Origin of the sequence: Sphingobacterium sp. SGR-19 (assembly GCF_011043555.1) — a bacterium.
Lineage (GTDB): Bacteria > Bacteroidota > Bacteroidia > Sphingobacteriales > Sphingobacteriaceae > Sphingobacterium.
Genome location: NZ_JAAKGS010000013.1, coordinates 57,672 through 112,419 on the forward strand (window position 1 = coordinate 57,672; position 54,748 = coordinate 112,419).

Annotated in this window: 45 protein-coding genes (1 of these 45 running past the window's edge); 19 read left to right on the top strand and 26 right to left on the bottom strand. The window is 42.9% G+C overall.

Annotated features, from left to right (window positions below; all coding sequences use genetic code 11):
• The 10 genes from G5B43_RS18485 to G5B43_RS18530 all read right to left on the bottom strand — a co-directional run.
• On the bottom strand, positions 1 to 1,339 hold the 5' portion of the coding sequence (locus tag G5B43_RS18485; RefSeq protein ID WP_165296290.1) for an MATE family efflux transporter. The gene continues 191 nt to the left of window position 1, outside the view; 1,339 of the gene's 1,530 nt are visible here — the first part of the coding sequence; the start codon lies at positions 1,337 to 1,339; its stop codon lies off the left edge, out of view.
• 11 nt (positions 1,340 to 1,350) lie between these two features.
• The gene (locus G5B43_RS18490; RefSeq protein WP_165296291.1) at positions 1,351 to 3,747 is read right to left on the bottom strand and encodes a GumC family protein; all 2,397 of its coding nucleotides are present in this window, start codon (positions 3,745 to 3,747) and stop codon (positions 1,351 to 1,353) included.
• 41 nt (positions 3,748 to 3,788) lie between these two features.
• Positions 3,789 to 4,430 (bottom strand): polysaccharide biosynthesis/export family protein, encoded by a 642-nt coding sequence (locus G5B43_RS18495; protein ID WP_317167531.1) that lies wholly within the window; start codon positions 4,428 to 4,430, stop codon positions 3,789 to 3,791.
• Positions 4,431 to 4,654: 224 nt separating this feature from the next.
• Entirely contained in the window at positions 4,655 to 5,401 is a 747-nt protein-coding gene (locus tag G5B43_RS18500; RefSeq protein ID WP_165296292.1) for a tyrosine-protein phosphatase, read from the bottom strand.
• Positions 5,402 to 5,527: 126 nt separating this feature from the next.
• Positions 5,528 to 7,147, bottom strand: coding sequence for a hypothetical protein (locus tag G5B43_RS18505; RefSeq protein ID WP_165296293.1), 1,620 nt, complete (start codon positions 7,145 to 7,147; stop codon positions 5,528 to 5,530).
• Positions 7,148 to 7,170: 23 nt separating this feature from the next.
• Complete coding sequence (locus G5B43_RS18510) at positions 7,171 to 7,908, bottom strand: hypothetical protein (protein WP_165296294.1); 738 nt, start codon at positions 7,906 to 7,908, stop codon at positions 7,171 to 7,173.
• Positions 7,909 to 7,942: 34 nt separating this feature from the next.
• Entirely contained in the window at positions 7,943 to 9,361 is a 1,419-nt protein-coding gene (locus G5B43_RS18515) for an exopolysaccharide biosynthesis polyprenyl glycosylphosphotransferase (protein ID WP_240904925.1), read from the bottom strand.
• A gap of 540 nt (positions 9,362 to 9,901) precedes the next feature.
• Positions 9,902 to 11,092: an ergothioneine biosynthesis protein EgtB gene (egtB, locus tag G5B43_RS18520; protein ID WP_165296295.1), complete on the bottom strand. Its 1,191-nt coding sequence runs from the start codon at positions 11,090 to 11,092 to the stop codon at positions 9,902 to 9,904.
• A 9-nt stretch (positions 11,093 to 11,101) separates the two neighbouring features.
• Entirely contained in the window at positions 11,102 to 12,049 is a 948-nt protein-coding gene (locus tag G5B43_RS18525) for an L-histidine N(alpha)-methyltransferase (RefSeq protein WP_165296296.1), read from the bottom strand.
• A 9-nt stretch (positions 12,050 to 12,058) separates the two neighbouring features.
• Entirely contained in the window at positions 12,059 to 12,235 is a 177-nt protein-coding gene (locus tag G5B43_RS18530; RefSeq protein WP_165296297.1) for a hypothetical protein, read from the bottom strand.
• 173 nt (positions 12,236 to 12,408) lie between these two features.
• Here G5B43_RS18530 and G5B43_RS18535 point away from each other — a divergent pair, with 173 nt between their 5' ends.
• The 4 genes from G5B43_RS18535 (at position 12,409) to G5B43_RS18550 (ending at position 19,365) form a co-directional block, all read left to right on the top strand.
• Positions 12,409 to 12,981, top strand: coding sequence for an RNA polymerase sigma factor (locus G5B43_RS18535; RefSeq protein ID WP_165296298.1), 573 nt, complete (start codon positions 12,409 to 12,411; stop codon positions 12,979 to 12,981).
• A 54-nt stretch (positions 12,982 to 13,035) separates the two neighbouring features.
• Positions 13,036 to 14,262, top strand: coding sequence for a FecR family protein (locus G5B43_RS18540; RefSeq protein WP_165296299.1), 1,227 nt, complete (start codon positions 13,036 to 13,038; stop codon positions 14,260 to 14,262).
• 87 nt (positions 14,263 to 14,349) lie between these two features.
• On the top strand, positions 14,350 to 17,676 hold the full coding sequence (locus G5B43_RS18545) for a TonB-dependent receptor (RefSeq protein WP_240904928.1): 3,327 nt from the start codon (positions 14,350 to 14,352) through the stop codon (positions 17,674 to 17,676).
• 9 nt (positions 17,677 to 17,685) lie between these two features.
• Positions 17,686 to 19,365: a RagB/SusD family nutrient uptake outer membrane protein gene (locus G5B43_RS18550; RefSeq protein ID WP_165296301.1), complete on the top strand. Its 1,680-nt coding sequence runs from the start codon at positions 17,686 to 17,688 to the stop codon at positions 19,363 to 19,365.
• Between the two features lie 60 nt (positions 19,366 to 19,425).
• Here the strand turns inward: G5B43_RS18550 and rfbA are convergent, their stop codons facing one another.
• The 13 genes from rfbA to rsgA form a co-directional block, all read right to left on the bottom strand.
• Positions 19,426 to 20,286: a glucose-1-phosphate thymidylyltransferase RfbA gene (rfbA, locus tag G5B43_RS18555; RefSeq protein ID WP_165296302.1), complete on the bottom strand. Its 861-nt coding sequence runs from the start codon at positions 20,284 to 20,286 to the stop codon at positions 19,426 to 19,428.
• A gap of 25 nt (positions 20,287 to 20,311) precedes the next feature.
• On the bottom strand, positions 20,312 to 21,196 hold the full coding sequence (gene rfbD / locus G5B43_RS18560; protein ID WP_240904926.1) for a dTDP-4-dehydrorhamnose reductase: 885 nt from the start codon (positions 21,194 to 21,196) through the stop codon (positions 20,312 to 20,314).
• 42 nt (positions 21,197 to 21,238) lie between these two features.
• Positions 21,239 to 21,775: a dTDP-4-dehydrorhamnose 3,5-epimerase gene (rfbC, locus tag G5B43_RS18565; protein WP_165296303.1), complete on the bottom strand. Its 537-nt coding sequence runs from the start codon at positions 21,773 to 21,775 to the stop codon at positions 21,239 to 21,241.
• 17 nt (positions 21,776 to 21,792) lie between these two features.
• Positions 21,793 to 22,845 (bottom strand): dTDP-glucose 4,6-dehydratase, encoded by a 1,053-nt coding sequence (rfbB, locus tag G5B43_RS18570; protein WP_165296304.1) that lies wholly within the window; start codon positions 22,843 to 22,845, stop codon positions 21,793 to 21,795.
• Positions 22,846 to 23,216: 371 nt separating this feature from the next.
• A complete protein-coding gene (locus tag G5B43_RS18575; protein ID WP_165296305.1) occupies positions 23,217 to 23,996 on the bottom strand; it encodes a tyrosine-protein phosphatase in 780 nt (259 codons plus the stop codon).
• Between the two features lie 129 nt (positions 23,997 to 24,125).
• Positions 24,126 to 25,118, bottom strand: coding sequence for a mannose-1-phosphate guanylyltransferase (locus G5B43_RS18580; protein WP_165296306.1), 993 nt, complete (start codon positions 25,116 to 25,118; stop codon positions 24,126 to 24,128).
• Positions 25,119 to 25,122: 4 nt separating this feature from the next.
• Positions 25,123 to 25,671, bottom strand: coding sequence for an exonuclease domain-containing protein (locus G5B43_RS18585; protein ID WP_165296307.1), 549 nt, complete (start codon positions 25,669 to 25,671; stop codon positions 25,123 to 25,125).
• A 405-nt stretch (positions 25,672 to 26,076) separates the two neighbouring features.
• The gene (locus G5B43_RS18590) at positions 26,077 to 27,357 is read right to left on the bottom strand and encodes a replication-associated recombination protein A (RefSeq protein ID WP_165296308.1); all 1,281 of its coding nucleotides are present in this window, start codon (positions 27,355 to 27,357) and stop codon (positions 26,077 to 26,079) included.
• A 42-nt stretch (positions 27,358 to 27,399) separates the two neighbouring features.
• Positions 27,400 to 29,865, bottom strand: a complete 2,466-nt coding sequence (locus tag G5B43_RS18595) for a YfhO family protein (protein ID WP_165296309.1) — start codon at positions 29,863 to 29,865, stop codon at positions 27,400 to 27,402.
• 96 nt (positions 29,866 to 29,961) lie between these two features.
• Positions 29,962 to 30,648 carry a potassium channel family protein gene (locus G5B43_RS18600; RefSeq protein WP_165296310.1) on the bottom strand — a complete coding sequence of 229 codons (687 nt, stop codon included), beginning with the start codon at positions 30,646 to 30,648 and terminating at the stop codon, positions 29,962 to 29,964.
• Between the two features lie 89 nt (positions 30,649 to 30,737).
• Positions 30,738 to 32,516: a TrkH family potassium uptake protein gene (locus G5B43_RS18605; RefSeq protein WP_206367424.1), complete on the bottom strand. Its 1,779-nt coding sequence runs from the start codon at positions 32,514 to 32,516 to the stop codon at positions 30,738 to 30,740.
• A 36-nt stretch (positions 32,517 to 32,552) separates the two neighbouring features.
• Positions 32,553 to 34,340 (bottom strand): hypothetical protein, encoded by a 1,788-nt coding sequence (locus G5B43_RS18610; RefSeq protein ID WP_165296311.1) that lies wholly within the window; start codon positions 34,338 to 34,340, stop codon positions 32,553 to 32,555.
• Positions 34,341 to 34,432: 92 nt separating this feature from the next.
• Positions 34,433 to 35,353: a ribosome small subunit-dependent GTPase A gene (gene rsgA / locus G5B43_RS18615; protein ID WP_165296312.1), complete on the bottom strand. Its 921-nt coding sequence runs from the start codon at positions 35,351 to 35,353 to the stop codon at positions 34,433 to 34,435.
• 425 nt (positions 35,354 to 35,778) lie between these two features.
• Between rsgA and polA the strand changes: the two genes are divergently transcribed.
• The 11 genes from polA (at position 35,779) to G5B43_RS18670 (ending at position 49,186) form a co-directional block, all read left to right on the top strand.
• The gene (polA, locus tag G5B43_RS18620) at positions 35,779 to 38,580 is read left to right on the top strand and encodes a DNA polymerase I (protein WP_165296335.1); all 2,802 of its coding nucleotides are present in this window, start codon (positions 35,779 to 35,781) and stop codon (positions 38,578 to 38,580) included.
• 4 nt (positions 38,581 to 38,584) lie between these two features.
• Entirely contained in the window at positions 38,585 to 39,703 is a 1,119-nt protein-coding gene (locus G5B43_RS18625; RefSeq protein ID WP_165296313.1) for a toxin-antitoxin system YwqK family antitoxin, read from the top strand.
• Positions 39,704 to 39,754: 51 nt separating this feature from the next.
• A complete protein-coding gene (locus G5B43_RS18630) occupies positions 39,755 to 40,408 on the top strand; it encodes a phosphatidylserine decarboxylase family protein (RefSeq protein WP_165296314.1) in 654 nt (217 codons plus the stop codon).
• A 61-nt stretch (positions 40,409 to 40,469) separates the two neighbouring features.
• Entirely contained in the window at positions 40,470 to 41,504 is a 1,035-nt protein-coding gene (locus G5B43_RS18635) for a sensor histidine kinase (protein WP_165296315.1), read from the top strand.
• A gap of 71 nt (positions 41,505 to 41,575) precedes the next feature.
• Positions 41,576 to 42,223, top strand: a complete 648-nt coding sequence (locus G5B43_RS18640; RefSeq protein WP_165296316.1) for a DUF47 domain-containing protein — start codon at positions 41,576 to 41,578, stop codon at positions 42,221 to 42,223.
• Positions 42,224 to 42,256: 33 nt separating this feature from the next.
• Positions 42,257 to 43,267 carry an inorganic phosphate transporter gene (locus G5B43_RS18645; RefSeq protein ID WP_165296336.1) on the top strand — a complete coding sequence of 337 codons (1,011 nt, stop codon included), beginning with the start codon at positions 42,257 to 42,259 and terminating at the stop codon, positions 43,265 to 43,267.
• A gap of 246 nt (positions 43,268 to 43,513) precedes the next feature.
• Positions 43,514 to 44,899: an OmpA family protein gene (locus tag G5B43_RS18650; RefSeq protein WP_165296317.1), complete on the top strand. Its 1,386-nt coding sequence runs from the start codon at positions 43,514 to 43,516 to the stop codon at positions 44,897 to 44,899.
• Between the two features lie 220 nt (positions 44,900 to 45,119).
• A complete protein-coding gene (locus G5B43_RS18655; protein WP_165296318.1) occupies positions 45,120 to 46,529 on the top strand; it encodes a tetratricopeptide repeat protein in 1,410 nt (469 codons plus the stop codon).
• Complete coding sequence (locus G5B43_RS18660) at positions 46,526 to 47,278, top strand: shikimate dehydrogenase family protein (RefSeq protein ID WP_165296319.1); 753 nt, start codon at positions 46,526 to 46,528, stop codon at positions 47,276 to 47,278. Before G5B43_RS18655 ends, G5B43_RS18660 begins: the two co-directional genes overlap by 4 nt.
• Before the next feature lie 24 nt (positions 47,279 to 47,302).
• Positions 47,303 to 47,944 (top strand): MBL fold metallo-hydrolase, encoded by a 642-nt coding sequence (locus G5B43_RS18665; protein WP_165296320.1) that lies wholly within the window; start codon positions 47,303 to 47,305, stop codon positions 47,942 to 47,944.
• 3 nt (positions 47,945 to 47,947) lie between these two features.
• Entirely contained in the window at positions 47,948 to 49,186 is a 1,239-nt protein-coding gene (locus G5B43_RS18670; protein ID WP_165296321.1) for an FtsX-like permease family protein, read from the top strand.
• Here G5B43_RS18670 and G5B43_RS18675 read toward each other — a convergent pair whose 3' ends face one another.
• Both G5B43_RS18675 and G5B43_RS18680 read right to left on the bottom strand, forming a co-directional pair.
• Positions 49,187 to 49,834: a carboxypeptidase-like regulatory domain-containing protein gene (locus G5B43_RS18675; RefSeq protein ID WP_165296322.1), complete on the bottom strand. Its 648-nt coding sequence runs from the start codon at positions 49,832 to 49,834 to the stop codon at positions 49,187 to 49,189.
• Positions 49,835 to 49,890: 56 nt separating this feature from the next.
• The gene (locus G5B43_RS18680; RefSeq protein WP_165296323.1) at positions 49,891 to 50,160 is read right to left on the bottom strand and encodes a NifU family protein; all 270 of its coding nucleotides are present in this window, start codon (positions 50,158 to 50,160) and stop codon (positions 49,891 to 49,893) included.
• A 227-nt stretch (positions 50,161 to 50,387) separates the two neighbouring features.
• Between G5B43_RS18680 and G5B43_RS18685 the strand changes: the two genes are divergently transcribed.
• The 3 genes from G5B43_RS18685 to coaBC are packed head-to-tail and all read left to right on the top strand — an operon-like array spanning position 50,388 to position 52,897.
• Positions 50,388 to 51,311 carry an outer membrane protein assembly factor BamD gene (locus tag G5B43_RS18685; RefSeq protein ID WP_165296324.1) on the top strand — a complete coding sequence of 308 codons (924 nt, stop codon included), beginning with the start codon at positions 50,388 to 50,390 and terminating at the stop codon, positions 51,309 to 51,311.
• 33 nt (positions 51,312 to 51,344) lie between these two features.
• Complete coding sequence (locus G5B43_RS18690) at positions 51,345 to 51,674, top strand: DNA-directed RNA polymerase subunit omega (RefSeq protein WP_165296325.1); 330 nt, start codon at positions 51,345 to 51,347, stop codon at positions 51,672 to 51,674.
• An 11-nt stretch (positions 51,675 to 51,685) separates the two neighbouring features.
• A complete protein-coding gene (gene coaBC, locus G5B43_RS18695; protein ID WP_165296326.1) occupies positions 51,686 to 52,897 on the top strand; it encodes a bifunctional phosphopantothenoylcysteine decarboxylase/phosphopantothenate--cysteine ligase CoaBC in 1,212 nt (403 codons plus the stop codon).
• Here coaBC and G5B43_RS18700 read toward each other — a convergent pair.
• Positions 52,884 to 54,251, bottom strand: a complete 1,368-nt coding sequence (locus tag G5B43_RS18700) for a methyltransferase RsmF C-terminal domain-like protein (RefSeq protein WP_165296327.1) — start codon at positions 54,249 to 54,251, stop codon at positions 52,884 to 52,886. The two genes, coaBC and G5B43_RS18700, sit on opposite strands and share 14 nt — an antisense overlap.
• Before the next feature lie 93 nt (positions 54,252 to 54,344).
• On the opposite strand from G5B43_RS18700, the gene G5B43_RS18705 reads away from it, so the two are divergent.
• The gene (locus G5B43_RS18705) at positions 54,345 to 54,725 is read left to right on the top strand and encodes an SRPBCC domain-containing protein (RefSeq protein ID WP_165296328.1); all 381 of its coding nucleotides are present in this window, start codon (positions 54,345 to 54,347) and stop codon (positions 54,723 to 54,725) included.
• Positions 54,726 to 54,748 lie beyond the last annotated feature (23 nt).

Genomic DNA, 54,748 nt, shown 5'->3' on the forward strand with positions numbered 1-54,748 from the left:
CTTTCGAAAAAACGCGATCTACATACAATCTTATGGACAAATTCGCTTGAACTTTCAAAAAATAAATTCTAAAGGCACAAGCAAGTGACTCAATAAATACAGCACAAACCAAAACCGAATGAGGGGGTAATCCCTGCTTCAATAAAATATACGAAACCGGGACATTCATGAGCACAACTCCGCCAATAACCAGTTGATAAGCCCGGATTTTTCCAGTGGCTTGAATAGCAGATTGTAAACCTATAGTAGTTTGATTGATCAGCGTTGTAATTAGATATAGAGAACAGAAAACAACGGTGTATTCCGGCACATCTTTTAACCATAACCTAAGAATGGAAGGCATTTCAAAAATAGCTGGAATGGCAATGAATGACACTAAGAAAAAACCTAATTTACTAGCCATCATTGACAGTTTTAGCATTCGTTTTCGGTCACTCACACCCTCACTTTTCATAATTTGGGGATTGATAGCCTTAAGAAGGGTCGCTGAAAAAAAAACAAGTTGTCCAGCAACTTGATTTGCAATACCATAAGCAGCACTCACTATCGTTCCAAAAAAAACATTTAAAACAACTGCAATACCCTGATTTCTACCGACAACGCAAGCAGATCCAAAGAGATTCCATCCTGCGAAACCGCCCAGGTTTTTCATTAACAATTTATCATATTTGTAGTTTAATATCGTACACTCATCATACTTTTTAAGAGTGTACAGAGCGTATAACAGAAATGAGACAAAAGTAACACCTGCCATAAAGAGTCCATAGTAAGCTAATCTTTGGCTTGCGATAAAATAGCTAAGAGAAATGGCAATTATCAATTTCATTATCGCTTCGAGAATATTAACTATAGCAATCCACAACATATTCTCATGCGCATTTAATAACGCAGTAAATGGTACGGAAACTATTGTAAAAAATACAGAGACTGCCATATAAAGATAAACTGTCTTGGCGATTGGTACGCGCTCCGAAGGTATATTTAAAACCCCGTCAAATAGAAACTGAGACAATATAAGAAGGAAAAAGACCACGAGTACTCCAAGTACAAGGTGTAAAATCCAACTGTTGATAAAAACCTTTTTACGAACAGAAAAATTTTCTTTCCCATGATAAAAAGACAAAAATCGCTGAGTCGCTGATGCCATTGCAGCATTCAGAAACGACAACATGGTTATAACCCCTGCGATCAAATTAAAAATACCGTAATCCGAGACTCCTAAAGAACTCAAAACTATCCGTGTAGAGTATAACGACACACAGATCGTTAGAAGCATTTTTAAGTATAAAATAACAGTATTTATAGCTACTCTTTCTGACGCAGCAGTACGATCTCCCATCAATTTTCAAATTATGATTTATTTCGAGAAAAAGTCAATTGCCACCACTTCCTTTTCTTTGCCGTTCCATATTCTCCATAACCATAGCCGTAACCATAGCCGTAACCATACCCATAGCCATAATTACTATAATAACCACCTTTCTTAGACTGAATATCGTTCACGATCAATTGGATGGGCTTAATTTTTGCCGTAGCTACGAGATCGTTTGGTATTCGTATCTGCTCTTTATAGGTATAGCCTTGACGAACAAGGTAAAGACAACAATCGGCATAACGGGATAGCAGCTGCGCATCCGTCACCATACCCACTGGTGGAGCATCCATCAAGATATAGTCATAACGTTGTGCTAAAATCTCCATGAGTTCATTTGCGCGCGGATGAACTAGCAATTCAGCCGGATTGGGCGGAATTGCACCCGCCTGCACTAAATCTACATTTTCGTGCACCCCGGAAGGCATCAAAATTTCCTCTAACTGCATATCTGAACGTACAATATAATGAGAAAAGCCTTTCCCAGCCGGTAGACCGAGCTTCGCTGTCACAGAGGGTTTCCGTAAATCAAGTTCCATTAAAAGAACTTTTTTATCCAAAAGAGCTAAGGATACAGCTAAATTCAGCGCCACATAAGACTTTCCTTCACCGGACATCGAAGAGGTGAAGAGTATACGTTTCCCACCGTTTAAGGCAAACTCCAAATTGGTTCGCATGGCCCGGAATTGCTCCGCAATAGGTGATCGGGAAGTTTTGGAGACAACCACCTGTTCCTTCTCATCGGAATGAGCAATCATACCCAATATAGGCAGATTATTTCGACCTTCTATATCCTCTATAGACCGAACACGTACATTCAACAAATCTTTGACATACATGAGAGCCAATGGGAAGACCAGCCCCAAAGCCAACCCTAAAGCATATATCATTTTTCTCTTAGGAGAAAAAGGCTCCTTTGCGGCCTTTGGCGTATCAATGACTTTCGAATTAGAAACGTTTGCTGTACGACCAATAGCTGTTTCCTCCCACTTCTCCTGTAAAAAGATATATTGGGCCTGCTTAATTTGCTGCAACCGCGCCAAGTCGATATAGCCTCGCTCAATTGTGGGCACTTGGGTAATCTGCGAAGTAACACTGTTAGACAATTGCTGTTGGCTCTCACGAGCCAACTCCAGTTGCCTTCTGGCAGAAGCCACGTTGGCGATCATATCCTGTCGTACACCGGCAATCTGTGCAGCGATATTCTGTACGAGTGGATTATCCTGGGTATTCGCTAACAGCAAACGCTCCCTTTGCAGCACCAATTCGTTGTAACGTTGTATAAGCGCATTAAAACCAATATCCTGGGGAATAACCGAGGATGGAACCACCCGTGGATGTTGCGTGTCTTTTAAATATGTTGCAACAGCATCTAACGCGGCCAGTTGTGTTTCGATTTCTGCCAACCGCTTGGTAAAATCCGCCGAACTTTCAATAAGTACCTTACCTTGTTCGGAAATATCAGCCAATTGATTTCGTCTTTTATAGCCCGATATGCGGTCTTCGACGCCTGCCAGTTCGTCTGTAATCGTACGCAATCTCGCATTGATAAAGGCCAAAGTAGAATCGGCAATAACATTCTTGTCATGCAGATTGAGCTCGACGTATTTATCAATGAGCGTTTCTAACAATTGCTCGCCGCGCTTTGGTAAATGATGTTCAAAAGTCAGATCGATGGTCGAGACGTTCTTGTTGGTAACTTCGACAGAAAGCTTTTCCCTATAGGCAGCCGCGACGGATCGTAGGGGTGAAATGCGGAAACCATAACTGTCCTCTTGGGGATGTTCTTGATACGCTATAATTTTTAACAACCCTACACCCGTCAGCGCAAACGGCTCATCCAACTGCGCCTGAAAAAGTGTATCTGGATTAGAAAGTTCAAACCGATCGTCTTTCGTTGCCCGAATTTCAAACGCATAAGCTGTAGAAATGGAATCGGGATCGCTAAGCAGCGTTACTTGAAAAGGTGCCGACAAAACCGGGACATTGTGCACGCGCCCTTTATTAAAATAGCTGATATAGGCTTGCTCTGCTAATACCATCTCGCGCATCAAATCGGCTGTCCTCAGTACCTCGACTTCATTATCTACCGAATTCTTGGTACCCATCAGACTAGAAAGATCGCCTAGAGCGGAGGAGGAAAGCATACCACCGCCTTTTTTCTCGTCAGAAACCAAGAGTTTCGCATGGATTTTATACGTGGGGCTCGTATACCGGAGGTAAGCATATGCAACCCCAAGTCCGATTAGTCCACACAGCGCAAACCAATACCAATTGTTTAGTATGCGGCCAATAAAACGGAGTAGTTCTTTGTTATCTGACTTTTTCTCCTCAAAATCAAACTCCTCTTCCCAATCTATGTTTTTATTACTCATTTTTCAAAAAAATTACTTAAGACATCAAGGTAGATGATCTATTATAGACGCGAAACTGCAATAATCAAAACCGATAAAATTGAGCCAATAATGGCATAGGTTTGCGTCCGCGCCGCATTGTTCGCGGCTGCTTTTCCCTTGCCTGGCTCTACATAGATGACATCATTCTGCCGTAGGTAGAAATAAGGCGATTGGAACACTTCGCTGTCATTCAGATTCAAGCGTACTAATTCCTTCTCTTTGCCTTGATCGCGAACCAACAATACATTTTCCCGCTTGCCGAAGATGGTGAGGTCACCGGCGAGACCCAAGGCATCCAGTACAGTCACTTTCTCGTTGGGAACCGTATACGTCGCCGGACGTGTCACTTCGCCCAATACCGTTACTTTGAAGTTCGCAAAGCGCACTTGTACGGTCGGGTCTTTGTAATATTGACTAGCTAGCGTCGTAATACGCTCCCGGGCTTGATAGGTCGTCAATCCGGAAACTTGCACTTTACCAAGCAGAGTCATATTGACATAACCATTCTTATCGACCAAAAAACCGGAAATCACTTGATTACCGACATTGCTGGCTGAACTTGCGCCCACGGCTTGTACCGCCATCGATTGATTAGCTACAGCAGCGGTCGTCGGATCCAAGGTCTGGATAGTGATATTTAAGATGTCATCGGACTGGATCACCGGTTCGGTGAAAGCTGCAGCTTGCTTAAGGATACGGGCGGTATCGGCCGGGAGATCGTTGAAATAAACAATCTTCTTGACCGAGCAGCTGCTAATCAGCAGCAATAGCACGAGCGGGAAGAATCCCCACCGCGAAAAGGTTGGTCTTTTCATTAATTTCTTCATTATTTAAACTTGTTGATTGTAGATTGTAGTTGTGTTGTAGTTTGTTGTTGTATTCATTTTTAAGTGGTTACCCCACTAAAAAGTTCTTTATTTAATATCTCGCAGTGTTTAAAGTGGCTGCGTATATCTTCTTGTTGCAGTCCCACTTCTAGCGCGCGTACGTGCCGTTCATGATGTACATCGGTACCGACAAGATTAATCATCCCCTTTTCCAGCAAATATTTCGCTACCCGACGTTCATTACGCCCGTAATAACCCAATACCGACAGCAGGTTGAGCTGCAACAGGCAACCGATATCCTGAAAGCGTTCGATTTTCTTGGGATCACGATGACAGAAAATATACCGTTCGGGATGTGCCAGGATGGGAATGTACCCCTCCATTTGCAGATCGAACGCGACTTTTTCAATCAGCTTGCTTTCTTCTAGATAAGACATCTCGATTAATACGTGCCCGCCGGGCAAACAGAGTATGTGCCGCGGGTCCTGCGTAAGCTGTTGATCAAAGGCGCTATCCACCATATACTCCGCAGCATAACCTGCCGCAAGCTGCTCAACCCCTTCTTGGCGCAAGCGATGGAAAGCGGTCCCTATCGTTTCCGCTGTATTCGGATACATATCGTGTAGGATATGCGGTGTGAAATAGAATTTTCTTAACCCAAGCTGTTCCAACCGCCGAAGCAAGGCTACGCTCTGCTCGGTGTTTTCACAACCATCGTCGATACCAGGCAGAATGTGCGAATGCATATCCACCTGCATCCATTCCAGATCGGGGTATTGACGTTTTCGGTTAAAAATACTCCACATTTTCTTTTGTTGTTTTGTTAAAGAGGGTTATGACTGAAAATAGAAATACCCGGCCAGCTCGCCCGGCCGGAGTATTTCCCTACAATCACAAGCTTACACTTGAGCTCTTCAACATCTTTCTATTTTTTATAGATTATTACATTCTTCGGTCAAGATCGCCAAGTTGGTAGCACCGGCTTTCGTACCGATAATATCACCCGGCTCTATACCAACGGTGGCTTCATTGTCTTCACTTACGGCGTGACCGTTTACCACTTTTACACGCTCGTTCCAGATGGCTTTGAAGTCATACTGGGTACCATCGGTTTTCAATTGCGTGGTGCGCAAGAAGCCGTTGCTTACAGATCCCAGATATTTGAATTCCGTCGTTCCGGATTCACGGTAGAACATCTGGAAGGTCGGTAACAAGGTAATAACGCTTGTTTGTCCAGGACAACGTACATACAGCTGTAGCGTAGAGGTGGTGCTGGTGGCATCCGCTGGATCCGGCAACTGTATGGCGGTCGCTTGACCACAAGTTGCCAAGTCGCTTTCTGCCAAAATGTTGCCATCTGCTTTACGTACCACAACCTTAACACCCGATGCCGGAACATCTACTAGGCTGATGCTGTTGTTCGTATTGTTGATCGAATAGTCTCCTGTGAAGATTACTTTTTCGCCCCATACGGCTTCTACCTTAACCGCAGCGGTTGTACCGTTCGTCATCCAATCGCCCGAGAAGTTAATTACCCGCGCTGCTGGACAAGCTTGGCCAAACTCAGCGGCCATATAGAAAGTTAAGTGGTCAATCTCGAAACTGACACGGAAGCCAGCAGCAGCAGAACCGGTAACGGTACTGTTTTGTTCGAAACGCCACACGCCATCACCGCTGTTACTGAAGATGTGGAACGCTGTACCGGCAGCGAGTGGTTGTCCGGTAATCGGGCTCACATAGTTCGCTGGAACCGGCATACTCACCACTAACGGTTGGCTAAACTGTCTTACTTGTACACCATTCACCAACATTCGGATGTCGGCAACCGCTGCTGGACTGAATGTGCCGGCGGCTGTACCACCGCCCGGTAGCTCCACTGTTTCGGCACGTAGACTGCCTTCCGGCAAAAGCACGACAGCATCTTCGTTATCCGCATCGATACTGGTCACGACAACCTGTACATTGGTACCGGTGATTACCGTTCCATTCGCGTCTTTAAACTGTGTTCCGGCCGGAACGGTTACGGACATGTTGCCCTCGCCGACGGCGGATGGCAGTTCTACGACAGCAGGTGCTGTGGTCGATCCATCAGGATTCAAATCTACGTTCTCCACCACCTCTTCTGCACCATCCGGTACTTCAGTAGGCTTGGTCAATACCACCGTCTGTATTCCAGCCGACACATCGGTAATGGCTACAGGGACGGTCTGTGTGGTGTAACCCGGGGCGCTGAATTGCACGCGGAACCGAATCGGGTTATTGGCCGTCGGTGTACGCGCCGGATCTACGCCAAGCACGAGTAGATTATCGGTCAGTTTAAAATCTTTGTACCCGTTCATATTGTAGATGTCCTGGGTATCTCCAGAGACAAGGGATACAGAGACACCGGATACGTTGACACCCTCAGCGTCGACGACGCGCAATGTCACGTAGTTTTCGATAACTTCGGTACTGATCTGTAGGTTAAAATCCTTTAACGGGCTTTCACAGGAGGAAATACCTAAAAGTGCCACTGCCCAGGTATATATTGCTATTTTTCTAAATCTTTTCATCTTGATTACGTTTTTCTTTTTACCTACCAAAACCGATAACTGAAACCGAACTCCAAACGTGGCAGATAGCGGTAATTTTCTATATTACGCTCGATTGTCGCAGCGTTGCTGACGTTCTCTTCCAACAGTCCTGTAGCGTGTATCGACACGCTCGGCTTGGAAAGGTAGTAACAACCCAGGTCGATGTGCATCGAGAAGCGGCTATCGATGACGATATTGCTCCAACCGATACCAGCGTAGGGATTGACCGTTTTTTTCCATTCTACATCGGTAGTAATCGTTCCGACATGATCAGGATGTACGTTAATTTCGCCGAACTTATACGGATCGCGCAGACGAGTAGTCAGCTCACCATCCAGCTTATAGAAGTAGGCTCCGCCGGCTTGCACATTAAAACTGCGGAAAAATCCGCTGCCTTGTGCAAAAGGGGTCCAGCCAAGAGTAAGCGATACATTGCCGGACTTGGCTTTGACATCGCTGCGCGTTGCATAGTTATTGTAGGTGCCGCCAATTTGCGTATTTAACGGCATGTAACTGGCGCCTACCCGCAATCCGAACTTTGGTCCGAGTGGTTGATAAAGGTGTAAGCCTACGCCAGTGGTTCCCATATGGACGCCCAACGCAAAAGGATAAGGATAGCCGTGTGAAAAGGCCGACTCCGGGATACTATCGCGCTGCTCGCCAGCTTGTGCTCCAGAGAGGACACCTAGCGTTAGCAAACCGATCAGCATCACAAAAACTTTGATAAATCTTCGTTTCATGGTTTGTATAAATAATAGTGGGTCAAAACATTCATTAATAGGCATTCTTTTCGCCCCGTATCATGTTGAGGGCTGTCATAAATATAATTTTCAAATCCAACATAGCGGACCAATTGTTCATGTACTCCAAATCGTACTCTACGCGCTTAGCCATCAATCCGGGATCTTTGGTCTCTCCACGGTAACCGTTCACCTGCGCCCAACCGGTGATGCCCGGTTTTACAAAGTGGCGAACCATGTAATGCTGGATCAGCTTGCTATAATGCTCGGTATGCGATAGCATATGCGGCCGCGGCCCGATAACACTCATTTGCCCTAAAAATACATTGATAAACTGCGGGAACTCGTCCAGATTGGTCTTCCGAAGGAACTTACCGATGGGTGTAATGCGCTTATCGTCTTTGGTCGCTTGCGCTTTATTCGAATCCTTGTTCACCACCATACTGCGAAATTTATAACAGCCAAAGGTTTGGTTATTTCGGCCTGAACGCGGTTGCTTAAAGAAAATGGGGCCCGGACTCTGTAGCTTGATTATTAAGCCAATAATCGGCACAAGCCAACTTAAGACGAAGACGATAACCAAACTTGATATAATTAAATCGACAATGCGCTTCTTTATCCTATTCTCCATGGTCGAAAGCGATTCCTCATGCGAGCGTATCACCGGAAGCTCTACCCGAACTGCATCGTTCTTCGTATTGCCATAGGATAGGGTAGCGGAAACCGCAGGAACAAAATTAAGTTGTACGCATTCGTGGTCGGCAGCCATGATCAGCTCCTTACTGTAAGTATTGATATCTGGTGTGCTAACCAAAAAGACGTCGTGTATGCCGAGCTTAGAGACTTCCTCAAAATAGCGACGAAATTGTGCAACTTTCTCTTCTTTGCTACGCTGCTCTATTTCGTCATAATATTTGATGGTATTGACATGGTAGAAAGCATGATTCTGCGAGAAATTCCCTTCTACCGCCGACAAATAGTCGTTATGACCGATAAGCGCAACATTTTTGCTCCACCTGAAACGCTTTGGCAATACGGTATAGATATAGGTTAAAACAAACCGCGAAAGCCCCACGTAAATGGAGACCAATAGAATAATGGCGGCGAGAAAATACCAGATGCCGGTAAACTGATGCCCAATCAAAACGCAGCCGGAAAAAACGATAAGCAGTGTCAGTGCGGTACGGAATGTTTGTCGGAACACATGCTCCAATCGCTCGATAGTATTGTTCTCATACAAACGAAAATATAGCGAAGACACGAGGGCCACGAGATTAAACATCATCCAGAGGGAGTAGTAATTGCTAGAAATAACCTCCTGTGCGTTGACCAAACCAGTTGCTGAAAGTCCCGAAAAGACAAGGACGAAAATAACGTTTAAGCATACGGTATCTGTCAAAATGAGGAGCATCTTTAAATACACCAACACGCGGTTTTGAACATATCTATGCATATCTTTTAAATTAATTTTTCATAAAGTAGATATCTAAAAGGATTATTTTAAACTAAAAAGACCGGCAACAATCATATAAAACCACTATTTATCTTAATACGATAAATTAGGAGTGAAATTTATTCTCACAGTAATTTCCGATAGCTTTAGCTAGAAATTTGCCAAGCACACAAACCTTTTCCCGCGATTTAATTAATACGACTTTTCTGTTTCTTTTTAATTTTCAAGTTAATACCTTTTGTTTTTCATCCTAAGTGCAAACAGTTTCTTCACAATTTCTTAGATTAATAACTAAAAACTGTTTACCTGAATAGCTAAGCTACTCCTCAAGTGCATAGATTGTAGATTGTAGGCCACAAATGTAATCATTTTTTTAATAAAAAAAACACATCTGCATTAAATTTATATTAATTCCTAGTATTTTTTAAAATTTTTCATAAATCGTTATGCATAAACTTATATACTTTCTTCACATCGACAAAATTACGGTGCTTTAATTAAAAAAAAAATACCCAATAGTGGGTATTTCGTAAGAGGTTTTTATGTGTAGGATTTACACAGACGAATCCCTGTAAACTGCCATTGATGCTCGGCATGGAAGAAATTTCGATAGCTGGGGCGGCTATGGCCAGGGGATGTAGCCACCGAGGCGCCACGCAATACCATTTGATTCACCATAAATTTTCCGTTGTATTCCCCTACAGCGCCTGCTGCTTTCTTAAAGCCGGGATAGGGGAGATAGGCACTGCCTGTCCATTCCCAGCGCTTTCCCCATTCGAATTGATTAGATGCTATTTCCCATTCGGCTTCGGTTGGAAGCCGCATTCCTTTCCAGGCTGCATAAGCAGAAGCTTCATAGAAGTTTACGTGGCAGACGGGTGCAGCCAGATCAATTTGTCGTAACCCTCTTAAGGTATAGTACATATGCTGTCCATCAATCAAATACCAATATAACGGAGCTTCGGCTTGCTGGGCTTTCACCCAGTCCCAACCTTCGGCATGCCAGTGCCTGAAATCTTGATAACCACCATCTGCTATGAAATCCAGATATTCTCCATTCGTCACCAAACGGTTAGCGATAGCAAATTCCGGTAGATAGGTGGTATGCCGGCCAAGTTCATTATCGTAACAGAATCCGCCGCCCTGAAAGCCAATTTCATATTTTCCCTCGGGTACCTGGATCATATCCGGTTCTTTTATAGCGGTTTCTTCGGACTTCAGGTTATTTGTGTAACGTGGAAAAAGAGGATTATGCCCTAAGATATACTTTACGTCGGTAAGCAAAAGCTCTTGATGCTGCTGTTCGTGGTGCAGCCCCAACACCAACAACTCCGCAACGGCTTCTGTGAGTATCCCTTGACGTAGAAAATCGTGCATTTGCTGGTCCACATACGCCCGATAACGGTATACATCAGCTACCGACGGCCGGCTCAGGTTACCCCTATCCGTCCGCACAACCCGCGCACCAACCGTTTCATAATAGCTATTGAACACAAAGTTGTATTGCTCGTTAAAGGCTTTATAACCGGTCGCGTATGGCTGAAGGATAAATGTCTCGAAAAACCAGGTGGTATGCCCTAAATGCCATTTAGGTGGACTGACATGGCCAACGGGCTGTACAACGTAATCCTCCACCTCGAGCGGTTCACATAGGGATTCGGTATAACGTCGTACCGTAGTATACTGCGTTAACAAGGTCTGAGATGTAGTCGTAAACGTATGTTGTTCCATATGCTCCTTTTAATTGACGTGCCAGATAGCATCTACAAACCAATTTTTACTGTCCGCGATTTGTGTTAAGGGGGCAAAACCGGTTTCGATAGCCATTTGGTCAATTTCAAGTGGTGTATATTTTCGCGAAATTTCTACGGAAATGGGTTCGTTGGCTGCTAAACAAATAACTTCCGCTCCAATATTGACCTCTTGATCGGTCAAGCTTACCAAATAACTCCGGCAACCGCCATCGATAGGATCATAGGTTTGGTAATGTTGGAATGCGTTGATGTTGAAATCGCCATCCAATTCCCTGTTGATCCGCTCCAGTAGATTAAGGTTAAAGGCTTTCGTAATTCCTTCCTTATCGTTATAAGCTTCGAGAATGGTATGTGGATTTTTCTGCAAATCAAAGCCAATCAGCATCGTATCGCCTACCTTCAGCCGTCTATTCACTGTTCTGCAGAAGCCGTGCGCATCCTCCAATTCCATGTTGCCGATATTACTCCCGAGAAATAAAATGATTTTCCGTCGGTCTGATTGTTCTGTGGCTTCGCGAAGCATCTCGTGGTATTCGCCGTGCAGCGGAACAACTGTCAAGTCGGGAAGATCTCCGTGTAAGCGGTCGCGAAGTGTGTGCAATACCTCCCCGCAAATATCGATGGGCATGTAGGTGAAGTCAACCTGTTCCCGAACAAGATGCTTGAGCAGAAAACTGGATTTCATTGCATCCCCTGCTCCCAGTTCAATTAAATCGAACGGTTCCTGCTGCGCACACAAGGTATCGGCCAGCTCGGCTGTTTTGTCGCGAAAAATCTCCAACTCACAATCGGTAAGATAGTAGGCGGGCATATCCATAATACGCTTGAACAAGGCTGCTCCATTATCGTCATAGAAATATTTTGGCAGTAACCACTTAGGATGATCGTTGAGCCCACGCAAAACATCATGATGGAAGCTGTCTAATTTATCCATATGCGCTGTTTACCGTTTGCCCCCGCCAACTACTTTTACGATGATCCAGATAATAAGCGCGATAACTGCACCCACGATAAGAAAGCCTGTCCACATACCGGCTTTGAAAATTCCTTCTACAATACCACAGCTACTCAACAGCATGGCGACATAGGTTAACATCGAAATCTGCAATATTCTTCCCATAATAATTGTTTTATTTAGAAGAACAACCGGGTGTGAGAAAATGTTTCAATTATCCGCTTAGATAAAGCGAAAAACGATTGCCGTTTTACTTGTTCATATAAAGTTAACAGACAAAAAACCGCAAGACTAGGCTGAATTTCTTAGCTTTGCACCCGTGCAAATGGCAGGAGAAGATGAAAATAAGCAGAGTTGAATTACAGCTGCAAATAGCGCGGGGCGATGAGAGCGCTTTTGCTAAATTTTATCACCGATACCAAGATATCGTCGCGAAGCACGCTTTTCGTATATTGAAGGACCGGGAGCAAACGCGGGAAATCGTGCAGGATGTCTTTGTAGGATTATGGCGAAAACACCATCTGTTTGCGGACATCTCCGATTTGGATGCTTATGTTTTTACAACAACGAAAAACAGTTGTCTGACCTCCATACGGACACAGATACGGGAAAAAAGCAAATTAGCGGCCTGGAAGGAAGTACAAACTGACTTATTTGATATCCCCGATGAACATCCATCTACGGTGCATGAATTGTTAGATCGCGCCATTGACGACCTGCCAGCACAGCAACGAAAAGTTTATTTATTGAGTAGGCATGATCGAAAAAAATACGCTGAAATTGCGAAGGACTTGAATATCTCCAAGGAAACAGTAAAAAAATATCTTCAGCTGGCCAATCAGTCTATCCAATCATATATTAAAAGACACAAAGACGCTGTCATCTCCTTTTTTCTCATTTTTTTCTCTTAACCATACCCCCTTTTTTAAATCGCCGGCATCTTTATAGATAAAGCTAGCGCCGACATGGATAATAACATATATCGTATTTCGTATTTTCTACAAAAGTACTTGGATGGAGATATTTCAAAGGAGGAGTTATCGCTACTCCATCATTTATTGGAAGAAAGTGGCGAAGAAGAGATACAGGCTGCTTTCAAGCTTATCTGGGACAACACGCCTTTATCAAACGATCATACTGCTCCTCTATTTTCCGATAGAGAGGCCCATGTATTGCTTCAGGATATCATGGCTCAGGTTCCGACGGCGCCGCGTAAAGCAAAGCGGAAGATGATGGCAACCTATGCATTGGCGGCCGGTGCCGTGGGAACACTACTAGCATTCGCCTGGATATATATGGATCGCCAAACGGTGCCTACCGAAAGGACAGCGTCCATAGCTTCACAAAAAGTAGAACACGACGTTGATCCTGCGCAAGAAGAAGCCATCCTTACGCTAGAAGGGGGGGAAACATTGTCCTTGCAGGATATTAAAGCCGGAAATAGTATCCAGATGGGGGATGTTAGGCTCGTCAATACCAACGGAGAGTTGTCTTATGAACCGTTACGGGAAGGCGAACCGGGGACGCAACATATCGTAACGACACCAAAGGGGGGACAGATTAATATACGATTGCCCGATGGCACAAAAGTGTGGCTCAACGCCGATTCACGTATCGCTTTTTTATCCAATTTGGGTACACAGGATCGGGAGGTAACGGTAAGCGGAGAAGCATATTTTGAAGTAGCAAAATTGGCAGACAAACGATTTATCGTAAAGAGTACTTCAGGCGAAATCGAGGTATTGGGAACAAAATTCAATGTACGGGCGTATCCGGAAGATAAATCCATGCAAACGGCATTGGTAGAAGGCAGCTTAGCCATGAAAAACCATACGGAACGCGTAGTACTTAAACCGAATCAGGTTGGTATTGCATCAACCTCCCAGCGGATCATAGTATCTGAGCATGAGCATATCCTAGATATTATTGCCTGGAAAAACGGCCTATTCTTATTTGAAAATACAACACTTGCCGATGTAGGTCGACAATTAGGCCGCTGGTATAATATTCAGGTGCAGCTAGGTGAGGGCCTGTCTACCCAGAGGATTACCGGAAAAATTGCCAGAGACGTCAAACTCTCCCAGGTAATGAAAATGTTGCATTTTTTAGGATTAAAAACAAAGTTAAACGATAACAATTTAATGATGATACAAAAAAAAGAACATGCCTATGAAGAAACAATTAAAATGTAACGACCAATAGAAGGATAACCGCATGATGAAAGACAAGTTAAAACAAGAAAAAGCTAGATCTAAAAAATGATGTATTTAAAAAAAGTGATGAAACTGATAGTCATACTTCTGTTTTTTACGCTTTCTACCGCTGCTGCGAGTAGTTATGGCCAACAAAATATTACATTAAAGACGAACCACACACCACTGGGTAATGTACTCAAAAACCTGGAGAACCAAGTGGATTACTATTTTGTATACCACGAGTCTGAAATCCAAGGCATATCGGTAGACCACGTTCAACTAAAAAACGCTTCTCTAACGGAGGCATTGGAAAAGATACTGAGCGGAACGAATATCGTATACAATATGGTAGGTAAAAATATTGTGTTAAAGAAAGTTTCTGCCGTAGCTGCTCCGGTTACACAGCAACAGGTCTCGGGTACCGTAACCAACGACCAGGGTGAAGCGTTGATCGGTGCCACGGTGGTAGTTCGGGGGAAAACCTTGCAAACACAAACGGACGTGAACGGCGAGTTCCAACTGACGGGACTGGAGAAGGGCGATGTTTTGGTGATTTCGTATATCGGGCATTCGCCTGGCGAACTGGTATATGAGGGACAACCAAAATTGGCGATTAGGCTTAATGCTACTGCCGGCGACCTGGATGAAGTAGTGGTGGTGGGTTATGGTACGCAGAAAAAAATTAACTTAACGGGCGCCGTGGGTTCGATCTCGGGTGACGAGCTGGAAAGCAGGCCAATTACGAATGTAGGTCGTGGGCTGCAAGGTCAAATTCCTGGGTTGACGGTTCGTGGCGAAAATACCGCACCTGGAGCTCAGGCACCAAAGATCCGGATTCGCGGTGTAGGTACTTGGGGCGATGCGAACCCGCTAATTGTCATCGATGGTGTGCCGGGCGGGAACATGAATATCCTGAATCCAGACGATATAGAAGGTATTTCGGTACTGAAAGACGCTGCCTCCTCTTCGATCTATGGGGTACGTGGCGCAAATGGGGTAGTCTTGGTAACAACCAAAAAAGGTACATCCGGCAGCCCAACGTTGAGCATGAGCAGTTACTTTGGTTGGCAGACGCCCACTGCACTGCCTAAGTTCTTGGGTTCGCCCGACTACATGATGCTACAGAACGAAGCAAATATTAACGCTGGGCAAAATCCGACCTATACAGAGGAGCAGATTGAAATTGCACGTAATGGATCGGATCCAAACTATTTTGCGAATACCGACTGGATTAATGAAGTATACCGCAAGAGTGCTCCACAACAAAATTATAACCTGAGCCTACAGGGAGGCCATGATAAAACGAGTTATTATGCTTCGTATGGTTACTTAGGTGAAGGCGGACTTGTCGTAGGCGACAATTTCAAAGCGGCGCGACATAACGCGCGCCTACGGTTAAACACAGAAGTTTTTGACCGCATTAAATTAGATGGTAACCTAGGGTATGTGGATCGTGGGTATGATGGTTCAGCTTCTGGAACGAGTCCGCTTTCAGCCGCGATATCGATCCGACCGCTAGTTCCTGTACGTTTTACCAATGGAAGTTGGGGTTATCATGGTGGACAGAGTAATCCGGTAGCGTGGGCACAAGATGGTGGGACAGATAGCTTTACATCACAAGAGATTACAGCCAACATCGCGGCAACGATCAACCTTTTTGAGGGTCTAGATCTAAGGGGGCAATATGGTTTGGTAAAGTACAATTCCAAACGGAATAAATTACTCAAAACAATCCACTATTTCAGTCCAGACGATAACGAATTGATCTACCGCACGAACTACCCGAATAGTATGCGGATGGATCATTACGCACAAACGTACCAAACGTTTATCGCAACAGCCCATTACAACAAAACGATTCAAGAGAATCATAACATAACGGGGTTATTGGGCTATTCGTTGGAAGAGACAGTAGGGAATGATTTCTGGGGATCCAGACAGCGCTTGGCTTCGCAGGACTTACCTTCCTTGGAAATTGGAACGGAAAACCAGCTGAATGGTAGTTCAAGTAATCAAAACGCGCTCATGTCTTTCTTTGGTCGTGTGAATTATGACTACAACAGCAAATACCTGTTAGAAGGTAACTTCCGCTACGATGGTTCGTCGAGATTCCATCCAGACGTTCGCTGGAATTGGTTCGGTTCCTTTTCGGCCGGTTGGGTATTCAGTGAAGAAGATTTCTTTGCGGATTTAAAGGGGTTCTGGAATTTGGGTAAGGTACGGTTCTCGTATGGTACTCAGGGTAACGATAAGGTGATGGACCCGAATAACAACTCCGTGCGCGATTTCCCTTATTTGTTAACCTTGGCACCTTCCGGCGTGACATCCAACAATCCTATCGGCGACCAGGAACGTGTAGGATTCCGGCAAAGCTACATCCCGAACCCGCAGGTGACCTGGGAGTCTGCGGAGAAGACAAATATTGGCCTCGATCTTGCATTTTTATCCAATAGGTTAAATGTTACTGCAGATTACTTTGTCAACAATACCAACGATATTTTATTAGCACGGCTTCTTCCTGATGTCATCGGCGTCGGTACAAACTATCCATCGTACAATCTGGGATCAATACAGAATAAGGGCTGGGAAGTCGTTCTGGGTTGGCAGGACAATATTGGCGAAGTGCGTTATGGCGTCAACTTCAACCTATCGGACGTAAGAAACAAGGTCACGCATCTAGAAGACCGCAGCGAAGTGCTTAATGACCAAGTACGCTTAGTGGGGCATCCCATAGGAGCATTTTATGGTTTTATAGCCGACCGCATTGCACAAGAATCGGATTTCGATATCGTTAATGGAGAGTATATTCCAAAATTCCCTTACCAACGGGGTGACCTTGTTGCGCCCGGTGATTTGATATACAAACCTACCAATCCTAACGCAACGGAAATCACCGTACAAAACGACAGACATATTCTTGGAAGTGATATACCCAGATATACCTACGGATTCCGAGGCGACCTAGCGTATAAAGGATTCGATTTCAGTTTCTTCTTGCAGGGTGTTGGAAAAGCTGATGGATACTTGGCCGGCTCTGCCAGACATCCCTTCATTAACAATAGTGCGATGCCGCAAGAAGTGCATTTGGATCGCTGGACACCGGATAATACCGATGCCTCGTATCCACGCTTTGTATACTTACGGACACATAACACGCGCATGTCGTCCAAATGGATCGAGGATGCTTCTTACCTAAGGCTGAAAAATATCCAGTTGGGTTATACGTTTCCGACGCCATGGATGGAGAAGATGCGGGTAAGCAAGCTAAGGCTCTATGTGTCGGGTGATAATTTATTTACAAAAACGAATTTTTTCTACGGATACGATCCGGAAGTGCCGGTGGGTAACACGGGCGGCTATTATCCGCAAGTGAAAACGTTTATAGTAGGTCTCAATTTAAATTTTAAATAATTGGCAATCATGATCTTTCACAAAAAACATAGAAAAAACTTTAAGCTAGCCCTGTTGCTGATAGGTTTGGGGGCGACGAGCAGCTGCAGCGATTTTTTAGACCGATACCCCCAAGATGAAGTCATCGACGAGACGTTCTGGAAAACGCAGGAACAGTTAGAAATGGCGGCAACCGCTATCTACTCTCGTGTAAAGGCCAAAAACTTTGTGGATATGGAAAACTTGGGTGAAAACACGATGTGGCCACAAACCCATGAGTACAAAGATATAGGCTCGGGGGTGTATCCGGTGACACAGCCCACCGTAAATAATGAATGGCGTAATATGTTCAGGGATGTACGGGAATGCAATGCTTTTCTACAGAACTATCACGATGCCGAGGAGACTGAGCCCGGGGCAAAGGAACGCTTGGCTGCCGAGGTACGGGTGATCCGCGTACTGAACTATAGTTTCATGACTTCTTTTTTCGGGGATGTGCCCTTGATTACTACCCCCCTGGAGCTAGAAGACCCCGAGGTGTATGGCGAAAGAGATCCACAGGAGAAAGTGGTGGACTTCCTATTGGATGAACTTGATTTGGCTGCGGAAAATCTTTCCGAAGAAATTCCTACGGGTGATAACCTCGGTAGGGTGAACAAAGGCACAGCTTTAGCCTTAAAAGCTAGAATTGCCCTTACGTATGGGCGTTTTGATGTAGCCGAAGAAGCTGCGAAAGCGGTCATGGATATGGGCGTATATTCCTTGTATAATACCGGCGATCCTGAAACATCCTACTACGATCTGTTCACCAGAAACGGCAAACTAGCGGAAGGGCGAAACAAGGAAACAATTTTTGCCCGCATGCACAAAATGGATATCATCATGCATAACTTAAGTCGGGAAATCCAGGTACCGGATCAATTCGCACGTTTTGTACCTACACGCTCTCTTGTAGAATCGTATTTATGTAGCGATGGCTTGCCGATTGATAAATCGCCTCTTTACAAGGACGATACCTATGCGGACGTGTTCAAGAACAGGGATCCGCGCATGACGCAAACCATCCTTGTGCCGGGGGATAAATGGGGTGGTCGTTATGACGGTAGACCGATAGCGGATAATCCTGATCCAAGCATCTACATGGTACCTAAATTTAGTCAAGATGGCCGGGGGTCGGTTACGACAACAGGTTATTATTATAAGAAATACGTGGAACCGAGCGCCGTCCCTAATTACAACCGGGATGACAATGATATTCATCATATCCGCTATGCGGAGGTGCTGCTAACCTATGCTGAGGCTCGCTTCGAACAGGGTAAGCTGACGCAGGATGACCTCGATATATCTATTAACCTACTTCGTGACCGGGTTGGTATGACGAGAATGGATCTTGCTTTCTTGGCACAGTATGGTATGGACGTTCGTGAAGAGATTCACAGAGAACGTCGGGTTGAATTGGCGTTGGAAGGACATCGTTATTTCGACGTGAGAAGGTGGAAAGAAGGAGAACGTCTTGGCCAAGATATCGAAGGTGTAAAAGCTTCTTGGTTTCCAGCATTAAGCTCGAATACTTACCGAAAAAACGAGGAGGGTTATTTGGTGGTGCAGTGGAACAGAAGTTTTGAAAATCCGAAGCATTATCTGTGGCCTGTTCCGCAGGTGCAGAGGGAACGAAATCCGGCTCTCGGACAGAATCCGGGCTGGGAATAACCAGACGCCATCGGATGAACATAGAAGCGGTATCTTTTTAGGTACCGCTTTTTGATTATTTTACTTCGCGATTCGCCTTAAATATTCCCCGTATCCGGACTTTATCAGCGGTTCGGCGAGTTGTAGCAGTTGCTCTTTGTCAATATAGCCCATCCGGTAAGCGACTTCTTCGATCGCGCCGATTTTCATCCCTTGCCGTTCTTCGATCACTTGAATAAACTGACCTGCCTGCATCAGTGATGTGATGGTGCCTGTATCTAGCCAAGCTGTCCCGCGGTCGAACACACCGACTTTGAGTTTGCCCCGACGGAGGTATTCCTTGTTAATATCTGTGATTTCCAATTCTCCGCGCGCAGAAGGTTTTATATTTTTAGCGATTTCAATGACATCGTTATCATAAAAATAGAGTCCCGGAACGGCATAGTTTGATTTGGGTACGGCTGGCTTCTCCTCGATGGATACCACGTTTTTCTCCGCGTCAAACGCGACGACACCGTACCGTTCGGGGTCGTGCACGGGATAGGCGAATACCACCCCGCCGTCCGGATCGGCACAACCTTGCAGCAATTTGGACATCCCCGACCCGTAGAAGATATTATCTCCCAAGATAAGCGCCACCTTATCTCCACCGATAAATTCCTCTCCCAGGAGAAACGCCTGTGCAAGTCCATCTGGACTCGGCTGTTCTTTATAGGAGATTCGACAGCCAATTTGGGAACCGTTTCCCAAAAGCTTCTGGAAATTTGGCAGATCCTGCGGCGTGGAAATGATTAAAATTTCGTTAATCCCGGCCAACATCAGGGTAGATAACGGGTAATATATCATCGGCTTATCGTACACAGGCATAAGTTGCTTGGATACGGCTAGTGTGAGTGGGTGTAAACGCGTACCGGAACCTCCGGCCAATATAATACCTTTCATTTTCTGTTTTTATTGTTAGAGACTTCTAGCGTTCTAACGCAATCATCTCCGTTAAGCTATCAAACCAAAATGGTACTCGAACGTTAAAAATATGCTTTATCTTACTTTTATCCAACAGGGAGTACGCCGGACGTTTGGCAGGGGTGGGGTATTCTGATGTCGGAATGGGGGTGATTCGGCATGTTGCGCCAATCAGCTCCCGGATCGCGACTGCAAAATCGTACCATGAAAGCTGACCTTCATTGGAATAGTGGTACATACCCGGATGCCAATCATTTGCTTTTATAATATCGATAATGGCTTGGGCGAGGTCTCTGGCGTAGGTAGGTGAACCGATCTGATCATGGACTACCGACAATTCTTCTCGTTCATTCAGAAGTCGGATCATTGTTTTGACAAAGTTGTTGCCATAAGCAGAGTATACCCAAGAGGTACGTATGATAATGCTTTCGGGTGTCCATTTCTGTATAGCTTGCTCACCTTTCCACTTCGTCAGTCCGTAGATATTTAATGGCGCTGTAGGGGTGTCTTCCGTTAAAGGTTCATTGGAATGGCCGTCAAAAACATAGTCCGTCGAAATCGCGAGCAGTTTTGCACCGTACAAACGGCAATATTGCGCTATTTCTTCCGTTGCCAGATGATTTATTGCATCTGCGAGTTCCGGTTCACTTTCCGCTTTATCTACAGCTGTATATGCTGCTGCGTGGATAATGATATCAGGCTCATACATCCCCAGGATATCTTGGATAATCATCGTTTGCTCAAGAGGAAGCTGTTTTCTGTCCAAAAAGAAGGTTTCGAAACCTTCTTCTTTTTCCAACAGTTCTTTTAGCTCGGAGCCGACTTGCCCATTGGATCCGGTTACGAGGATTCGTGGTCTAGGGCTCGCCATTGGCGATTTGGTATGCATAGTTTCTTGATTGGCTTGCATGGCTTCGCTGAATGCTATGGTTTATTTCTCCCAGAAGGGTAATGCTTTATCTTTTTCTGAAATAATCAGCTCCTCTCCTACGAGCTGCCAATCGATGGCCAATGTCGGATCGTTGTACCGCACACCCCATTCGGAATCCTTATGATAAAAATTGTCGCATTTATAAAAAAATGTAGCGGTATCGGAAAGTACGACAAAGCCATGTAGAAAGCCTCTCGGAATAAACACTTGTAGATTGTTCTCGTCGGAGAGCTCGACAGCTTCGTATTGCCCGAAGGTCGCTGAATCAGGGCGTGCATCGACCATGATATCAAGGACATGCCCCTGTAATACGCGCACCAGTTTTGCCTGTGCATGTTTGCCTCCTTGGGCATGTAAACCACGGAGCACACCTTTTGTGGAAAAAGACTGATTGTCTTGTACAAAACGTGTTTCCGTTCCGGTCAGTTCCTGAAAGGTTTTTTCGTTAAAACTCTCAAAGAAATAACCCCGCTTATCGCCCAGTTTTAATGGTTCCAGGATAAAACATCCCTGAAGCTTTGTTTCTATAATTTTCATCTCTTTAATTTCACAAGCTATTTGCCGTATTGCTCTTCATAATACTTCTGATAACCTCCCGAGGTCACATTCGATAACCACTCCCGGTTGTCCAAAAACCAATCAATAGTACGAGAAAGCCCTTCTTCAAATGTAACGGATGGTGTATAACCCAGTTCTGTATTGATTTTGCTCGCATCAATAGCGTAACGTAGGTCATGCCCAGGACGGTCTTTTACGTAAGCAATCAATTTCTCCGACGTGCCTGAAGCTCGACCGAGCTTCTCATCCATCTGTTTGCATAGCTCTTTAACGAGATCAATGTTTTGCCATTCATTGAAGCCTCCAATATTGTACGACTCTCCATTTTTCCCTTGGTGGAAAACCAGATCAATGGCTCGTGCGTGGTCTACCACGAACAACCAGTCGCGCGTGTATTTCCCGTCACCATATATGGGTAGTGGCTTGTTGTCCAGTATATTAAGGATGCAAAGGGGTATAAGTTTTTCAGGAAAGTGGTTGGGGCCATAGTTATTCGAACAGTTGGTAATAACAACGGGTAGCCCGTAAGTATCTTGATAAGCTCGTACGAAATGGTCGGAGGAAGCTTTTGAGGCGGAATAAGGGGAATGCGGATCATACGGGGTATCCTCCGTAAATAGTCCTGTTTCTCTTAAAGTACCGTACACCTCGTCTGTCGATACATGGTGAAAGCGCTTGCCTTCATAGCCGTCTTTCCATGTTTCACGTGCAGCGTTCAAAAGATTTACAGTGCCCAACACATTGGTCATGACGAAATCGGTAGGCGCAGCAATAGAACGGTCTACATGCGATTCGGCGGCCAAATGGATAACGCCATCGGGTTGATAGGATCTGAATAGTGCCAATATGCCTTCTGCATCCCGGATATCTTGCTTGACGAAGGTATAATTAGGTTTTCTCTCGACATCTTTCAGGTTTTCCAAATTACCGGCGTAGGTTAAAGCATCAATATTAACTATATGGTAATTGGCATACTTATTTACAAATTCACGAACGACGTGGGATCCGATAAACCCGGCTCCGCCTGTGATGAAAATTGTTTTGTCCATAATTCAAAGATAATTCTTTTCCCCTTTTTCTTGATAAAAAGGGGACAAAAATCAAGGCTGAATATAGTTTTGCTATTTTTATTTATCTATTCCTAAAACAGAATAAAACTCACTTCGTTCAGACATTATTCTGTTTTTTACGGAATAGCCTGCCTAAAAATGGTCGCAAAACAATATAAGGCCGATTAAATACGCATAAACGCAAAGTTATAGTAAACACTTTAGATACGCTATGCATGATCCCCTCCTTAACCTTAAAGGTCACATCCAGATATTTGACGACTGTAGGGATTTTCTTTCTGCACTATCCAATATGTCAAATATCTGAAGTGATGAGCTTTTTGGTTCTTTTTCGCGGAGAAAAAGAACAGCTATATCGCTAATTTCTGACTATCTTCAAATATAGAGGCGTTTTTTATGGGATTGTCTTTCAACAAATCAAAGGTATCATATTTCAATGCAACCATTTTAAGCGCGTGAAGGTGTTTATTGTGGTGCATATCTGTTCCAACCAGATCATACATGCCGGATTTTATCAACGTCAGCGCTATTGATTTGACGGGTTCTCCGTAATATCGGGAGATGGACAGCAGATTAAGTTGCAGTAAACAACCTGCATCTTTAATTTCTTTATATACCTTGAAATTCTGGTGATAGTAATTATATCGTTCTGGGTGTGCTAAAATTGGTTGGTAGCCCTTCTCCTGAATATCCTTAATAGTCTGAAAAAGTGCTTTGGATTCTGCCAAATAGGACATTTCGATAAGTATATGCCTATTTGGTAGTGGACAGAGATTTCCGCTTTGGATCCAAGTCTCTAGCTGATCGTCGATCATATACTCTGCAGAATATTGAAGATCAAACTTGATTCCCTGATCGGTAAGTGCCTGTTTTAGCTTTGCATGGGTGTCCTTAATAGTGGTCGGTGTATTGTCGTATACGCCATGCATCACGTGCGGTGTCGATATACATTTTTGAATTCCTAATTCTTTTAACCCTTGGATAAGTTTTAAGGATTGTTCTATATCCGGGCTACCGTCGTCGATGCCGGGTAGGATATGGTTATGCATGTCTACCCCGATCCATGCTAATTTTCCGACAGCCTCATTTTGATTTGCATTACGTTTGAATAAGTTTTTCCAAAAAGACATTATTAATAATTTTAATTAGCTACTTCCCCATTTTGACTTTCGTCTCTAATACCAGCACAATAATACAGCCAATATTACACATATAAAACGAGAAATGCCTCAAAAACGCTACTATTAATTAAATAATTGTTAAATTAACGGAGAATTTTCCTTTTCTAATAGCTCGTAAACATGTTTTACGTCCTGTGCAAAAGCTTTGTCCATGATCAAAACTGCATCTGTTGTATTAACCACTACACAATTTTGTAGACCTAAGAATACGGTGTGCTTGCCAATTTCGCCGATAACAATATTCCCGTGTTCATCCGTTGGATGCCCCTTTGCAACAAGGTAATCATATAACGAATCAAACGACCCCATATCTGACCAATGGAAAAACGATGGTACGACCTTAATGCTATCGCTCCGTTCCATAATAGCGTAATCAACGCTTTTTGATGGTATTTTGCGGGACAGTTCTTCATCCAAAATGCCCGCTTTTGCCGCATCAAAAGTTGCTTTTGACGCTGTATATACTTTCGGATCAAAGCGCTCTAGTTCCTGCAGATAGGTCGACGCCTTAAAACAGAATATCCCCGAGTTCCACAAAAAGTTACCACTTTTTAGGAAATCTTTTGCTGTATCGAAATTGGGCTTCTCCCGAAAGGATAGGACATCGTTCCCTTCGGATTCTATATAACCATAGCCCGTCTCTGGTCGTGTAGGGTTTATTCCAAAAGTGACAAGACTACCCTCTTTTGCAAACTCTATCCCTCGCTTGATAGCCTGTAAATACTGTTCATCCCCTTCGATAAGGTGGTCGGATGGCGTAACAATCAGGATATCATCCGGATCGCGCGATAGTGCGGCAAACGCTATGGCTGCTGCTGTATTTCGAGGGACTGTTTCGATGATAATATCGTGCGAAACGGCTTTTAAATCTTCCTTGGCTAAATCGATATTTTGTACAGAGCCGACCAAAACCACATGGTCACATACCGATTGATTTCTTTCGATCGTAAGTTCAAATAATGATTTTTCGTTAAAGATCGACAAATATTGCTTTGGCTTTGACTTACGCGACAGCGGCCATAACCTAGAGCCTACTCCACCCGATAAGATGACATTTACTATTTTTCCCATAATTTTAAATCTCGGTTTGTTCTTGTTTTTGAAAGTGTTTTTCTATTAGAGCGGTCGTAATCTGATCACGCTTAAGATAAAGCTGAGCGCTTGCCATGGCGTCCGACAGAGGGTCATGGTGATTCAGATCGATGTCCATAATACGGCAACAGATGCTTAGTTTGGTCCGCTTAAATCCTTTTGATCTGTATATTTCACTCGTACACTCCCAAATTGGCGAAAGCTGCAGCACATTATAATCCAGGTTGTACAATCTCATCGTCTTTATAAGAACTTCCCTGTCAAATTTCTCATTATGTGCCACCATTCGACTGCCTTTGAGGTATCTCTCTATCGTCGGAAAAAGTTCCAAAAACGTCGGTGCGGTCAATGTGTCTTTTGGCTTAATACCGTGTACACGGGTTGTCTGCCACATGTATTGGTTTTTTGGAGGGCGAACCAAACTATGGAATTGGTCCACAATCTTACTGTTTTCCACCTTCACAATACCTACGGCACACACACTGGTATAAGCTGCGGTAGCGAGTTCAAAATCTATTGCCGTAAAGGTCATTAATGCTATTTTAACTTTTTTAAAAAACTGTACAAAGATAACCATTCTCTTTTTCTTTTTTTCTTGACAAAAAAAGAAACAAAAAAGTCAAGACTTGCATGGTTCCGCTACCTTTACTTGTCTATTCCTAAACAAAATAAACTCGCTCCGCTCAAACAGTATTTTGTTTTTAACGGAATATCCTGCGTAAAGCTGGCCGCGGAACAATGCTAGGTCGTTTTAATCCGCGTAACTATTAGTTTTTATTGATCGTTTTTATTACACATTGCACAATCCCCTATTAACCCTAAATGCCACATCAAAAATTTTGAAATATGTAGAATTCTAATTTATGCACTATCCCTCCCATCAAAATTTTTAAGTGGCGATTTTTTTTGTTTCTTTTTTTGAGGAAAAAGAAGAAAATTAATACCGATATCGCTCCCGCCATTTGCTGCGAAGGGATTCTCTGATTTTATTCTCCGAGGGGTTGTCTCCGGGATCATAAAGCACTGTTCCGCTGAGTTTATCGGGGAAGAACTCTTGTTCTACGAAATTGCCGGGATAGCTGTGCGCATATTTATATGCTGTACCGTAATCCAGTTCTTTCATCAGTTTGGTTGGCGCGTTCCGCAGGTGTAATGGCACCGGTAGATCGCCTGTTTGCCGCACCAATGCCTGAGCCTTACCAATGGCTTCATAGGATGCGTTGCTCTTCGCTGAAGATGCTAGATAGGTGACTGTTTGTGCCAAGATAATACGGGATTCCGGCCAGCCGATAACATTGACGGCCTGAAAGCAGGTGTTTGCTAATAACATAGCATTCGGGTTGGCATTGCCTATATCTTCGGAAGCCAGAATGAGTAACCGTCTAGCGATAAACGAGGGGTCTTCTCCGCCCTCTACCATGCGCGCCAGCCAATACATCGCGGCATTGGGATCGCTCCCACGGATCGACTTGATAAAGGCAGAAATAATATCGTAATGTTGCTCGCCGGTCTTATCATACAGCGCCATATTTTGCTGTACTTGTTTGAGTACAAACGCGTTAGTAATGGGTTGTTTCTGGGCGTGGGCAGCGTGGACAACAAGTTCGAATACATTCAGCAGCTTGCGGGCATCTCCGCCAGAAAGCCGAAACAGTGCTTCATATTCTTCTATTTGGACGGGATGTTCCTGTAAGTAACTATCCCGTTCAATGGCCTGTTCCAAAATAGCGGTCAGTTCCTGTTCGGAGAGATGCTCAAGCACATATACTTGGCAACGGGAAAGCAAGGCGGAAATCACTTCAAATGAAGGGTTTTCGGTTGTCGCGCCAATAAGGGTCACCAATCCTCGCTCCACCGCTCCTAAAAGGGAGTCTTGTTGAGATTTGGAAAACCGATGAATCTCATCGATAAATAGAATAGGCTGCTCTTGATTAAACTGATATAATTTGTCTGCTTTATCAATTACTTCGCGGATATCTTTGACACCTGATTGGATGGCACTTAGCGAAAAAAAAGGTCGGCCGAGTTCACGGGCAATAAGTAGCGCCAAACTCGTTTTGCCGACGCCCGGCGGCCCCCAAAAAATCATCGAGGGTATATTTTTCTGCTCGACAGCGTTACGAAGAACAGCGCCTTCTCCTATAATATGATGTTGCCCAATATAATCTGCAAGACCTTTTGGGCGCATTCGCTCTGCTAAGGGTATCGATGTTGCCATAACACAAATATACTAATTCCTTTAGCAATTCATGAACAATGGCTAATGTCTCGCCCCGCTACGATTCCCTCTCCAAATGGCGAAGGCAAGACCTAAAACCAATAGAACCGATGCAATTAACGAAACAATATTACTAATTTGCATTGTTTTCGGAGCAAAAATAAACTCAACCGTATGATTTCCTCCAGGCACTTGTAATGCTCGGAGAATATAATCGGCCCGAACGATCGGCACTTCGTCTCCATCGATATAAGCTTTCCATCCCTTTTCGTAAAACACTTCAGAAAATACCGCAAAGGCATCCGTAGGTGATGTATATTCGTATTTCAGTGTGTCGGGATGATAAGACACTAACTTGATTTCCGCATTTTCTGACTTTCCAAGGCGGCCGGTATTCAGCATATTCTTAAATTCTTCGTGGACGAATGCCTCCTTTTGTGGATCGAAGCTGCTGATAGCCTGCATCTCCTGTGCGTTGCTGTTGACGAATGTTACCCTGTCGACAAACCAAGCATTGCCCGCAGCGGTGCTTCTGCGCTTGATCTGTTCAGCATTGTTTTCTGGATTTTTAGTAATCAAATAACGTACATTGAACATATCCAGCACATCCTCGTTAAGAGCGCCATTAAATTGGTGTTCCAGCACTTCTTGGAACCGCATCAGTTTGGCCGCGTGGTATCCACCCAAATTCTTGTGATAATAGGATGCACGTGCATCGGAAAACGGATTGGTTGTTAGATCCAACACGCGATAGCTCAAATCTTTATCCAATCGAACCAGTTGATCGACTTCCCGCTCGGGAATTCGGGTATTGGAGGTACGCTCATCCACGAAAGAATCGTTGTTTAAATAGCGTTTATCCACTGACCATAAATCGGCGAGTATGACGACACCTAATATGCCAACAAAAAGAGGCATGCTTAGCTTCTTCTTGATATAGAACCATACCAATCCAAATGTAATCAACACAATAAAAAAGGAGCGATACGCATCTGCCGTTGCCAGCGATGCCCGATCTTTAACTAACGCGCTAGCTACCTGTCCGGCAGCATGTTTATCGCCAAATGCTTGCTCTAAAGACGAGACCAGTTGTTGGTGTTGGGAATTTCTGAAGTCCAAGAATAGGCTAGGCATGAAAGCAATCAGCAAACAGAATCCACCGACGCCAATAAAGGTATACAAGACTTTTTTATCTAGGTTTGCAATCCGATCGGCATTGGTAAACAATTCGTTTACCCCCAAAATGGCCAATATGGGAATTAGGATAGCCGGGATGACCAAAATAGACTCCACCGCCCTAAACTTATTGTACATCGGGAAATAGTCGAAAAACAAATCGGAAACTAATGGAAAGTGACGTCCGAATGCTAAGAAGATAGTCAAGATCGTTGCGGTAAGAATCCACCATTTGATTTTATCTCTGACGATAACCAATCCTAAAATAAAAAGGAATATGACAGCGGCTCCAAAATACCATGGTCCTGAGGTAAACATTTTCTCGCCCCAATAGGTGGGTAACTGGCTTGCAAACTGTGTCGCTTGCATCTCGGGTACACCAAGTCCCGTCATGGTTTTTGCGACTTCGGATTTTCCGTCCAATACGCCACCTGTACGTCCTCCATAAGCATTCGGAATCAAGAAAGTGATGTTTTCGCCGACGCCTTGACTCCAGTCATAGGCATACTGTTTGTCGAGACCGGCTCCTTTCCCTCCATTGTCATCCACTTTTTGGATATTGGCCTTTCCACGAATCGTTAGCTGGCTATACTCGTAGGTAGGGAATAGGACCGATGCATTCACCAAAACGGCCACCAGTACAGCGCCTATCTGCAAAGCTGACGCTTGCAAAAAAGGCTTCCATTGTTTGCTCCGAATAGCATAATAGAGCTCAAAACCTACCAGCACCAATAACGCAATAAACAGGTAGTAGGTCATCTGGATATGGTTTGACCGAATTTCCAAAGCAAGAAAGAGGGTAAGTAAAACGGGGCCCCAAAGTCTGCTCCCGCGATAACACAGCAGTACAGCCCCTATAATCGGTGGCAAATACGCAATAGCATATGCCTTATTGAGATGCCCGGCCTCGATATAAATAAAGTTGTAGGAGGTAAATGCCAACGCAACGGCGCCGACGGCCGCCAGCCATGGCTTTATGCGAAGTACAGAAAACAGGAAATAACCGCCTAACAGATATAACAGGACAATGTCGGTCGGAGCAGGGAAAACCGTGCTAATACCTCTGTTAATATAAGACGTTATATTGTTGGCATGTTCATACCAGATCTGATAGGTAGGCATACCACCGAACATCGAGTTGGTCCAATTGGGGGCATGTCCATCCTTTGCTTTATAATCAAAAAGTTCTTGCTGGCTGCCCATGGCTTGAACTACATCGGATTGAACCAACGTTTTACCTCCAAATATTGGGGAGAAATAAAAAAACACCAGTGCGATGAATATCGCGATAATGATAAGGTGTGTTGAGTTCTCCTTAAACCACTGTTTCATATAGTTTTGTTATCTTTTGTTCTTCATTCTTAGTCCTTGAGCCGATAAAATGGCCTCAACGCCAAAAATATATAAATAATTGGAATCCGAAGGCTATTAATCGGTTTTTTGTATTAAACGCTGAATGTTGGAAAGTTCTCCAAACAGCACAAGCAGATCTCCTTCCTCTAATCTTGTTTCCGATCTAGCGATTCCCGATGCTTCATTCCGGAGCCTGGTCTTTCCATCTACTTTCTCTTCATAGGACTTTACTGTGGTCAGGACGATCACTTTAAATTGATTAGTGAGATTGGCTTCTCTTAAGGTCATACCTACATATTTAGAGGGAACACGTGTTTCCACGATGCTATATCGATCGGATATCTTAAAAGAATCAATAATATCGACATTATCCAAACGCATGGCTAATCGCTCTGCAGCTTCCTCTTCGGGCATGATATAGTCGTCTATCTGCATGGCCTCGAGCACGGTTTTCTGTAATTCAGAAACGACTCGCCCTATGATCCGTTTTACATTCAGCCGCTTTAGCAGAGCTGTCGTCAGTAAGGATGCGCCCTCATCTTCGCCTATCGCCACGATCACCGCATGGGCGTCTTTTAATGGAAGCGCAGTCATGGCCTCTCTGTCTGTCGTATCCATACACACCGTATGGGTTATCTTGTCTTTAAGCTGTTCCACAATCGCCAGCTTTTTATCGGCTGCAATAACTTCATGGCCCAATTCCGTTAAGTGTACCGCCAATGATTTTCCAAAGTGTCCGAGCCCTAAAACTATGTATTTCATATGTATATTAACTTGTCTTTAAAAGACCATATGGAATATCCAGAATGTATATTCATCCGTATTTGTGGTTTGCAATCATGGATATTTCATTAAAATAAAATCTTTTCAGTAGGGTAAATATAACTTTTGTTTTTGGTGTTCCTAATAAGAGCAACCAATAATGTTAATGTGCCAACTCGCCCTACAAACATCGTGACTGCCACAATAATCTTGCCTGTTGCCGATAATGAGGGGGTAATACCCAAACTCAAGCCGCAGGTGGAATAGGCTGATACGACTTCAAAAAGGAGCGCTTTCATTTCCTGCTGGGGATCTGCGAAGTTCATTAACACAAAGCTCAGTGTAATGGTTACCACAGAGAGCAAGATAATCGCGAATGCTTTGTTTACGGATTCCGTCGCTATCCGTCGCTTATAGATCTCGATGGATTCTTTTCCTCTCGCGAGAGCTATGATATTCATTAAAGCTAAGGCTACTGTTGTGACTTTCACGCCTCCTCCGGTCGAACCCGGCGACGCTCCCATCCACATCAATGTGACCATCATGATCAAGGTGGGTGTAGCGACAAAGTTAATATCCACGCTGTCGAATCCGGCCGTCCGGGAAGAATTTGCCATGAACAACGAAGTAACCCATTTACCTATCGTGGAGGAATCGTCAACAAGCGTGTGGCGCTGTTCCAGTAGAATGTAGGAGATCGTTGCCAATACCAAGACGATGCCGTTGCACAATAACATAAAACGCGTGTTAAACGTAAATGCTCGTGGCTTATGGATATATGGTTGGCGACGGAACAGCCTATGTCCCAACTGCTTGGCTTTCTGTTTCAAGAAAGTATAAAAATTGTATACTGTCCCAAATCCTAATCCGCCCAATATAAACGAGCACATAATGGTTAATTGAAAGCCATAATTGAATCGATACGCCTCGTTTCCCATACCTTCTGGCAGAATGGTAAATCCGGCGTTACAGAAAGACGAGATCGCATGGAACGCCGAAAAAAAGATACGCTCGCCGATAGATTCAAATTGCGCCGCATCTAGTGAAAAGAAAATAAACAAGCCCCCAATCAACTCAAAAAAGAGCGTAATAAAGATAATGGTAAATAGGGTAGAGATAACCGAATTCAGTTTATTCTCCCCCAATATTTCGCCGAACATCAGCTGATTTTTATAGGAAAAGCCACCTGAGAAAAAATAACCGAAAAAGCCCGTGAACGTCATAATCCCCAGCCCACCGATCTGGATGAGCAGCATAACGACGCTCTGTCCGAAAACAGAGAAGTTCGTGGATATATCGGTTACGGTAAGCCCGGTAATACAAACGGCACTTGTGGCCATAAAAAGAGCATCTACAAAACTCAGCGGAGCAACGATTGTGGTTCGGGGCAGCATCAACAGTACCGTTCCCAATAGAATGAGCGCGAGGAAGCTGATCACGAATAGGATGGTGGGATTGAAATAGAAATTATCGAAAAAGAGCGTGTTACGCGATAATTCGGACAGGAAAACCAATACAATACCCACGTACACCCATTCCATTTTGGCAAGATATCCCCAATCTACTACTCGGGAAACACTGACAATCAGGAAGTAGACGAGCAGCACCAAGCCGGATATATGGGATACGTTGATCTTCCGCTCGGCCAGGATAGCCGCGACTGTCCGGAGGGCACCGAGTATAAAGAGGAAATAGAACATCGCGATGACGGTGTCTTCCGAAGTTTCCACAAGCTGTTTATCGGTAATGTAGCCAATATGGGCCAAGGTCATCAAGGCACATACCATGCTCAAATAGAACATGGTTCGATCCACTAATTTGTTTCTATATTTCAGTAAAAATCTTAAAAACCCGATGATTGCATGCATTCTTGAAAGTTCTTCTCTTTCTAAGCTCCTTCCGCCCTATTTTTCTTTCTTTTTGAATAAACCCCTAAAAAAACCTTTTGTTTGTTGTGTTGTTTCTTTCGTGCGTTCCACGGTTTCTTTTGCCACTTCCGCCCGCTCTTTCCATTTTTCTTCGCGTTCTTTGCTGATTCCGGCGGTTTGTTTGATTCCGTCTAGCAAACTCTCCCACAGATTCTTGAAGAACGTATGTTCTGGGACACGACGATGATTCACCTTTCCGACGTGATATTTCTCATTTGCATCGGGATTACTATCATTTATTATGAGCTGATTAACTAGAAACGATGCTATCTTCAACGAACTCTTTTTCTTCGGTTTACCTGGATCAGCTTTAAGATCGATTTTAAGGTTATCGTAGTCGAAGCGGAAGTCGCCACGGCTGCGATAGTCTGTTCCGCTGATATCGAAGCGGATACCGCGTATATTACCCGACCGAATGCCGACATTCAATAATGGATCTAGGATACGGTTGAACGCCGTCGCGCCCATGCTCCCTAACGTACCTTGGTAATTATATTCTCCCGTTTTGCTCAACATATCAAAAGCGAATTTGACATGTAAGTTACCCCTCCCCATGATCTTCGCAAACAAATCGGCTCGCATATATTTGTCTTTCGACAATGTAAGGGTGTCATTGGTGACGTTGGTCAACGTGCCTGTTACCCCATCAAAGCTAATCTCGCCTTCTCGGTGATACTTACCGCTCATTTCACCATACACCACATCTACATCCTTGACGAGGACAGTATCTACGTGGATCAATTTTTTAACCCGCATCAGTTTCTGATGAGGTGCTTGGCCAATTTGGTTAACAGGCTGTTTAGGGTATCGTTTGTCTCCATATAACTTCGCGTATCCGTTTTTTACAAATGCACGATGAGCTACGGTATGCTGCTTTTCAATCAATTGCTTAAAATCCAGCTTTTCTAAGTAAAGCGTATCAAAATGCAGATCGGCACGTGTCACATTTTTGCCATGCTTCTTATAAAAAGTCGCTTTATCCAACACTGGCTTGTAATTCACATTGGTTAATAGGAGGGTTTGCTCCTGCGTATTGATTTTCAACGTGTCAAACTTGGCCATGTAAAATCCGTTCGAAAACGTGTATTCAAATCCGGGCACAATAGCTTCAATCAGCTTGGTGTAATAAAGACGGGAGGTATCTGCTTGCGCATTTTCATCTATTAAAATATCTTCCACACGAATCTGAACACTGTCTAAGCCAAAGTCGGTCGACCTGCTATCTGTCAGCTTTGTATATTTAAATGCGGCATTTTCGATGTCTATCTTTCCGATATTCACCAAATTAAACACCTGCTTTACGCTTTCATATAAGCTTTTTTTAGGCTTTTCGACGGCGGCCGTATCATTATAGGCATGGTATTTATTTGTTAAATGAATATGGGGATCGGTTAAGTCAATAGATTTAATGTTCAATTCTCTATTGCGGAGCACATTCAAGATGCCAAAACGCCTTACTTTCAGCTCTTTGATTTCGATATTGTAAAGATTGTCTGGTGCAAGCTCCGCGGCTTCCATACGAGCATATACTTGTGTATCTGCTTTTAAAACTGCGTTTTTTAAGGTAACATTCCCCAAAGCAATGGTCATGTCAAGGTCTTCATACGTCAAGCTGTACAGACTATCTGTCGAATTTTGAACCAGTTCTTTTAATTTTTCTTCAACTATAGGTTTCCAGTTACGCGAAAAATACCAAGATATTCCCCCGAAAGCCACAACAATCAATACAAGAATGCCAATGACCCATTTCCAGATTGGTTTCATATATGCTATGATTCTTAAATTATGCTTGCTAATTACTTCTTAACAACAATTTAATATCTATTTATGTTTTGGTTACGTTTTTTCTTTTGTTTTTAATTCCTAGTGTCTTGATTATGGTATATACTTAAATAGCTATCGTAACGGGAGGATTCGATTTCGCCGCTTTCAACGGCTTCGAGTACAACACATCCGGGCTCATTGATATGCCGGCAATTATGAAAACGGCATTCATTTAAACGCGCGCGCATTTCAGGAAAAAAATGACCCAGTTCTGCTTTCTCAATATCAACGATACCCAATTCTCTTATGCCGGGCGTGTCAATAAGCTTTCCACCGACGGAAAGATTAATCATTTCGGCAAAAGTCGTTGTATGTTTTCCCTTATCTGACCAATCTGATATCTCACCTGTTTTTAACGCCACCGACGGCTCTATCGCATTAATGAGCGTCGATTTTCCGACACCTGAATGACCAGACACCAACGTAGTTTTATCTTGCAGCAGGAGACGTATTTCTTCGATGTTCGTCTTTTCCATGGCGGACACGGCATAGCAGGGATAACCGATATGTTCGTAGATAGCCATATAGTCTTCCAGTATTTCCAAACCTTCTTCGGAAAACAGGTCTAGTTTGTTGAATACTAAAAAGGCCGGAATATCGTAGGCTTCTGCGGTTACTAAAAAGCGATCTATAAAACCAAGGGAAGTAGGGGGTGACGCTAACGTTACGACGAGCATGGCTTGGTCAAGATTAGCGCCGATGACCTGGGCTTGCTTGGAAAGGTTAATCGATCGACGGATAATGTAGTTTTTACGAGGTTCGAGTGCCGTAATAACCGCGCTATCTTGATCTGGCTCTAATTCGTAATGAACCCAATCGCCTACGGCAATGGGATTGGTGGTCTTAATTCCCTTTGTACGGAACTTACCTTTGATACGGCATGGTATACGTTTACCCTCTTCGTTCTCCACCAAGTACCAACTTCCCGTCGATTTCGTTACCAAGCCGCGCATATTTATAAAATATGTTGTTTAGATATTGCCATAGAGCAAAAGTATGTTTTCTTTTTTTCCCCCAAAAAAAGAAACAAAAAAATCGTCGTTGTTTTTTGTTGAATCCTCATGGGATAGTGCAAAAACAGAATTCTACAGACTCAACAAAAAAGAGGCGACATCTAGGGTTAATTGAGGATTGTGCAAATGCGTATGATAATCAGGAATAATAAAATATGCGGATATGCGTTCTAAAACGACCTTGTACTGTTCTGCGGCCATTTTTATGCAGGTTATTCCGTTAAAAACAGGATGTTGTTTGAGCGCAGCGAGTTTCATTCTGTTTAGGAATAGCCAAGGAAAAATAGCAGAATCGTACTCAGTCTTGATTTTTTGTCCCTTTTTTTATCAAGAAAAAAGGGGAAGAAGATTATCTTTGTTAAATGGTGAAAAAATTATTTCTGCTAGATGGCATGGCCTTGATATATAGGGCTTACTTCGCGTTGAATAAGGTTCCCCGGTTGACGTCTTACGGACTCAATACAGGTGCTGTTATGGGTTTTACGAATACCTTATTGGAAGTTTTGAAGAACCAAAAGCCTACGCATATTGCCGTGGTATTCGACACAGAAGCGCCTACCAACCGGCATCTTGAATTTGAGGCTTACAAAGCACAGCGGCAAGTTATGCCGGAAGATCTGGTAAAATCTATTCCTTATATTTTCCGCCTTATTGAGGGTTTCAACATTCCTATCATCACAAAAGACGGTTATGAAGCGGATGATATCATCGGAACCATGGCAAAAAAAGCGGAGAGCGAGGGTTTCACTGTTTATTGTATGACACCTGATAAAGATTTCGGGCAGCTGGTATCCGATCAGATATTTATTTACAAACCCGCCCGTATGGGTAACGGAGCAGAGGTTTTGGGTGTACCTGAAATTTTGGAGAAATGGGAAATCACGGATGTATCGCAGGTCATTGATATTCTCGGGCTTTGGGGTGATGCCGTCGATAACATCCCGGGCATTCCGGGTATAGGTGAAAAGACGGCAAAGAAACTCATCCAACAATACGGCTCGATAGAAAAGCTCATTGAAAATAGCCATGAATTGAAAGGTAAACAACGGGAAAATGTAGAAAGTTTTGCCGAACAGGGACTTATATCTAAAAAACTCGCGACCATCTTACTGGATGTGCCGGTAGAACTGGACGAGAAACGATTGGAACTAGAAGAGCCTGACCGCGCATTATTAGAACCTCTTTTTGCCGAACTGGAATTTCGTACGCTAGGCAAACGGGTATTTGGCGATGACTACAATGTCGTGGAAAGCGCTGCCAAAAACCCGTCCGGTCAGATGGATTTATTCGCACCGACGCCATCCGAACCCGCTGTAACTTCTGCTGTATCGCCTACAGAGCCCGTTGTGGCCGGCTTAAATATACATAACACACCACACGAGTATATATTGGTAGATACCGAAGAAAAGCAGCAAAAATTAGCACAGCGATTGGCCACACTTTCAAAATTTTGCTTTGATACAGAAACAACTTCCGTCGATGCCTTAGCGGCCGATATCGTTGGCTTTTCTTTTGCTTTCGAAAGGGGCAAAGCCTATTATGTACCTACACCGGCAGATCATACCGATGCCCAAGCTATCGTTGATATTTTTAAAGCTGTCTTCGAAGATTCTCGGATTGAAAAAGTAGGACAGAACCTAAAATACGATATTCTTTTGTTATCCCGCTATGGTGTCCGTGTACAAGGTCCCTTATTTGACACGATGATCGCACATTACCTTATTGATCCAGATACACGCCATAATATGGATATTTTGGCAGAGAATTATTTGGGATACACGCCGGTTTCGATCACCGAGCTTATCGGTCCGAGAGGTAAAAAACAGGCTAATATGCGGGATGTAGAAGTCGAAAAAGTGGTGGAGTATGCCGGCGAAGATGCCGACATTACTTGGCAGCTACATGAGATCCTAAAGCCTTTGTTGGAGGAAACACACACCATGCGCTTGGCAGAGGAAGTCGAATTCCCACTGATCTATGTCCTTGCCGAAGTCGAAAAAAATGGGGTAAAAATCGATGTAAATACATTACAAGGATTCTCCTTATCACTTGATGAAGATATTAGACGACTAGAACAAGTTATATACGAAAAAGCGGGTTTACAATTTAATATTGCTTCTCCAAAACAGTTGGGTGAAATACTCTTTGACAAATTGCATCTCGATCCTAAAGCGAAGAAAACCAAAACAGGGCAATATAAGACGGGTGAGGATGTGCTGCTGGCATTAGCACACAAATCGGATATCGTAAAGGATATACTGGATTTCCGACAACTACAAAAGTTGAAATCAACCTATGTGGATGCTCTGCCCGGCCTAATTCATCCAGAAACCGGATTAATACATACGTCTTACAACCAAGCAGTCGCTGCAACGGGAAGGTTGAGTTCTACAAATCCGAATTTACAGAACATCCCGATCCGGACAGAACGAGGACGCGAGGTTCGGAAAGCATTTATCCCACGGAAATCGGGCAATGTACTCTTATCTGCCGACTATTCCCAGATCGAGCTTCGCTTGATGGCATCGCTCAGCCAGGATAAAAATATGTTGGACGCGTTTGCTGCCGGACATGACATCCATCGTGCCACCGCTGCACGTGTGTATGGGATACCATTGGAAGAGGTAACCGCGGACCAGCGTAGAAATGCGAAAGCAGTAAACTTTGGAATAATATATGGCCAGTCGGCGTTTGGCCTCTCACAAAGTCTTGGCATTCCACGGAGAGATGCTGCCGCTATCATCGACCAATATTTTTCACAATATACGGGCATCCAGGAGTATATGCGAAAAGCCATCGAGTTTGCTAAAGAACATGGTTATGTGGAAACTATTTTGAAGCGCCGGCGTTATTTGAGAGATATTAATTCTGCGAACATGACCGTTCGGGGCTTCGCCGAACGAAACGCAATCAATGCGCCTATACAGGGCTCTGCAGCGGACTTGATTAAAATCGCGATGATTAATATTCAGCAGGACATCGTTGAGAAAGGGTTAACGGGCAAAATGATTATGCAGGTACATGATGAATTGGTGTTTGATGTTCCAAAGGAAGAGGTGGAGCAGCTATCTTCCATCGTCACCGAGCGCATGAAAAATGCCATTGAACTACAGGTACCTATTGAGGTAGAGGCAGGCACTGGAAACAATTGGCTCGAAGCACATTAAAGATATGCAGCGTATAGGATTATTTCTTATTTTATCATTTACTACGCTCTTTGCGAAAGGACAAGAGCTGGACACGACGGGGAATATAACGCTATTCGAAAAAGCACCCATGGGTCTTGTACGGTTCTATTTTGATGATTACTACTACTTGGTAGACAAAGACTGTGCATTTAAATCTATTGAACGCGTATCGCAGTTTATTGTGGATAAGAATGTATTCCATGCTGACTTCCGAGATTTTGACCGAAACGGAACGGTTGTACTCACGGGGTACCATAATCAAGGCGTAAAAGAAGGGCCATTTAAAGCCTATCATCCGGATGGTACATTGAAATGGGAAGTAACCTTTGTACAGGATAGGCCTGTTGGCGATTGGAAATATTATTATCCAGATGGGAAACCGATGCTGACCGTCAATTATGATGAAGCAGCGGTCCGAATTATGGCCTTTTGGGACCGAAGAGGCCGACAACGAATAACAGAGGGGAACGGTAGTTATGAATTTCGGATGCCTTTTGCATTTTATAATGAATACGGTTATCCTTTTTTTGAGCGAAAGGGAAGAATACGGAATGGTGTTCCTCGCGGATATTGGACAACCCACATGATTGATCATAACGAGAAAAAGACATTATATACGGAAGAGGTTTTCGATGATTCAGGCATGCTGAACGAAGGCTACAACCTCTTCTTGGATGCAACCTACCGGACGCCGATGGCATTTATTCCGACATCGTATTTCTATACGGCCGAGAGGCTATTATCCAAGCCGTGCAGCTTTGATGATCATAGCGGATTCAATACGTATTTATCAGAAAAATTCAGTGCTATGCTGAGAAGCAGCCCAACACTTACGAATATGGAAGATAAATTTAGTTACGAAATACTATTGGACGAGGAGGGAAATCCAACTAGTGTTACATTAAAAGACTCACTAACGACAAAAGAGCTAAACCGCTATCTAGAGATGGCAATTAATGAAATCCCCTTTTACTTTCCCTCCCTTGACCAAAAGGGAAACGCGACAGCGGATACGCTGACGGTTTATGGAAATCTCAGTATCAATGGCGCAGGACAATTCCATTTTCATAGCTTTCGGATCGTAAGGGAAAAACAACCTTAGCTGATTTCGCCGAAGTATGTTATCTTTGTAAAAAAGTTTACCCATTACGAGATGAAATTCCATAAAGAAGGATATACCAGTTTGGCAATCGTTGTATTGTTTGTGTTCGTGATTAATGCGCTGGCCGACTATTACGATGCATCTGTTTACCTTAAATGGTTTTTATATGCGCTTTCGGCATTCTTGCTTGTTGCTATTCTCCAATTTTTCAGAAGCCCCATCAAGCGGATTACACCGGACGAACAAATTGTGCTCTGCCCGGCAGATGGAAAAGTCGTGGTAATCGAAGAAACAGAAGAAACCGAATATTTTAAAGATCGACGAATACAGGTTTCCATTTTTATGTCCCCTATAAATGTACACGTCAACCGTAACCCGATCAGCGGTGTGGTATCGTATTTTAAGTACCATCCGGGGAAATTTTTGGTGGCATGGCATCCGAAATCATCCACAGATAATGAAAGGACGACCATTGTTGTACAAAACGAATCTCATATCGAGGTACTATTCCGGCAGATTGCGGGTGCTATGGCAAGGCGTATCGTATGGTATGTGAAGGAAAACGATGATGTGGCACAAGGTGAAGAGTTTGGGTTCATCAAATTTGGTTCCCGTGTGGATTTGTTTTTGCCATTAGGCACGGAAGTTACCGTAAATATCGGCGATAAAGTCGTTGGTGGGAAAACAGTAATCGCAAAAATATAATATAAGCTTACGATAAATTGCCTCAGGTTTCGTACTTTAGATACTCGTTAAAAGAAGTTTCATGAATCTGAGCATCTTTACCCTCCTTATATCAAGCAGTATCGGGCTCCTAGCTGCGGCAATTGACTATTTTCATAGAGGAAGCCTAACTGTATCAATATTGATATTTGTTACAGTCGCCCTAATCTGTTATGTCATCTTGCTCAACCTATTCGAACGATTTGTATACAAAAGAATCCGAAATGTATACAAGCTTATCCGCAATCTGAAGTTAGGGAAAGGTCTTAAAGATGCATTAGGCGAACAAATAACGGACGATCCGATCCGTGATGCAGAAAGGGAAGTACAAAATTGGGCTAAACAACGTATATCAGAGCTTGACAAGCTACGGGAACAGGCTAAATTCCGTAAAGAATTTCTTTCCAATATTTCCCACGAATTTAAAACCCCCTTGTTTGCTACCCAAGGCTATGTTGAAACATTACAAGACGGTCTATTGGACGATGATCCTGAAATGGCCAGAAATTTTTTAGAAAAAGCGGCCCGCAATCTTGACCGTCTTAGCTATTTAATACAAGATTTGGATGAGATATCCAAGTTGGAGACAGGTATTATATCCTTAACGTTAGAAAATTTTGATATCGTAGCGCTTATTAAAGAATGTATAGAGGATTTAGAGGGCAAAGCCAAACAACATAATATACGCATTCGATACACCGGTAAGTTAAATCATCCTGTCATCGTCAAAGGGGATCGTAAGCGCGTCCAGCAGGTGCTTATCAATCTATTGGATAATTCCATTAAGTATGGTAAAAAAGATGGCATGACCAGTGTGTCAATTTTTCCATTATTCGAACAAGTTTTGGTAGAAGTGACTGATAATGGTATTGGTATTGATGAAAAAAACCTTTCGCGTGTATTTGAACGTTTCTATCGTACGGATGCAAGCCGTTCGCGCGAAGTCGGCGGTTCAGGTCTGGGTCTGGCGATCGTGAAGCATATTATTGAAGCGCATGAACAGAATGTAAACGTGCGTAGTACAGCGGGTATTGGAACGACATTTGGTTTTACATTGGAAACGCCCAAACATAACTAATATATGATAAACGCATTAAACTTAACATTAACTTAACATTTCATTCATATTTTTGCACAAATTAAAACACTATGTCTTTAAATAGCATTTTTCAGTATTTCGTTCCAAAGGACAAAAAATTTTTCCCTTTGTTTGAACAAGCAGGTGCGAACCTTATCGTGATGGCAAAAGCATTGCAAGAGTCGGTCTATACCACAGACTTGTCCAAACGCGCCGAACTGAATAAAAAGATTGAAGATCTTGAACACAAAGGAGACGACATTACGCATCAAATCCACTTGGAATTAGGCAAAAACTTCATCACACCCTTTGATCGTGAAGATATACATTCGCTTGCGAGTTCGTTGGACGATGTAGCTGACTTTATACAGGGTGCATCCAATCGTATGGAGCTTTATAAGGTGGAAACGCCGAGCCAGGCAATGAAAGAAATAGCGGACTTAATTTTAGAAGCTACAGATCACGTTGCAAAGGCACTTAACGAGTTAAGAGATCTTAAAAATATTCGTAATATCACTGATTCCTGTGTTAGAATCAACAGCGTGGAAAATAAAGCCGATTATATATTTGACAAGGCCATGAGTGAACTTTTCGAATATGAAAAAGATGCAATCACCTTAATTAAGACGAAGGAAGTGCTTTCGGCAATGGAAGATGCGACGGACAAATGCGAAGACGTAGCAAACGTGTTAGAAAGTATATTAGTTAAAAATGCCTAGCATTCCCAATATTAAGCAACATAGTATATTATGATGATTTCCACCTTATTGATCGTCGTTGTCGTTTTGGCTATCGCATTCGATTACATCAATGGCTTCCATGATGCAGCCAATTCCATCGCAACGGTCGTATCAACTAAAGTATTAACACCTTTTATGGCTGTACTATGGGCTGCACTATGGAATTTCGCAGCTTATTTCTATTTTACCGACCATAAAGTAGCCAACACGATTGCCAAAACAGTCCTTGAAGAATACATCACACTAGAAGTTATATTTGCTGGTCTAGTGGCTGCCATTTCCTGGAACCTTTTTACCTGGTACTATGGTATTCCTTCCAGTTCGTCACATACCCTTATTGGTGGATTTGCCGGTTCAGGGATGGCTTATGCCTGGTTTATGGGTGCCAATCCGCTTACGGCCGTTAATCAATCTGCAATTTTAAAAATCGCTTCCTTTATCGTCCTGGCGCCAGTCATTGGTATGGTCATCTCGGTTATCATCACCTTGATCATTTTGAATATTGCAAAGAAAGCCCGACCATCAACGGCAGAGAAGTGGTTTAAGGTCGGTCAATTAATTTCTTCGGCGGGACTGAGCTTTGCCCACGGTGGAAACGATGCACAAAAGGTGATGGGTATCATTGCCACTGCTTTGATCGCAGAACAAGTAATCCCGGATTTCGATGCTATGCCCGCGTGGGTACCACTATCATGTTATGCAGCCATTGCTGCGGGAACAATGAGCGGCGGATGGAAAATCGTGAAGACGATGGGCACCAAAATTACCAAAGTAACACCATTGGAAGGTGTTGCTGCAGAAACCGCGGGTGCTGCCACGCTAGGTATAACCGAGCATTTTGGAATCCCGGTATCTACTACACATACGATTACAGGTTCGATTATCGGCGTAGGAGTAGTGAAACGGGTTTCTGCAGTACGGTGGGGAGTTACCATTAGTTTATTGTGGGCATGGATATTGACTATCCCGGTGAGTGCCGTATTAGGGGGAATAACCTTGGCAATTATCCACTTTATACTTTAGTGTGTAAGCGTTAAACTACAAACTGTATTCTTTTATTGATAATCGGATAAAAAAAGTCGAAAAATTTGGGTATTCTAAATAATATCTATACTTTTACGCGGGCAAATTCGTTGTGTAACAACAAATTTGGCTCTTAACATAAAATTTCAACAGCTTCGCTTTTTTTGGCATCGTTATTGTTAATGTTATGTTAAATTTGAAAAAAGGAAACAATTTAAAAATTTTAATAACCTTAAAAACAAGAGTATGAACTATTCTACAATTAAAAAAACAGCTGTTGCAGCGTCTTTAGTAGCCGCATTAGGCTTTGCTGAGCACGCACAAGCGCAAACTCCAACTGTATTTGGTGGAAGATCACAATACAGAACTTGGTCTATCGGTATCCAAGGTGGTATCACTACGCCTAACACAGTTATCGGTGGTAGCAATGCTTTCGGTCAGAAAGTGGGTTACTTCCAAAACAAAGTAGGTGAGTACTACGGTTTGACTATCCGTAAACAATTCTCTCACTTGTTTGGTTTAGAATTGGAAGGTAATCGCGGTAAGATCAAAACGTACAACCATGCTTTATCTGGCCCTGCTACTGAAGGTCCTCACGGTGCAGCTTCTGCAGAAACTGAAGTAAACTGGGCAGGTAGCTTGAACGGTGTATTCCAATTGGGTACGATCGATTTCTTAAGAAGAGAAAATGCAGTTAACTTCTACGCTAAAGTAGGTTTGGGAGTTATGGCGTTTAACCCTGTACAATATTCGGATAATGATTTCCAAAATGTTGCTTGGGACAATAAAGGTAACTGGGGATCTGAAATCTTCGGTGATCGTGAAGCTGTAGGTGACCGTGACTTCCGTCTAGGTATGTATGTACCGGTAGGCGTCGGTGTTAAATTCAAATTATCTGAAGTGGTTGCCTTGAACTTAGGTTACACCATGAACTTCACTGACGAGGCTTGGTTATACGGTCCAAGCAGACAAGGAGATACTAAACAACGTTTCTCTAATGTTTACGGTGGTCTAGAGTTTACTTTAGGTTCTCGTGACAAAGAAAGCTTAACGTTTACAAACCCTGTTTCTACATTGTACGACGAGTTGAAAGATCCTTCATTGCGTAATGAAGTTGAAGCATTGAAACAACGTGTATCTACATTAGAAGGAACTGTTGATCAATTGAGCAAAGACTCTGATGGTGACGGTGTATCTGACAAATTCGATAAATGTCCTAACACGCCTGCTGGTACGCCAGTTGATGGTTCAGGATGTCCTATCAAATTCCCTGAGCAAACTGCACAAAACAACGCAACTCAAGGTGGTTACTACAGTCCTATTCAATTCGAGTTTGATAGCTCTGTATTGAAAACTGAGTCTTACTCAACTTTGGATAAATTGGCTAAAGAATTGCGCGATAACAATTCTTCTGTAAACTTAGATGGTTACGCTTCTGCTGAAGGTACTGAAGCTTACAACATGAATTTATCTAACGACCGTGCGAACGCAGTTAAACAATACCTAGTTAACGCTGGTGTATCTGCTTCAAGCGTAACAGCAACTGGTTACGGTGAAGACAACCCTGTAGCATCTAATGCAACAGAAGAAGGTCGTATCCAAAACCGTCGTGTTGAGATCAAAGTAAAATAAATAATTCCTTCTTAACAGAGAATTATCAAGATAAAAGCCGACCCCTATAATGGGGTCGGCTTTTCTATTTATTATCAATAATTTACGCTATCTTTGCAGAGCAATATGTGAAAATGTGGAAAACAAAATCACTAGTTCTCACATTTTCTTCATAAATTTCTTCTGTGGTGGGGAGTTATAGATTGAGAGAGAACACTTATAGAAAAACGAAAGGAGTGATATGGAAGAAGATTTCGAATTTGGCTCACCGGAAGAACAAAGGCTGTCTGTAGACCGATACGAGGAGATGCTTCGCAATCAGGATCAGTATTTCTTTGATGCAAAGGCCTTTGAAAGTATCATTGAATACTACACAGACAAAAATGATCCCATTAAGGCACTCCAGGTAGCGGAATATGCCAAAAGTCAACATCCCTATGAGTCGACCTTCCTGCTAAAGAAAGCACAGCTTTTTGTTCGGACGAGTCAGTTAGACAAGGCGCTGCAAGAATTGGACAAGGCTACAATATTGGAGCCTAATAGCGGAGAAGCATTCCTCTTAAAAGGGAATATAGCCCTATTACAAGGTGATGTAGAAGAGGGCGAACAACTTTTCCTGTATGCCATTGAATTGGGAGAGGATTCTGCCGAAGCCTATTTCCAAATAGCTGAGCTTTATCAGATTAAGGGTGAATATGAAAAGGCTATAGCTTATCTTAAGAAATCGCTCGAAGCAAACATGGAAAATGACGACGCACTTCATGCCTTAGCATTTTGTTATGAAATCGTAGATAGGCCGGAAGAGAGTGTGACATTCTATAAATCGTTTATAGATTCAGACCCGTACTCGTATGCCGCCTGGTTTAATCTAGGATTAGTATACGAACGAATGGACAACTTTGGAGACGCGATAGACGCCTATGATTACGCTATCCTTATCAATGAGTCTTTTGTTCCAGCTTACTTTAACAAGGGTAATGTACTCGTCAACCTACAAAAATACACAGAAGCCATCGGCGTTTATAAGCAGACTTTTGAATACGAGCGTCCCACTGCCGACGTATATTGTGCCATAGGCGAATGTTATGAAAAGCTAGAGCAGATGGATGAGGCTCGGGAAAATTACAAAAAGGCCGTTAAACTAGATCCGCTTTTGGCAGATGCCTGGTTTGGAATCGGCGTGACCTTAGATTTTGATGACCGATACTTCGAATCGCTCCATTTTTACAAAAAGGCATTGGAGCTTGAAGATACCAATCCAGACTACTGGTTTGCAATTGCAGATGCCCGGTATAAATTAAAACAGTTTGAGGAATCGGAGTTTGCCTATAATAAAGTGGTACAGCTTAATCCCACGGATGTAGAGGCTTGGCTAGACTTTTCCTCCATCTACTTTGAGCAGGGTAAATATGCAGAAGCTATTGACGTCATCGGAGATGCCATTAAGCAGAATCCGGAAGCATCGGATCTCTATTATAGGTTAGTTGCTTATCTATTCGCGCAAGGAAAATATAACGAAGCGCTGAACTTTTTGGAATTGGGATTAGCTACCAATCCAGATAAATTTCACATTCTGTTCGATTATTTACCACAATTACAGGGTAACAAGATTATTGTCGATATCATCAACAAGTATACAAATAACCCATGAAGAAACTTGGACTAATCGGTTATCCTATTTCGCATTCCTTTTCGAAAAAGTTTTATTTGGAAAAGTTTGAACGCGAAAATATTACAGACATTCACTATGATCTGTATCCTATTGAGGATATCTCTGATTTCCCCTCGCTATATGAGCGAGACCCGGCTTTTTATGGGTTCAATGTTACGATTCCGCATAAACGTAATGTCATGCAGTTTTTGAACGAGTTTTCTCCAGAAGCAGCAGAGATCGACGCGGTTAATTGTGTACAGGTACGGTGGCAGGGTGGAAAACCCTTTCTTAAGGGTTTTAATACGGATGCATTCGGATTCGAACAATCATTACGACCTCTTTTAACGCCTCAACATATGAGCGCTTTAGTCCTTGGAAATGGAGGAGCGGCACAGTCTGTGTTTTATGTACTGGGTAAACTTGGTATCGATTTTAAAATCGTCAGTCGAAGTAGTAACAAAGGAGATCTTACTTATCATGATCTTACCGAAGATATTATCGCATCGCATAAGTTGCTCATCAATTGTTCTCCAGTTGGGACTTTTCCTAACGTACTAGATGCACCCGATATTCCATACGATGGGATCGGTTCTGCGCACCTTCTATATGATTTAATATATAATCCGGAAGAAACAACTTTTTTGAAAAAAGGGAAAGAGCGTGGTGCAGCTATCAAAAACGGTCATGAAATGCTAATTTTTCAAGCCGAGAAGAACTGGGAAATCTGGAATCAGGAAGGTGGTTAGGGATTTATTTCTATTTTTGATGGTATGTTAAAGGTACATTCTTTTATATTCAACGCTTTTCAAGAAAACACGTATATCGTATATGACGAGAAGGGTTTATGTGCAATCTTCGATCCTGGCATGTCCAATTATGAAGAGGAAGCTACCTTTGCCTCCTTTATCGAGGAAAATAACTTGAAACCTATTGCACTGTACAATACACATTGCCATATAGATCATGTATTAGGAAACCATTTTATATTTGAGAAATATGGATTGATTCCGCAGTTCCACGAAGGAGAAGTGCCGGTTCTCGTTGCTGTTCAAAACATGGCTCCCATGTATGGCTTTCGATATGAAACCTCCCCCATTGCGGAAACTTTCTTAGAGGAAAGTCAGGTAATAGAAATTGGAAAACACAAGCTCCGTATCTTACTTATTCCTGGGCATTCGCCGGCACATCTGTGTTTCTACTCCGCTCCAGAAGGCTTTGTGATAGGTGGAGACGTGCTTTTCCGCAACAGTATTGGCCGAACAGATTTGCCTGGCGGTGATCATCAACAATTGCTCGACAATATTCGGCAGAAAATGTATACGCTACCCGAAGAGACCGTGGTCTACCCTGGGCACGGCCCTTCCACAACAATAGGATTTGAGAAAGGAACCAACCCATTTGTTAGGGGGTAAAACATGAAGCTATCTCTCTTTTTTGCAAAACGATATTTATTCTCTAAGAAATCAGTAAACGCGATCAACATTATCTCGGCGATCAGCGTTATCGGGGTCTTAGTGAGCAGCGCTGCATTGGTTATCGTTTTATCCTTTTACAATGGTATGGAGAATCTTATCTTGTCTCTATATAGCACGTTTGCGCCCGAACTTCGTATAGAGCCAGCACAAGGTAAGGTATTCGACGCTGGCCAACAGGTTTTTGAAGATTTGCGTAAGAATCGCGATATACAGAGCTATTCAGAGATATTGGAAGATAAGGTGCTGGTTCAATATGATAATCAGCAATTTGTGGCCCAGATCAAAGGGGTAGAACCGCAAAGCCTCTTAAACGTAGATCACCATGGCATGCTATATGCAGGCAGTTTGGAAATTGCAGATAGCATGCCCAAGGCACTGATCGGTGCACAAATACAAGCTAACCTTCGTGTTCCAATTGATGGCTTTGGCAATGACATACAGCTTTTCTCTCCTCGGAAAGGTACTTCAGGAACAAGCATCAACCCGATGGATGACATCAATATTCGTCGGCTTTCCGCCGTTGGTGTGCTCCATTACGAGCCGGGGTTCAATGATCTTATTATTACCCCTATTGGATTTGCAAAGGATCTGCTCAACGAGCACGAATACGTTTCTGCTGTAGAGATCTACACAAAAGATTCTAGCCGTGTAGCCGGTCTGCAAAAAGAAATCCAAAGAAACCTGGGAGACAACTTTCTCGTGAAAAACAGGGAGCAGCAGAACCCTTTATTATATAAAACGGTGCGCTCTGAAAAATGGATAGTCTTTTTTATCCTAACGGTGATTGGTATCATTGCCATATTTAATATTATTGGATCATTGACCATGTTGGTCATTGATAAAAAACAAGATATGATCGTATTGGCTAGTCTTGGAGCAGATAAAACACTTATTCAGCGCATATTTTTTTTAGAGGGAGTGATGATTGCCTTTATTGGTGGGTTGATAGGTATCGGGCTAGGATTTATCTTTTGTTTACTACAGGAGAAATTTGGTATTATTCGTACAGGTGAGGAGGTGAACCCCATCATGGATATCTATCCGGTTGATATACGTATATTGGATTTTATCCTGGTATTTGTTACTGTAATGTTAGTTGCCCTTCTGGTTTCTTACATCTCTTCGTTATTGAGTGTACGAGAACTGAAAAGAGATACAAGCATGCGCTCCGTAGACTAACTAATACTCCAGGCGCTTTCTACTATAGTCTCCCTTGACAATTGAATTTATGAACGAGCCCCACGCGAATGGACTAAATAACGGATTGGCAAAGCGTTGATTTACAGCTTTATTAGACATATTTATATGGCGCTGCATGGAGTTAAATGTCTGAATTTCTTCCGCACTTCTTGGTACCACCTGCGATAGTGCCGCAAGCGCCTCAGGTGATAGACTATTACGAATCCTGGATATATTGTCATCACTGACATCCAATGCCATAAATGCCATGTTGAATTCTTCTATACTAGCCCAAGGAAAAGGCATAACCGCCGGTAACTCGATGACCAAGCTTTTCATATTTATCTTCGCTGTAAACTTATCAGAAGCCGTTTCAGGAATAACGAATTCGGCAGGTTCAAAACCAACTGATGTAAACCTAATCGTGTCCCCCACATGAGCAACAAACGAGAAAAAGCCTTCGTTATTGGCTGCGTGTACTTGGTTGTTATAACTGATATTCGTGACCGTAACAAAAGGCACAGGAAGTTCACCTCCCACAGAACTTATCAGTCCACTGAATTGTACGATTTTCCTTTCTTGAGCTGATATAGTCCCCCATGAGAGAAAGAGAATCAAGGTGAATATATAATAAAATCTTCCCGCCATGTTTCAAATTTATACAATCTTAGTCCAAGAAGGTTGTTAATTTTTGTTAACCCTCCCTACATTGGACTGATGGCATTCGGATCATTCATATCTGTCAAATTGATCGCTTCTACGCTGACGATTTCGGGAACTGCCTTTTTTATTGCTTGTTCCAATCCTGCCTTAAATGTCATAATACTCATGGAACAGTTTGCACAGGTTCCCAACAGCTTCAATTTAACGACATTGTCTGGAGTGATTTCTTCTACAACGACGTTTCCTCCATCAGTTTCCAAATAAGGACGGATGGTATCCAATGCCTGCTCTACGCGCTCTTGTAATGTCATTTCTGTTTAAACCCTTTTATTAAGATGTAAATATAGGCAATTTATTAAAATTATCCTTATCATCGTGTAACAATGCACCGGAATTCAACATTTCATTGACAGAAAAGAAAACCGCGGTTAAAGAATGTTAAACCACTTTGTTTAAGTAGGTTTCAGTATAAAATTGGGTTATCTTGCGCTGCTAAAATTTAATTGAATCTTATTTGAATTTGACGTATCTTTGTAAAATGTTTTTAAATAGACGTATTGTTTCATTATGGGCAGGATTGCTACTAATCGTATTGGTAAGCGGTTGTAAGAGCAAGTTTGAAAAGCTTCGTGCGAGCAATAATATTGCCATGAAATACCAGGAAGCGGTCAAGCTATATGAAAAGAAAAAATACAGTAAAGCTGTCATTCTTTTTGAGGACTTAATGACTAAGTATCGCGGACAGGCTGAAGCGGAAGATCTTTACTATTATACGGCTTATACAAACTACCGTTTAAAAGACTATACCTCGGCCAGGTATCATTTCAAGAACTTTGCGACCACTTATCCGAACAGCCCGAGAGCAGAGGAATGTCGCTTTATGGCGGCATATTGCTTTTATGTAGATTCACCTCGCCCTTCCCTTGATCAAGAGAATACTCGGAAAGCTATAGACGAGCTTCAATTGTTTATAAATCTATACCCAGATGGAGAGCGGGCGGAAGAGGCTGGGCAGTTAATACAAAACTTGCGTGATAAACTGGAGCAAAAAGCTTTTGCTAATGCAAAGTTGTATTATGACATGGGGCAGCCAGATGATTATCGAGCAGCTGTCATCGCCTTCGAGAGTATGCTTAGGCAATACCCGGATACACGATATGCAGAGGAAATCGAGTTTTTGATTTTAAAATCACAATACCTGTTTGCTCAGAACAGTATGCCCTATAGGCAAGAAGCCAGGTTCAATGAAGCAATCGATTATTATCAATCGTTTGTTGAAAGCTACCCGCAAAGTAAATACAAAAAGGAAGCTGACGATTTACGTTCCAGTGCCGAAAAGCAAATTGCTTATGTGGTGAGACGTATGGACGAGATAAACAAAATGCGTGAGGAGCACGAACGGGAGCTGGGTATCACAAAAGAAGCAGCGGCTATAGAAGAAAGTACCTCTGCAATACAATAATTAAATTCGAAATATAATAATACATTTTAAACGATGAGTCAACATAAAAATACTTCTATTCCTTCATCAACGGTAACACGTGATTTGAGACAACTGGACAAAGGCACGCATAATATTTATGAATCTATCGTTGTCATTGCGAAACGTGCTAATCAAATTGCAGTGGATGTAAAAGAAGAATTGAATGGTAAATTGGCAGAATTTGCAACAACCAACGACAACTTAGAGGAGGTCTTTGAAAACCGTGAGCAGATAGAGATATCTAAACATTACGAACGTATGCCTAAGCCTTCTCTTGTGGCAGTAGACGAGTTTTTAAACGACAAAGTTTACTTTAGAAATCCAGCCAAAGAGCAAGAATAAACTGTTCGGGAATGTCGTTAAAGGGCAAAAATATAGTAATTGGTGTATGCGGCGGTATCGCCGCATACAAAATTGCATATCTTGTCCGCCTGTTGGTTAAAGAAAATGCCAACGTACAGGTCTTAATGACACCCGATGCCAAGGAATTTATTACACCACTGACCTTGGCTACCCTGTCTAAACATCCCGTCTTGTCTGATTATATTGATAGACATACAGAGGCTTGGAATAATCATGTAGAACTAGGCCTTCATGCAGATTTACTCGTTATCGCCCCCACCACCGCCAATACATTAAGCAAGATGGCTTATGGAGCATGTGACAACTTGTTGCTAGCCACTTATCTTTCTGCGAAATGTCCTGTTATGTTTGCGCCTGCCATGGATTTGGATATGTGGTTGCATCCGAGTACACAAGAAAATGTCAAACGGCTTCTCGGCTTTGGAAATATCTTGATTGCTCCCAGAAATGGCGAACTTGCAAGTGGTTTGGTAGGCGAGGGAAGGCTCGCAGAACCAGAAGAAATCCTACACCAGATTCAACATTTTTTCAATACTTCATTACCTTTGGACGGCAAGAAAGCGCTTGTATCTGCTGGCCCAACCTACGAAGCGATTGATCCCGTTCGTTTTATAGGAAACCATTCCAGCGGGAAAATGGGATATGCCATTGCATCCGCATTGCAATCGCTCGGTGCATCTGTAACATTGGTTAGCGGTCCTACTCAGCTTCCTACTCCGCTAAATGTTGATCGATATGATGTCACTTCAGCACAAGAAATGCTAACGGCTTGTTCCACCTATTTTGAAACTTCAGACATTATCGTTATGAGTGCTGCTGTAGCCGACTACACACCTATTGAAATCGCATCCCAAAAAATTAAGAAAAAAGATGGAAATCTTGAGATAGCATTACGAAAAACAACAGATATTCTGGCGACGTTAGGTGCAAAGAAAACGACAAAACAGACTCTGGTAGGTTTTGCTTTGGAAACGGAAAATGAACTTCCATATGCGCAAGACAAACTAAAACGCAAGAATCTGGATTATATTGTATTAAATTCTATGCAGGACCAAGGAGCTGGTTTTGCCGGAGATACAAACAAGGTTACTATTATCGGTAAAAAAGGTGAAATCCAACGATTCGAACTAAAAACAAAAAAAGAGGTGGCAGATGATATAGCAGCCCTTATAGTCGCACATCAGGCTGTTATAAATTCATAATTCTAACCTCTTTGGGATAATAATTATTTATTCTATTGGATAATACTTTAATCCATCCTAAGTTTACTCCCTTATACTGAACCAAACACCAACCGGACTTTACTGCAGTGAAGTCTACTCTATCTAAACTTTCTTTGCGCAAAAACTGAAGTGCCACGTCTAATGTTACGTCTTGTACTGCCAAATTTTTCTTTATATGCACACTACACGCGAGATCATGCGATGGCAACAATTCTCTACCGGTCCATTTCCCTATGTTGGTTCCTGCCTGCTTGATATATAAAACCTGTTGAAGCCACTTAATATCATCCTCGTAGTTTTTGGGGATAATATGGATATGATCGCCATGCATAAAATAAGCATGATTTTGGCTTCCTTCTATCCAGTTCGAAACCACATTTGGAGGTACAGCATTCCTTTCAAACTTAGTTTTCTTACGATTAAATGTCAGCTGGCGTTCCTTTTTTTGTAATACGGCGACAAAAAAACCTTCTCCTCTCAGCTTATGAGGATAGAAACGGTATCCTATGGCTTTATGTTTTGCAGATTGCGTTTCTTCTATATCCCAGTCGGAATCACGAGTAATAGAAATTGTTTCAAGTGCATATTCCGTTGATAACCAATCTAAAATATCTTCATTTTCTTCTCTAGAGTAAGAACATGTGGAATAGATTAGATACCCATCTGTAACTAATGCATCCAATGATTCAGCAAGAATCCTCTTTTGTCTGTCGCTACATAATTTGACGTTAGCTAGAGACCATTCATCAACAGCGTTCTGATCTTTACGAAACATTCCAGAACCCGAGCATGGCGCGTCAACTAATAATAAATCAAAGTATCCGGGCAAACGACTGAATGCAGAAGGATCATTGTTTGTTACAACGACATTGGTTGTTCCCCAACGGACGATATTATCCGCCAAAATATTAGCTCTCGACTTGATTACTTCATTGGACACCAATAAACTTTCACTTCCCAAATAGCTTACCAATAGGGTTGATTTACCGCCAGGCGCCGCACATAGATCCAAGGCTCTAATCGAACTATTTTCCAAACCGATCTCCTTTAAAATATGTGCGATAAACATCGAAGAAGCTTCCTGCACATAATAGCATCCGGCATGATATAGAGGATCTAATGTAAAGACAGGGCGTTCAGCCAGATAGTAGCCTTTATCACACCATGGCACGGGGCTCACATTTTCAAATGAAACAGCGTCTTGTTTAAATGAGTTCAAGCGAATAGAGGTAATCTTATCGCCTTGTTGATGTGCTTTATTAAAAGCTTCAGAGTCAAATCCTTCTTCCTCATTCAATCGTTTAACAAGTTCATTAGGCAAAAAATTACTCATCGCTTTATCGTTTAATTCTATTTCTCTGTAAATTTACCACAATATGCAAGGAATCACAAAACAGATAGGAGTAGAATAACTAAATTAATGTACATGAATAACTTTAAAAAATATTATATAGTATCCGCACCCCCGGAAGATATTTATAAAGCGCTAACAACAGAAATTACTATTCGGCTCTGGACGGGAGACGCAGTAGAAATAAATCCTCGGGAAGGCGGCGAATTCTCTATGTGGGATGGTGCTATTGCAGGGAAGTTTATACAACTTGATCCTTATAAGAAAATTGTTCAACAATGGTACTTTGGAGAACAGGAAGAACCTTCCATCGTTACCATCAAACTCCACGAGGATAAAAGAGGCACTTCGTTTGAACTACATCATACTAATATTCCTGATGAGGCTTATGACGATATTGTAGAAGGTTGGAATGACACCTACATGGCATCTCTTATAGAATTTTATGAGGAGTAATAAATAAAAGATGCAAGCAATAC

Coding starts and splice junctions, on each gene's coding strand:
- G5B43_RS18515 (WP_240904925.1), bottom strand. CDS start 9,361: ATGCATAGATATGTTCAAAACCGCGTGTTGGTGTATTTAAAGATGCTC.
- coaBC (WP_165296326.1), top strand. CDS start 51,686: ATGTCGTTAAAGGGCAAAAATATAGTAATTGGTGTATGCGGCGGTATC.
- G5B43_RS18505 (WP_165296293.1), bottom strand. CDS start 7,147: ATGAAAAGATTTAGAAAAATAGCAATATATACCTGGGCAGTGGCACTT.
- G5B43_RS18530 (WP_165296297.1), bottom strand. CDS start 12,235: ATGGGAAGAATATTGCAGATTTCGATGTTAACCTATGTCGCCATGCTG.
- G5B43_RS18630 (WP_165296314.1), top strand. CDS start 39,755: ATGAAATTCCATAAAGAAGGATATACCAGTTTGGCAATCGTTGTATTG.
- G5B43_RS18670 (WP_165296321.1), top strand. CDS start 47,948: ATGAAGCTATCTCTCTTTTTTGCAAAACGATATTTATTCTCTAAGAAA.
- rsgA (WP_165296312.1), bottom strand. CDS start 35,353: ATGCGCGGCTTGGTAACGAAATCGACGGGAAGTTGGTACTTGGTGGAG.
- rfbD (WP_240904926.1), bottom strand. CDS start 21,196: ATGCATACCAAATCGCCAATGGCGAGCCCTAGACCACGAATCCTCGTA.
- G5B43_RS18705 (WP_165296328.1), top strand. CDS start 54,345: ATGAATAACTTTAAAAAATATTATATAGTATCCGCACCCCCGGAAGAT.
- G5B43_RS18675 (WP_165296322.1), bottom strand. CDS start 49,834: ATGGCGGGAAGATTTTATTATATATTCACCTTGATTCTCTTTCTCTCA.
- G5B43_RS18635 (WP_165296315.1), top strand. CDS start 40,470: ATGAATCTGAGCATCTTTACCCTCCTTATATCAAGCAGTATCGGGCTC.
- G5B43_RS18700 (WP_165296327.1), bottom strand. CDS start 54,251: ATGAGTAATTTTTTGCCTAATGAACTTGTTAAACGATTGAATGAGGAA.
- G5B43_RS18590 (WP_165296308.1), bottom strand. CDS start 27,357: ATGGCAACATCGATACCCTTAGCAGAGCGAATGCGCCCAAAAGGTCTT.
- G5B43_RS18550 (WP_165296301.1), top strand. CDS start 17,686: ATGATCTTTCACAAAAAACATAGAAAAAACTTTAAGCTAGCCCTGTTG.
- G5B43_RS18545 (WP_240904928.1), top strand. CDS start 14,350: ATGAAACTGATAGTCATACTTCTGTTTTTTACGCTTTCTACCGCTGCT.
- G5B43_RS18685 (WP_165296324.1), top strand. CDS start 50,388: ATGTTTTTAAATAGACGTATTGTTTCATTATGGGCAGGATTGCTACTA.
- G5B43_RS18580 (WP_165296306.1), bottom strand. CDS start 25,118: ATGGGAAAAATAGTAAATGTCATCTTATCGGGTGGAGTAGGCTCTAGG.
- G5B43_RS18500 (WP_165296292.1), bottom strand. CDS start 5,401: ATGTGGAGTATTTTTAACCGAAAACGTCAATACCCCGATCTGGAATGG.
- G5B43_RS18510 (WP_165296294.1), bottom strand. CDS start 7,908: ATGAAACGAAGATTTATCAAAGTTTTTGTGATGCTGATCGGTTTGCTA.
- G5B43_RS18525 (WP_165296296.1), bottom strand. CDS start 12,049: ATGGATAAATTAGACAGCTTCCATCATGATGTTTTGCGTGGGCTCAAC.
- G5B43_RS18535 (WP_165296298.1), top strand. CDS start 12,409: ATGAAAATAAGCAGAGTTGAATTACAGCTGCAAATAGCGCGGGGCGAT.
- G5B43_RS18605 (WP_206367424.1), bottom strand. CDS start 32,516: ATGCATGCAATCATCGGGTTTTTAAGATTTTTACTGAAATATAGAAAC.
- G5B43_RS18690 (WP_165296325.1), top strand. CDS start 51,345: ATGAGTCAACATAAAAATACTTCTATTCCTTCATCAACGGTAACACGT.
- G5B43_RS18585 (WP_165296307.1), bottom strand. CDS start 25,671: ATGACCTTTACGGCAATAGATTTTGAACTCGCTACCGCAGCTTATACC.
- G5B43_RS18610 (WP_165296311.1), bottom strand. CDS start 34,340: ATGAAACCAATCTGGAAATGGGTCATTGGCATTCTTGTATTGATTGTT.
- G5B43_RS18680 (WP_165296323.1), bottom strand. CDS start 50,160: ATGACATTACAAGAGCGCGTAGAGCAGGCATTGGATACCATCCGTCCT.
- G5B43_RS18595 (WP_165296309.1), bottom strand. CDS start 29,865: ATGAAACAGTGGTTTAAGGAGAACTCAACACACCTTATCATTATCGCG.
- G5B43_RS18540 (WP_165296299.1), top strand. CDS start 13,036: ATGGATAATAACATATATCGTATTTCGTATTTTCTACAAAAGTACTTG.
- G5B43_RS18650 (WP_165296317.1), top strand. CDS start 43,514: ATGAACTATTCTACAATTAAAAAAACAGCTGTTGCAGCGTCTTTAGTA.
- egtB (WP_165296295.1), bottom strand. CDS start 11,092: ATGGAACAACATACGTTTACGACTACATCTCAGACCTTGTTAACGCAG.
- rfbB (WP_165296304.1), bottom strand. CDS start 22,845: ATGGACAAAACAATTTTCATCACAGGCGGAGCCGGGTTTATCGGATCC.
- G5B43_RS18490 (WP_165296291.1), bottom strand. CDS start 3,747: ATGAGTAATAAAAACATAGATTGGGAAGAGGAGTTTGATTTTGAGGAG.
- G5B43_RS18645 (WP_165296336.1), top strand. CDS start 42,257: ATGATTTCCACCTTATTGATCGTCGTTGTCGTTTTGGCTATCGCATTC.
- G5B43_RS18655 (WP_165296318.1), top strand. CDS start 45,120: ATGGAAGAAGATTTCGAATTTGGCTCACCGGAAGAACAAAGGCTGTCT.
- G5B43_RS18575 (WP_165296305.1), bottom strand. CDS start 23,996: ATGTCTTTTTGGAAAAACTTATTCAAACGTAATGCAAATCAAAATGAG.
- rfbA (WP_165296302.1), bottom strand. CDS start 20,286: ATGAAAGGTATTATATTGGCCGGAGGTTCCGGTACGCGTTTACACCCA.
- G5B43_RS18625 (WP_165296313.1), top strand. CDS start 38,585: ATGCAGCGTATAGGATTATTTCTTATTTTATCATTTACTACGCTCTTT.
- rfbC (WP_165296303.1), bottom strand. CDS start 21,775: ATGAAAATTATAGAAACAAAGCTTCAGGGATGTTTTATCCTGGAACCA.
- G5B43_RS18640 (WP_165296316.1), top strand. CDS start 41,576: ATGTCTTTAAATAGCATTTTTCAGTATTTCGTTCCAAAGGACAAAAAA.
- G5B43_RS18660 (WP_165296319.1), top strand. CDS start 46,526: ATGAAGAAACTTGGACTAATCGGTTATCCTATTTCGCATTCCTTTTCG.
- G5B43_RS18600 (WP_165296310.1), bottom strand. CDS start 30,648: ATGAAATACATAGTTTTAGGGCTCGGACACTTTGGAAAATCATTGGCG.
- G5B43_RS18665 (WP_165296320.1), top strand. CDS start 47,303: ATGTTAAAGGTACATTCTTTTATATTCAACGCTTTTCAAGAAAACACG.